This is a genomic window from Kineosporia sp. R_H_3, from assembly GCF_002198675.1.
In the GTDB taxonomy this organism is placed as follows: Bacteria; Actinomycetota; Actinomycetes; order Actinomycetales; family Kineosporiaceae; genus R-H-3.
Map to the genome: position 1 here is coordinate 1 of NZ_MWLL01000016.1, position 57,671 is coordinate 57,671.

Genomic DNA, 57,671 nt, shown 5'->3' on the forward strand with positions numbered 1-57,671 from the left:
GTGTACACGATGAAGCCCGTCGCACCCCGCCCGCAGCCCCGCCCGTGGACGGCCGAACGCGACTTCGCCGACGACCTCGACCTCGACGCCGTGCTCGCCAAGCGGCGCGCCGTCAACGGCTGACGCACGCCGCGTGCGGGTCCCGGCGGTGCTCCTCGGCAGGGGCGACACACGCCGGATACCGATTCGGAGCAACGCGTCCGGTCCTGCTAGTCTGCTCAGGCCGCAGGGCAAGGGGCTGTAGCGCAGCTGGTAGCGCACCTCGTTCGCATCGAGGGGGTCAGGGGTTCGAGTCCCCTCAGCTCCACGCAGGTCAGGGGCCATCTTTCGTCTTGGAAGGTGGCCCCTGCGGCGTCGTTACAGCAGCGAAGTGCAGCAGCGATCCGGGCGCTGCAGAGTGGAGCAGTGATGACCGCTCGCGAGTACAGCGTCTTCGATGTTTTCACGCCGTCTACGCAGGCCACGATCAACTTCGTTGAGCGTCCGAGTGTCACAGATCAACTGGTCGATGCCTTGCGGACGCCCGGCAAGCAAGTCGTCGTCTACGGTGAGACCGGGTCCGGCAAATCCACGCTGTTGCAGCACAAGCTTGACGAGCTCTATCCGGCGTATGTGACTAGTCGTTGTACGGCACAGACGACCCATGATTCGCTGATTTTAGATGCATTCGACCAGTTGAACCGCTATTACATCGACTTTCGAACTCGCGAGGCAAGTTCGACATTGAAGGGCAATCTCGGTGCGGACTTTCTTGCTATCAAAGCATCTGTGGAATCTCAAATTGGCGAGAAGACGACCTCAAGCGCCCGGAGGTTTATTCCGCCGCAACTGACGGTTCAGCGACTAGGGCAGTTTATCGGCGCTGAGGGCATGTGTTGGGTGCTGGAGGACTTTCATAAGGTACCGGTGGAAGAAAAGACAGCTCTCGCCCAGACACTGAAGGTCTTCAGTGATCTTGCCAAGGAGTTCCCAACGGTACGGATCGTCGCCCTCGGGGCCACGGATACTGCACGTCAGGTTGTTCAGTTCGACCGTGAGATGGCCAACCGCGTCGCGGAGATACATGTTCCCTTGATGACTTCGAGGGAACTGATGACGATCGTCGCCAACGGTGTGACGCTCATGAACGTCGATGCACTGAACGTAGTCGAAGACATCGTGAGCTTCTCAAGCGGCCTCGCGAGCGTTTGTCACCACCTTATGCTCAATGCTTGCATCTCCGCCGGCGTCGAGAGAACGGCTGCTGAACGTTTGTCTATTGGCGAGAATGACCTCGGCATCGCCATAAAGCGCTATATGGACGAGTCCTCCGACACTCTCAAGTCACTGTTCGAGTTGGCACTTGCGCGGCAGCGTGTCCGCAAATACGACAACACAAGGCTCATCGTTCAAGCGTTGGCCGCCGCTGACGTCGACGGCCTCACGGCGGCAGGGATACACGCGCACATCCGAAAAGCGCATGCCGAGTATCCAATGGCCAACCTCATGCGCTACCTCCAGCAGTTGACCAGCGATGAGCGTGGGCGTGTGGTTCGCCAAGCAATCGACGGGCGCTACCGATTCTCCCAACCGATGTTCCGCTCCTATGCTCGCCTGTTGCTGGGAATTTCGGATGCGACGCCGCTATCTAGGCTCTTGACCACTCTCGTAGTTGGTCTCGCCAACGCATGGGTTAGTGATAAGGCGGTGACGGTCAGTACGGGCTCTGCCGATACCTACTACGAAAATTTGACGTCGCCGGCCGCCGCCGCAGCGCTCAAGTTCGACCTCGACCTAGACTGGTCTCCGACCTTGCGCGGCATGACCGGACATGATGGCTGATTTGGCGCTGGCTGCACATCGCCGGGAGATTGGGTTTGAGGATGGCCTGCAAGTCCGGTCAAACCCGAGTGTGCTTGTTCGGATGAAATTGGGCGCCTCGCGTCAGCTGGGCCAGAAGCGCTCGCTGGCCTGCGCGACGAATGTCCCTCTCGCGTATGGCCGCGCTCTGGTGAGCCGACAGTCCGCGGGTATTGCGCCGAACATAGGCGGAGTGGGAGGGGGCGGGCGCCGGGTCTTTCACCCGCCCCCCGTCGATCGACTAGTGGCCTGGCCCGGTGTAGCGACCGACATCCTTGGCGTTGTCGTTCGGGCCGTTGCCGGAGCCGTAGTGGTTGTGGTTCCCGCTCTGGCGGAAGTCCTCGTCGCTCATCTCGTGGCCGTCTCCCAGGAGGGTCTCCCCCGTCTTGGATCCCTCACCGAACCTTGCGGTGACCTCGTGGCCTTCGATGGTTCCGCGCTCGGGGTCAGACCAGCCGCCCTTGTGCTGTCCGGACATGACGCTCCTTTCGGCGGTGCACTGCACCGCGGTGGTGGTACTGGCAGCACCATCAGACAGCCGCCTCCCGGGGGCGGTCGACCCGGATCGTGGGACAAGGATGGGACAGTTGAGTGAGCCGCCTCCCGAGCCGCCGCGAACATATGTGGACCTCGGCGTTGTCTTGGCGCGTCAGCGTGGTCGCCGAACGCTGAGAAGCGTTGCCTCTGACTGCGGGCTGCGTTCGTCTTCCTCCCTGCAGCGCTACGAATCTGGTCGGCCAATGCCGCGGGACGTAGCCCGCGCACTCGATGAGTACTACGAGATGAGCGGATGGCTCGTAGATGCCGTTTCCCGCCTAGAGGTTACCGCCGGTCGGTGGCTACCAAGAGTCGCATGCACAACGTTTGTACATACGTGGCCAGAGGAGCATCAAGGCTGGGTATGGATTGGGCTCAGGGCAGATCCTGCGAGGGTCGGTCGCCTCCATCTAGTTCGTCTCCGCTGGGGGCCGTGGCGTCAAGACCTGCGTATTCCGTTGAAGATGGACGGCGAGGCACTCACGACGGGGAAGGGTAAAGATCTGTCCGGAAGAACGGTTCCGTTTCACCTCGAAGTCGACCACGCTGTGGTCGCAACGTTTGGCGTCGATGCTCCTCCCGAGGATCTCGCGGCCCGAGACATCAGTCTTGGCTGGGAGTTCATGGAACCGTAGTTGGGTACGGCAGGATATGCGCCTGGCTTGCTTTCTCGCCGTGAGAGAGTGGCGTCCCTCAGAGTGGTGTGCCGTTAGGCCCGTCGTTGGGCGTGGCGTAGACGCGTAGGGCGGCCACCGCGTGATCTTTCTTGAAGACCTCTCACAGTGCTTCAGAAGGAGACCGCGGTGACCGCCGTGCCCAGTATCGACCCTGCCCTGCTCACGCCCGAAACGATCCGAGAGAAGTTGTCGGACGCGTCGCTGGACCTGCTGCGCGAGCTGCTGTCGACGTTCATCGACACCCTGATGTCGGCCGAGGCTGACGCCCTGTGCGGCGCCCCGTACGGGCAGCCGAGCCCGGAGCGGACGAACACCCGCAACGGGTACCGGCACCGCGACTTCGACACCCGTGTCGGGACCCTGGACGTGGCCATCCCGAAGCTGCGCTCCGGCAGCTACTTTCCCGACTGGCTGCTGGAGCGCCGCACCCGTGCCGAGGCCGCCCTCACCTCGGTGGTCGCGACGTCGTACCTGCTCGGGGTCAGCACCAGGCGGATGGAGAAGCTGGTCGCCACCTTGGGGATCACCCGGCTGTCCAAGAGCCAGGTCTCCCGGATGGCCGCCGACCTGGACGCGGTCGTCGAGGCGTTCCGGACCCGGCCGCTGGACCAAGGCCCGTACACGTTCGTCGCCGCGGACGCCCTGGTCATCAAGGTCCGCGAAGGCGGCCGTGTCGTCAACGTGCACGCCCTGCTCGCTACCGGCGTGAACGCCGACGGCCACAAGGAAGTCCTCGGCCTGCAAGTCACCTCCAGCGAGGACGGCGCCGGCTGGCTGGCGTTCTTCCGCGACCTCACCGCCCGCGGCCTGACCGGCGTCCGCCTCGTCACCTCCGACGCCCACTCCGGGCTGGTCGCCGCGATCGGGGCGTCCCTGCCCGGCGCAGCCTGGCAACGGTGCCGGACCCACTACGCCGCCAACCTCATGTCGGTGACCCCGAAGGCGTCCTGGCCGTGGGTGAAGGCGATGCTGCACAGCGTCTACGACCAGCCCGACACCGACGCCGTCCACGCCCAGTTCGACCGGCTCCTGGACACCGTCGCCGACAAGCTGCCCAAGGTGGCCGAGCACCTCGAGACCGCCCGGGCCGACATCCTGGCGTTCACCGGGTTCCCGAAGGAGATCTGGCGCCAGATCTGGTCCAACAACCCGCAGGAGCGCCTGAACCGGGAGATCCGCCGCCGGACCGACGTCGTCGGCATCTTCCCCGACCGCGGTTCTCTGATCCGGCTCGTCGGCGCGGTCCTGGCCGAGCAGCACGACGAGTGGGCCGAAGCCCGCCGCTACCTCGGCCTCGACGTCCTGGCCCGCTCCCGCGTCACCCTCCTGACCGGCGACGCCGACCCGCAGCAGGAGGTGACCACCACCACCACGACCGAGGCCATCAGCGCCTAACCGAGAAGATCACGCGGCGGCCGCCGCCGCACACCACGCCCCGGGACTTGACCCGTGAGAGAGCTTCCCTCAACGGACCGTTCTGCCGTACTCGACCGTGGTGAGGGCTCGCCTGACTGGCCCACGTTCGAGCGGCTCCGTGGGGGACGGGTCTGTGACCTGGGGCTTCGTCGATTGACGGCGTTGGATCTGCGCACTAAGACGGCTGCCCCAGGGGCGTTAAGTGGCGCATGTCGCCGCTCGTACGGCCCGTTAGGACGGCCTCGGCGTGGCGGCGGTGCAGATCGTGTGCTCGGTTCGCAGGGGCTTGCGGTCGATGGTGCAAGTGGGCTCGGCACATGACGAGGCCGAGCGGGAGTTGCTGGTGTGGTGGCTCGGCAGTGACTCGCCGCTGGTCGGGACGTGGTGCTGCGGCCGGGCGTTGGGCCGAACGGGTGGGTCTGAGGGTTGGGTGTCGCTTGCTTGCTGCGTGGGACCGATCACATGGGCACGGGTTCTCCGGGTGTGTGCGAGTCGGTGAGTGAGGGTTGGGATGAGGCGGTTCGGGATCTCGTCGCGGTTGGTCGCGCTGGTGTTGTTGGCGGTGCTTGCCGCGGTGTCGTTGGCCGGTGTCGGCGTGCTCGAGGTCTCGGCGTTGCGGGCTGCGCAGCAGGCAGGGGCGCGGTTGACCGCGGCGCGTGCGGCGGCTCAGACGGCCCAGTTCGACTTCGCGGATTTCAACGGGTGGCAGACCGCGTACGCGTTCGACGTGGCCCGTCTCGGCGCGGGCGCAGCAGCGGACACTGCTGACTCGAGGAAGGCGTTTCTGGGGTCGGTGGCGCGTACCCGCACCCATCTGGACGCTCTGCAGGCCCTGGTGGAGACCGGCCCAGACTCAGACTCAGACTCGGGCACCGTTTCAGCGGATGTGACCGCTGCGCGGGCCGCGCTGACGGACTTCATGACGGTCGACGGGCAGGTCGTCGCGTTGTACCGCGAGGGTGATCGTGAGTCGCGGCGGGCGGCTGACGCGCTGGTGCTGGGTCGTGAGATCGAGGTGTTCACGGCCGGTGCCGGTCACCTCGACGCGGCGGCACGGGCGTTGACGTCCGCGCAGCGGGCGGCCACGGCTGCCGCCGACCGGCGGGCGGCCGCCGCGGTGACCGTTCTGGTGGTCACGGCCGTGGTGGTGGCCGTGCTGCTGGGTGTGGGGGCGGTGCTGATCGTTCGGTCGATCCGAGGACCGTTGAACGGTCTGCGGGCCCGGCTTCAGGAGATCGCCGGGGGCGGCGGGGACCTGACAGCACGGCTCGAGGTGGCCGGCCGGGACGAGCTGACGGTGGTCGCGGAGCTGTTCAACACTTTCCTGGCGAGCATCGCCGGCATCGTCCGGGACGTGACCCGGTCCGCGGGCCGGATGGCGGACTCGGCCGGTGAGCTCGATGCGGTGTCGGTGGGTCTGGACGCCGGGGCCGGGCGGGTCAGCGTGCAGGTCGACCAGTTGGGCGAGTCGGCTCGTGAGGTGGCCGGGTCCACGACGTCGGTGTCGGCGGCGACCGAGCAGATGACCGCGTCCATCGCAGAGATCGCGGGCCAGGCCGCCTCGGCCGCCCAGGTCGCCTCGGAGGCGGTGTCCACGGTGTCCGAGACCGCTACCGCGATGGGTGACCTCGCGGCGGCCGGCAGCGAGATCGGCGAGATCGTCAAGGTGATCACCACGATCGCGGAACAGACCAATCTCCTGGCGTTGAACGCGACCATCGAAGCCGCCCGCGCCGGGGACGCCGGCCGAGGGTTCGCGGTGGTCGCGACCGAGGTCAAGGAACTCGCGAACGAGACCGCCCGGGCCACAGCAGAGATCACCAGCAAGATCACGGCGATCCAGGACACCACCGGCCGCGCCACCCAGACGATCGACCGGATCAGCGGGATCATCACCGCTATTCACGAGAAGCAGACCACGATCGCCGCTGCGGTCGAGCAGCAGTCGGCGGTCACCAGCGAGATCAGCCGCAGCGTCACACAGATCGCCGACTCCGCAGCGGGCATGGCCGAAACCCTCGACACCGTCGCCGGCGCCACCCAGCAGACCGCGACCGGTGCCGCCTCGGCCCGCGTCGCCGCCGGTCAGGTGGCCGCCGGAACAGCGCAGATCCGCACCCTCTTGGACGCGTTCACGACCTGACGCGAGGGCTCGCCGGGATCGCTCACGTAGGCCGCAACCGGTCCGCCCAGACGCGTCCGGTGCGGCGTCGTCCCCGACGAACCGCGTCACCATCCCGGCCGGGAACACAAGCGAACATGCCCCTATGACCTCAGGTGGCGGCAGGTGGCTGCCGACGATGGATTGGGGCCCGAACGACGTCAAGGTCTGTCACGATCGGTGGTCTGGACCAACCGGATGTCGCGTCAGGAAGCAGAGGATCCAGGTGTTCGAGACCGTGCCGGCGGCCCAGCCGGCGGCCCAGCCGGCGGCCCAACGGGCGGACCCGTCTGCGTCGTCGCCCGCGGGTGCCTCGCGGGCGTGGCCGACCGTTGACTGGCAGTCGCGGGTGATCGCCGTGATCGCCGACGTCGTCTCCGTGCACCGGGACGGGGTGCTGGAGTGGATCTCCCCGGCAGTGGCCGGGCTCCTGGGCTACGCCCCGCACGAGATGGTCGGCCGGTCGGTGGTCGACTTCATGCACCCCGACGACCACGCCGTGGAGGCGCACGAGCTACCCACCGCCCCCGGCGAGGTCGTTACCGGTCGACGGGTTCGGCTGCGCTGCAAGGACGGCAGCCACCGCTGGGTCCAGTCCCGGCTGACCCGCACCACCGACCCGGACGGCACGCCCGGCCCGGTCGTCATGTGCACCCGAGACATCACCGAGATCGTCGACCTCGAAACCCGGGCCGCGACCGCGAACGCCACCCTGACCGCAGCCCTCGACGTCAGCCCCGACGGCTTCGCCGTCTACCGGATCCACCGCGCCCCGCACCCGACAGAACAGCCGCCCCAGCAACGCACCGGGCAACCCGCCGCGTCACCAGCCGCGCAACCGACCGGGCCGGCCGGGCCGGTCGGGCCGGTCGGGCCGGTCGGGCCGGTCGGGCAGTCGGCCGAGCCGGTCGACCGGCCGGCTGAGCGGTTCACTGTGCTGGCGTTGAACCGTGCCGCGCTGGTCGCCGACCCCGATGTCTGGGACGCCGTCGGGAAGGACCTGGTGGATGTGGTCCCGGACGCCGAGGCGAGCGGGGTGCTGGGGATGCTGCGGCGGGCCGCCGACCGGGGACCTGGCGGCGGGACAGCCCGGCTGCGCACCGACTTCTTCCGGTACGGCCGCAAGGTGACCGTGGACTGCGTCGCGGTCCGGGTCGACGACGACACCGTGCTGGTGACCTGGCGGGACGTCACCGAGCAGGCTCTCGCCGAGCGCGTGCTCGTCGAGGCCTACCAGCGGGTCCAGGGCACCTGGGACACCCTGCGGGCGGCGCTGGACGCCAGCCCGGACGCGATCGGCCTGTTCGACGTCGACCTGGACTCCCACGACGGCCCCGACGGCGGCCCCACGATCCGGGTCGAACACGTCAACGAGGCCGCCGCCGCGCCCTTCGGGCTGCCCCCGGACCGGGTCGTCGGCTGGGAACTGTCCGAGGTCGACCCCCAGCACGACCCCCGGATCCGCGCCGCGATCCTCCAGGTCGCCCGCACCCGGGACCCGCAGCAGATCCGCCTGGACCTGACCGCCCCCGGCGACCAGCGCGTCACCGTCGAAGCCACCCTCGCCCCCGCCGGGCAGCACCGGGTGATCTCTGTCTTCCGGGACGCCACCGCCCACGAGGCCGAACGCCGCACCCTGCAGGACCGCCGCCGGCACGCCGAGCACGCCGCCACCCACGACCACCTCACCGGCCTGCCGAACCGGGCCCGCCTCGAGCAAGCCCTCCGGCACGCCCTCATGACCTGCCTACCCGGCGACCGGGTCGGTGTCGTCTTCTGCGACCTCAACAAGTTCAAAGCCGTCAACGACGCCCACGGCCACCGCATCGGAGACCACCTCCTACGCGCCGTCGGCGCCCGCCTTGCCGCCCTCACCCAGCCCGGCGACACCGCCAGTCGCCTGTCCGGAGACGAGTTCGTCCTCGTCCTCCCAAGCCGCGCCGGCGACTGGACCCCTGACACCCTCCTGCAGCGCATCCACGACACCGTGGAACAACCCCTGCACACCGAAGGGATCACTCTCACCCCGCGGCTGGCCGTCGGCTGCTACCTCGCCGACCCCGCCACCCACCCCACAGACCGAGAACCCACCGACGTCCTCGCCGCCGCCGACCGCGCCATGTACGCCACCAAGCCCGCCCCCGACTACAGCATCTAAGCCACCCCCACTGAACAAGACCCACCCTGCGCACTAAGTGAGCCAAGTCGGGTTCGGGAGTGTGAGGTCAGATATGCCGTCCAAGGTGTTCTCCTAGCGCGAGCAGCGCGGCCTGCGTCGTGTCGGACGTGGCCTCGGAGTAGATGTTCATGGTGACGGCGATCTGCGAGTGCCGGAGGATCTGCATGGCCACGCGGGGGTGGACGTCCAGGGCTACGAGCAGTGATGCGCACGTCCTGCGGGTGGTGTGGACCGCGATGATCGGCACACCTGCCAGCGCTGCTCGCCGCTTAAAGTCGCGGTGAAAATTCCGAGGCTCGACGGGGAGCCCGTGGCGCGTCGTGAAGACGAAGTCGAGGTCATGCCATGCCAACCCCGCCTGTGCTCGGCGGTTGGCCTGTCGCGCACGCCACACCGTTAGGGCGGTGGTGCAGATGGGGGGCAGCGGAAGGAGGGCATCACTAGCCTCCGTCTTCGTCTGTCGGCGCAGCAGACGGCCGTCCACGCGCTGGAGCTGCCACCCGATCCACACCGTGCCCACGTCCAGGTCAACGTCTTGCCACTTGAGTGCGAGCAGTTCCCCACGCCGGAGGCCGAGCACGAGCATGAGCACGTAGGCGGCGTAGTGCGGATCGCCCGCTTCGAACGCGGCCTCCAGGAAGCGCCGCGCCTCGTCGACCGTCCAAGGCTTCGCCTTCTTTGGGCGTGCCTGCGGTAGCCGGACAAGTGAGGCCACGTTACGCGTCACCAATTCGTCCCGGACGGCATTGCTCAGGCCGCTACGCAGCACGGTCCACGCGGTGTGGATGGTGCGTGCGCTGGCAACCTGTTGGCAGCATTGGTTCTTGGCGCAGCACTTCGGCGCCGGGCGGCGAGCGTCCTTGCCCTGTGCGCAGCACTGGCAGGCCGTCTTCAGCCCGTTGAGCCAGCGCTGGACGTCTCGCGGCAGCAACTTGTCGATCCGTCGCTCGCCCAAGGCTGGTGCGATGTAGTGCTTGATGAACATCCGGTAGTTGGCGATCGTGGCCGGCGCGCAGTTGGGCGTGATGACCTCGAGCAGCCAGCCGTTGAGGTACGCGCCGAGCGATGGAAGCTTGGTGGCGACGGGTGCCTGCGCTGCGCGTTGGTGGAGCGCCAGCCACTTGGTGTGGACGTCTTCGCGGCTGGCGCCGTATACGTACTTGCGGATCCGCTTCCCCGTCGGTGTAGTCACCCAGACGTAGGCGGCGTAGCCGCCGGCGGCACGGGCGTAGATGGAACCTTCGCCGTTGGCCCGGCCGCGAGGCTTGCTCATCGGTCGGTCTCCGCCTCGGATGCACGGCGGGCGACGTACTGGTCGACCCACTCGGGCAGGATCCGACGGGAGCGGCCGTCCTTGAGGGAGCGCAGTTCGCCTGAGATGACGAGCGTCTTGGTCTTGCTGACGCTGAAACTGAGCATCTCGGCCACCTGGGGAACGGTGAACCATTTGGGCGTGATCTCGACGTGGCGGCGGGCGTTCGTCACTGCGGCGCTCCTTCTGATAGTGCGGTGGGGAGGATCGGACTGACTGTCGGTGCTGGGTCGGACACTTGGGTCGGCGCGCCATCTGGGTGTCGCCGCTCGGGCCCGGGAGCGGGCGCCGGGTGACCGCGCTGGGTGCGGTCACCGATGTGGAGGTGGTCGTCGTGGGCTTCGACATCCGACCCCGACCGGAGCGGCGGGCGCCGGCACCGGGTGTGGGCGGGCTGCCTGTGCTGGAGCCGCGTCCGAGCCTGGGCGACGTCGAGTTTCTGTTCGCCGTCGCTCGCCGGCTGGCTCGGCAGGCCGCCGTCGACAGCGGCACCCACGCCGGTGCCGGCGGCGCGCATGCGGCCGCGCGCGGGACGGTGGACGCGCTGCTGTGGGTGCTGGGAGCCACCGACTCGGCGCCGTCTGGGCTGCGGCACGTCGGTGGCGTGGACGCCGGGCTGCGGTCCGACGACCTGCTTGCTGTCGAGCTGGTTGCGCTGGAGAACCAGAGCGCGGTTCTCGCGGGCGCGGGCGACGGCCACTACCTGCGCGGGGCCGCCGACGCCGTGTGCTTCGCCCGTGGTTGGGTCGCTGCCTTCTGGTGGGCGCCGCTGCCGGCGGTCCTGCGGCCGCACCGCGACGAGATCGGCCGTCGCGTCGCCTGATCGCACCTCGGGGTCGGCGTCAGTCATTGCCTGCCGCCAGGGTGTCGCCTACCGCCGGCGCGTCGTCCCACGCACGTTCGAACGCGGCGTCGCGGTCCGGGGTCGAGTCGTAGACGGCGCCGAGATCGGCGCTGTCGTCCGTGCCGCGGGTGCGCAGGTACTGCCACTCGTCGTCGGACGACGCGGCCTGGGCGCGTTCCTGGGAGGCATGGTCGGCGGTGACCTCGAACGCTGCGCGGGCTCTGGCGGCGACGGCGGCGATCTCGGCAGCGGTGGCGTCTGCGGAGAGCCCGGTGACCGGGCGGGCTGCTTCTGCGGAACGCACCGCGTCGCTGTCCTGGCGCTCGAGCATGGTGAGGATGCGCGTGACCTCGGGTCGCTGGCCGGCGTCGGTGCTGGCGAAGGTGTCGTCGGGCACGATGAACGAGCAGACCTGGACGGCGGCGCCGTGGCGGGCGGCCGTGGCGTGGATGAGGGCCAGCTCGGACTTGGTGAATCCGCCGCGGAGCGAGCGGGAGAACGGGTCCGTGGTCGCGGCGTCCTCAGCTGCGGTCGTCTCCGCTCGGGGCGCACTCTGCATCGAAGGGGCGTCGTTTCGAGCGTCCTGCGATGTCACCTGGTCGACCTCCTCATGAGCCGCCATGTCCCGGTCTTGGTCGACCAGGTCGGCTTCGGTGATGGGGCGGTGGGCGTCGTCTGCGGCGCGTGCTTCGGCCTCGGCGGCGAGCCATTCGGCGGGGGTGACGCGGTCGGGCTCTGCGCCGGGGGCGATTCCGCGGCGGGTGAGCTCGGCGGCGGCGCTGTCCCCGGCGGACAGGGTTTCGGCGTTGTCGACGAGCCAGCGGGCGCGTGCGTCGGCGGCGGCGTCGAGGTGGTCGGCCAGCAGACGGTGTCGCTCGGCGTCGGCCTCGTAGCGGGCGGCGTCGTCCTCTCGCCCGGTGGATCGGGCGAGGACTGCCTCGCGGGCGGCGAGCTCGGCGAGGCGGTGCCGCTCGCGTTGCGCGTCGTAGACCGGGTCGGGGGCGCCGGCGCGGGCCAGTTCGGCGGCGCGGGCGCGGACCAGGAGCCGGCCGTCGGTCAGCTCGGCCTCGGGGCGGCGCTCCTCGGGCATCCCGGCTGCTGCGTAGGCGGCGTGCCAGGCGGCCCGCTTCTCCGGGCTGCTGACGCCTGGGCAGCGGCCAAGGGCGATCTCCTCGTGGTCCCAGCCGGTCGCCTCGCGCAGCGCCGCGACTGCCCCTGCACGGTCGATCCACTGCTGACGGTTTGACGCGTACGCGTCAACGTCGTCGGGCAGTGGCCCGAGGGTTGCGGTCAGCCACGTGGGTCGCTCGTCGGCAGGGTGGTCGGCGAGGGCCTGCCCGAGGTTGTGGCGGCGCTCGTCGAGCAGACCGAGGAGCTGGTCGACGTAGCCGGCCCGCGCTGTGTCGATGCGCTGTGGAGCCACGGTCAGCCCCGGCGTCCGTGACGCCGCTTCCGGGGCGTTGGCGTCCTCGAGGGCGGGTGCCGGCAGATCGATCCCGGACGAGCGGTGGATGCGGGTCGCGAGCACCTGGGCGACGCTGACGGCGTCGGTGAGGCTGCGTCCGGAGGTGACGGCGTCCCGCAGCACCTCGAGGGGCTCGTGGCCGGCCTGCTCGTAGCTGCGCAGCAGCCGGGACAGGTGCTCGGTGCCTTGGTCGGCGCCGAGCCGGGCGCGGTCCTCATCGGTGATGAGGCCGTCGGCGGTGAGGGTGTCGAGGTCGCGGTCGAGTCGTTCGCGGCAGGCGACGCGGATCTCCTCCTCGACGAGGGCGAGCAGGGTGCCGGCGTTGGTGCGGTGGGCTTCGGCGGCGTCGGCGATGTCGACGGCGGCGAGGTCGTTGCCGGCTGCCGGGTGGTTGTGCGGGTCGTCCCAGGTGGTCAGGGAGCGGGCGAGGATTCCGCGTGCGGTGAGGCTGGGCTGGTCGGGGTTGAGGGACTCGGTGACGGCCCAGGCGGTGTTGGACTCGCGGCCGCGGGTGAGGCCGACGTAGGCGCCGGCGCGGTCCATGCCCTGGGTGAGCAGGAGGTGCCCGACGTCGGCGGTGCGGCCCTGGGCGCCGTGCGCGGTCGATGCGTAGGCCAGGGCGACGTCCTGGGCGACGTACCCGGCGGGCATGACGTGCACTTCGCCCGTGCGGCGGCAGACGACGTCGAGGGCGCCGTCGGGCTGGATCGCGGTGACCTCGTAGACCTCGCGGTTGACCAGCCCGAGGGTGCGGTCGATCCGGCGGGCCTGGACGAGGTCGCCGACCCCGGCGGGTGTCTCGTCGCGGCCGAGGACGACGCCGGCCTCCTGGACGACGCCGGCCTCGACGAGCAGCGCGCGCACGGAACTGGACACGGCCGCGGCGTGCTCGTTGGACGCGGCCACGACGACGACGTCCTTGCCGGCGAGCCGGTCCGCGGCGGCGGCGCGCGCGACGGCGGCGACGGCGTCGTCCGCGGTGCCGGCGTCGAGCAGCCGGCCGCGTGCGTCGTACTCCCCGACGGCGGCCGGGATGTCGCTGCTGTCGCCGTCGCGCAGACGCAGGGAGGCCTCGCGTTCCCACTCGGCGCTGAACCGGCGGACGTCGGACAGGGTGTAGGTCTCGGCGTCCCGGTCGATGGCGGCGCGCATCATGCCGCCGGCACCGACGGCGCCGAGCTGGTGCGGGTCGCCCATGAGGACCATCCGGGCGCCGGCCGCGTCGACGGCGGCCTGCAGCCGGGTGAGGGCGTAGGTGTCGACCATCGAGGCCTCGTCGACGACGAGCAGGTCGTTGCTCGTCAGCCGCAGGGCTGCGTCGTCCGGGAGCATGGTGCCGGAGGCCAAGCGGCGCTGGGCGGCGAGGAACGCCGCGACGTTCGCGGTGTCGGCGACGCCGTCCTCGCGCAGGATGTCAGCAGCGACCTGGGTGGTGGCGACGCCGACGACGCGCCCGCGGTTGCCGCCGTCCGGGTCGGGTTCGCCGGCGCCGCCGGGCGGCTGGGGCGAGGCGGTGAGTTCGCGCCAGGCGGCGTCGAGGAGCCCGGCGACGTAGGACTTGCCGGTGCCGGCCGGGCCGACGAGCGTCACGAGTGCTGCGTCGGAGCTGGCGATGCCGAGGACGGCCTGCCGTTGCGCGGGGTTGAGGCTGGCGCCGAAGGTGTCGAGCCAGGTGGTCACGGCGTGCGCGGGGATGGCGGTGCGGCCGCGGACGCCGCAGGACCGCAGCAGGGCGTCTTCGGCGGCGAGGTGGCCGCGGGTCGCGTACTGGACGGCGGCCGGGTCGAGGTGCTTGGAGCGGCCGTTCTCGAGGCGGCCGGCGGCGTGGACGGTGCCGACCTCGCGGCCGACGACGAGGACGGCGTCTTCGCCGGTGAGCGCCTGGTCGACCAGGGACTCCAGGAGGCCGCGGACGCCGCCCTCGGGCAGCGCGCCGAGGTCGTCGGGGAGCGCGTCGTTGAGGTGCTTGACGAGGTCGTGCCGGGTCCAGGTCGACTTGCCGCCCTCGCTGTGGCACGCCTCGAGGGCCTGGGCGATGACGGCCTCGGGGGAGAACGTCGTCCGGACGGCGTCGGTGGGCAGCAGGGCGGGGGACTGGGTGAGGTCGACGACCTGCTTCGCCTGGCGGACGAGTCCGCCGGCGACCTCGCCCTGGCTCATGGCGTCCCACCGCTGGGCCATCTCGCCCCAGGTCTCGGCGTCGTGGGTCTTGGCGGCGCGGGTGGCCAGGGTCGCCCGCTGGAGGATCTGGCGGCGCTCGAGGTTGTTCGCCTTCCGGCCGAGGGCCTCTTCGTACCGGGCGAGGTCCTCGGCGGCCTTGCCGGTGATGGCCTGGCGGCGGCTGGAGAACAGGTCCTCGATGGAGCGGTCGACGCCGACGACGCGGCGGCCCATGCCGTCCTCCCGTGGTTCCCACTGGACGCCGAGCCGGCGGGTCAGCTCGACCTCGAGGGCGCGCTCGGAGACGGCGCCGGCGGCCGGGCGCGCCGCGATGACGGACTTGCCGTCCAGCGCCCGCCAGACGCCGTCCGCGCTGAGCACCTTGTTCAGGACGATCTGGTGGACGTGCAGCTGCGGGTCGTTGTTGCGGGAGGTGTGCTGGGGGAAGCGGGCTGCGGTGAGGGTGTGGGCGTCCTCCCAGCTGCCGGTGGCGCCCTTGCCGCCGTGCCGTCCGACGCGGGTGTAGCCGGCGTTGTCCTGGACGTAGCCGAGCCCGACCTCGCCGGCGGCGACGAGTGCTTCCTCGACCTGGGCGGCGCGCCAGGCCCACAGTCGGGCGGCGTCGGTGTCGCCGGCCTGATCGGCCTCGTGGCCGGCGCGGGTGAACGACGCCCACAGGACGGTGACGGACTTGTCGGGGGAGAAGGTCAGGTCGTAGAAGGCGACGGCCTTGGGTGTATCCCGCTCGGCCTCCAGGCGCCAGCCCTGTATCTGCTCCGGCGTGGGTGTACTCGCGTGCGCGGTGGCGTACTCGCGGATACGGTCCTCGACGACCTGGCCGGCGCTGCGGAACTGCTTCGGGGCGCGGCCGAGTACGGCGGACTCGCCGCGGGTCGCCTCGTCGGCGAACCGGGGGTCGCGCGGGTCCCGGAACTGCTCGTACAGCGCCCGCATGATCTCGGCGTCGACCTCGCCCTCCAGGCCGAGGATCTCGGCGCCCCTGCCCCACCACTGGCCGGGCGGCTCGCCGGCCGCGACGGCGCCGGTGTAGTACGACTCCATGCCTGCCCCGACCTGGTCGGTGAGGTAGGACGACGAGTGCCCGGTGGCGACGCTGAGCATGAGGAATGCCTTTCTGATCGATGACGTGCTTTTCCGGCGCGGGTTGTTTCCCGCCAGGGGGATGCCGCTGTTTTGCTCGCGCAGGGCCATTTCCTGGCCCGGCGAAGCCGATTCTTTGGTGATCTTGGTGTGGCCTACTCGGTCGGTGATGCAAGGGTGTGATTCCTGCTTGCTGTTCTTGGGTGCTCCCTGAAAGTGGATCTTGCTTAGTCGCGGTCGTTTCTGGATTTGATCTCTGTCGGCTTGATTTCTTCGGTGTTCTCGTTCTCGGGCTGGGCTTTCTCGGTGGTGTTCTCGTTCGGTTCTTGCTGGGTGTCATGGTTCTCGTGCTGGTCGTCGTCCTGTTTGTCGGTGCCGGGTCGGGCGGCGTGGTGTCGATCGGTGGCTGTGCGGTGGATCCGGGTTGCTCGGGCCTGGCCGATGCCGTGGGTCCGCATGAGCGCTCGGATGGACGGCGGTTCGCCGGTGAGCGTGGTGAGGATCTGTTCGTCGCTGGGCGCGGTGACGGTCGCGGTGACGGCGCGGCGGTGTACTCCGATCGCGACTCGGCGGGATCGGGCGAGGCAGCTGGGGGCCGCTGTGTACTCGTGGGCGGGTGCGGGACGTCGCGCGGGTCGTCGGGGTGGACGGCGTCCGCCGGGTGCGGGCGGGCGCGGTCGGCGAGTACACCGGCCAGGGCGGTGCGTAGCGCCGTCGTCGGTCTGACCGCAGCGGGTGCACTCGTGGTGCTGACGGCGGTGCCGCTGTCGGGGGATGTCCAGCCGAGGGCGTGCAGCACGGCGGAGGGTGGCAGGCTGCCCGCCCGGAGTTGGCGGCGCAGGACGGCCCGGACCTTGCGCGCGCGTCGTCCGGGGAGGGCGAGGTGCAGCGCCTGGACGGCGGCGGCGTGGACGCCGACGTCGATGCGGGCACCGGCGTGGGTGACGGTGCCGGTGCGGGCCATGAGCAGCCAGGTGCGGGTGGACTCGATCGGGGCAGTGAGCCAGAGCCGGGCGGGGATCTGGTCCCGGGGCGTGGTGTGGGTGGCGCGCCAGGTGCCGAGCAGCTCGCGGGCGGTCAGCTCGACGAGGACTGACCAGGTGGCGGGCGCGGTGACGTGCCACGGGACGTCGGCGAGCCGGTGGGCGGCCAGGGCGTTGAGCGCGATCGTGCCGGCGGCCGCGGCGTGCGCAGTGAGCCGCCACCCGGCGCGCGGCCGCCCGACGGTGGCGCCGGCGGCGTAGGCGAGCGAGGCGCCCAGGCACAGGGCGTCCACGAGCAGCGGGAACCCGGCCGCCAGCACGGGCCCGAACACGGGGACCGCCGCGGTGTAGAGGCTGCTGAAGGACAGGACGGCGCCGGCTGCGGCGACAGCCGCCAGGACGACCATCGCGGCCCGGCGCAGCACGGCCGCACGGACGTCAGCGCCGGGCACGGCGACGGACGGCTGGGCGGCGCCGCGATCCGCTCCCACGGTGGGGGCGCCGCGCGAGGCGCCGGTCACCGACGCGATGCCCGTATCGGTCTGCGTTGACGCGTACGCGTCAAGAGTGTTCCGGGACAACTGGTTGGCGCCGACAATCGACGGTGCGGTGCTCATGCTGGGGCCTCCTCGGATCCGGTGGGGGCGGTGCCGCCGGGGGCGGTGACCGTGGGGCAGGTCAGGCCCCAGGACGCGCGGATCGCCGCCCGGTACGCCGCGACAGCGGCCGGGTCTTGGAAGTCCGGCTCCCCGGGCCGGCGGCCGGGTTGCGCGAGCCCGGAGCGGGTGGTGGCGACCTCGAGGGCGCGTGAGGGGTGCAGCGTGTCGGCGAGGAACGATCCGGCCGCGTCGAGGGCTTCGCGGGCGGCCAGATAGCCGGCGGACCATCCGGCCTCGTAGCCGGCCGTCCAGTCGGCGATCGACGTGGGCGGCGGGGTCTGCTGGGTGTGTGGCGAGCGGTCCCGGCAGGCACGGGTCGTCGCAGCAGCACGGACGGCGGTCACCGGTCCTGCCCCTCGTGCGTCCGTGCGTCCGCCGCGGCGGGGCCGGTCGTCGTGACCGGCTCGCTGCCGGCCTGCAGCGCGGTCAGCCAGCCGGGCAGCGCGGGCAGGTCGAGCGCGGGGGCGTCCGGAACTGGGACGGCTGCGGCGGCGGCCCGCCAAAGCCGGGCGGTGAGCTCGTCGTCGGAGGCGCCGCAGTCGAGGTCGTCGAACGGGTTAACCACGGCGGCCGCCTGCTCGTGCGGGTCGCGGGGGTCGTGCGCGCAGGTCACGGAGACCGGGACGGACAGGCCGGCGATCTGGGCTGCGGCGGCGTGGACGGCGTCGGTGAATGCGTCGGCGTAGGCGCGGTAGAGCTGCGCGTACCTGGCGAGCGCGGCGGCCTCGGCCGCGTCGCGGACCTCGTCGTACTCCCGCCACTGCTCGTCCGTGAGCTGCTCGCCGATCCGGGCGGCAGTCTGCGGGTCGGGGGACAGCCGCAGCCGCTCCAGGGTGGCGGTGATGGCGTCCTCGGCGTCGGGGAAGCCGGGCAGGTCCCACGACAGGGCCGGGACGTTCAGCGGGACGACGACCGGCTCGGTGCGGTTCTCGTAGAGCCAGGCCTCGTCTTCCCCGACGGTGCCGGTGACGAGCTGGGCGACGAGCCCGGCCTCCCACGAGCCGGGACGCCCGGCCACGAGCCGATCCGTGGATCCGACGTTTGCTGTGACGCCGGCGAGGACGGAGGCGAGGAAGTCGGCGAAGTCGATCGGCTCGCTGCTTGCCGTGGTGCCGTCGGAGTGTGTCCGGGCGTACCGCAGCCGGCAGGCCGTGGTGAGCACGGCGACGGCCTGGGCGTGGGTCTGCGTCCACGTCTGCTGGAAGGCGGCCGGCGGCGTGGTGGGCTCGAGGCTCGTGGGCTGGTTCATCGCGGGTCCTTCCGGTCGGCGTCGGCGGCATTGGTCTCGCAGGCGTCGGGGGTGTCGGTGTCGGAGGTGCTGAAGGGCTGGCCGCAGAGCCCGCAGGTGATCGGGCCGAGGGCGAGGACCGAGGCGGTGACCCGGATCCGGCGACCGCAGCCGCAGCGGGCAGCGGCACCGTTGCGCGAGGAGTTGGGACCGGCGGAGCCGCTCCCGGTGCTGGGGTCTGCGCCTGCGGCCTCGTCGTCGGGTGCGGTGACGGGCATGCCACCTTCGGCGCGGCGGTGGAGAGTCAGCGCGGCCGTAAGCGAGGTGAGGGTGGCGGCGTACTCGTCCCGGGTCGCGGCCGGAACGTGGGTGTCGGACCAGCCGATGACCGGGACCTCCCGAACGTCGAGGCCCAACTCCTCCGCCAGGTCGCGGAACTTGCGGTTGTGGTAGCGGCCCTGCCGGGAGCAGTCCTTGACACCGCGGACGTGGGCCAGCGCGTGGGTCGCCTCGTGGAGCAGGGTGCCGAGCACGTCGACCGCGCCGAGCGCCAGGCCCTCGCCACCCACGAACACCTCGCCAAGCGCTGAGCCGGAGGCACCGACGGTCTCGGCGATCTCGGTGGCCTCGGCGTGGGTCCAGCGCATGGCGGCGAAGTGGCCGAGCTTGAGGGCGCCGCGGGGCGCTCCGACGGAGCCGGAGGCCAGGACGATGACGACGTCGGGGATCTGCGGGTGCCTGGCCTGGATCGCCGTCCACGCCTGCTCGAGGGCGGCCACGATCGGTGAGGACAGCGGCCGGTCGGCGGACTTGCCCGTGTCGATGTCGGGGTTGGTGTTTGGGTCGGTGCTGGTCATGTCGGCGCCTCTTCCGCGAGGGGTCTGAGCGGTGTGGGCGGGCCCCTGTTCGTGGGGGCTCGTCCTTAACCGCCCTGTAGCGGCGTCGTAGGGGCCCCGGCGCCAGGGCCGCAGGGGTCGTCCGTGCGGACAGCGCAGCGGGTCTTTCCCGCGCCGCCCGGTCCCGGCCGGCACCGAGACCGGCCGGCCGGCGGCCGTGACGCGGATGAGCAGAACCGGGCGGTGCGGGAAAGATCGTCCGCACGGATGTGCCCCGGAGCGCCCTGGCGGTGGGGTGGCGATGCTGCTACCGCGCCCCGGAAGGTGAGCAGACGATGCTCTGGCTGTCGCCGCAGGCGGCAGTGCCTGAGCTGGTCTGTGGGCAACTGCCGGGAGCGCGCTCATCGGCTGTCGTCCAACGTGAGGCCAGGCGCCGGTCGGGTCGGCTCGCTGCCGTGGGTGGTGGCCCACCACTCGGCGACCTCGTCGAGGCACGCGACGTCGTAGACGTTCTCCTTGTGCTGGTCGTCCTTGTGACGGCCGAAGGAGCGGTCGCAGCCGGCCATCCGCCGCTCGACGCGGCGGGCAGCGCCGGGGCGCCAGCGGTCGTGCCACGCGGCGAGGGCGTCGGGTGCGGCCCCGTCGGCGGCGGCCAGAGTCCACAGATGTTGGACGACGAGCAGCTCGGCGACGACGTCGGGGTGCCACGGCCAGCACGCCGGGGTCTTGGTCTGCAGGTAGGGCTGCCAGACCTGCGGCACCCACACCGCGAGCTCGTTCAGCCACCTGATCGCGGCCGCGGGGTCGAGGACGGTGAGCCATGCCGGGGCCGGCTCCTCGCCGTCCGCCGCGTCCTGTGTGTTCGAGGTGGCGCGAGCAGCGGGGATCACGGGCGTGCGGGCGGCGTCGCCGCGGCCGACGACGGCAGAGAGCTCCTCGAGGGCGCGGCTGTGGGCGGCGGTGACGGTGTGCAGGTCGGCGAGTTCGTCGACCTCCCGGCGCAGCCGGGCGACGTCGGTGGCCAGGCGTGCGAGTGCGTGGGTCTGGTCGGTGGTGACGGAGCGGCGGGTCACGTGTCACCACCGCCTGCGTGACTGCCGTCGGTGTTGCCGCTGCGGCCGTCGAGGGGCCGCGTCGTGGCGCCGTCCGGCCGGGCGGGGGCCACGGTGCCGCGACCGTCCAGGACAGCGCGGGCGGCCTTGGCGGCGGCGCGGCGCGTCTGCCGCTCGCCGTCCCAGGTGACGATCCGGCGGCGGGTGGTCGCGGCGAGCCGGCGGACGGCGGCCGCGGTGCGGGAGGGGTCGCGTTCGCCGATCCACGGGGCGTGGCCGATCACAGGGCGGAGGCCGTTGCGCAGGACGAGCGCGGTCCCGATCGGCAGGGTGGAGATCTCGGCCGGGGTCATGACGGGCAGCGGCCGGTTGTCGTCGGCGTCCAGGGCGACGAGCCGGCTGCCGCAGAGGGTGGAGATCTCCTGGAGGTCGTCGGAGGACTTGATGTTGCCGAAGACGACCAGGGCGCCGGTGTTCGCGAGGATCGCGGCGGCGCGTTCGCGGCCCCAGACGTCGCGCAGCTGGGCGAGGGATTGGGCGGCGATGTGGAGGGTGAGGTTGAAGCCGCCCATGTCGGCGGTCCAGTCGTGCAGAGGGATCGGGCCGCAGGTGAGCGGGGCCTCGTCGAGGATCGCGGTCATCGGCGGGTCGAGGCGGCCACCGAGGTAGGCGGCGTGCATCCGGACCTGGTGGGCGACCTCGGCGGTGAGCGCGCCGATGATCGTGGGCGCGCCGTCGTCCCGGCCGACGAGGTAGAGGGTGTCGGTGCCGGAGCGGACGAGCCGGCCGACGTCGAGCAGGTCGGGATCGGCGACGTTCGCGTCGGCAGCGGCGGCCAGCGTCGGGTCGTTGACCCACTTCAGGTGGGGCAGCAGGGTCGCGGTGATCGAGGACAGGGTCCGGTCGTTGGTGGCGTAGAGGGAGCGGATCTGCGTCGCCATGGAACGGGCGCGCGGGGTCGAGCCCAGGGCCGTGAGGATCTCGTCGCGGGCGACGGCGTCCGCGGGGGAGATCCAGTCCAGGACGGTGCGCATCGAGCCGCCGGACAGGGCGGCGGCGTGCAGGAGGGTGGCGAGCAGCCCGCGGGCCTGGACGTCCCATCGCTCGCCCTCGTTGGACGAGGACGTCGGGATGAGGTCGGCGGCGCGGCGCTGCGCCGTCCCGTAGTCGGTGCAGCCGGCGAGTGGGGTCCAGCGGACGGTGGACTCGACGCCGCCGAGGTCGGTGGGGTTGAAGACGTCGACCCGGCCCTTGCGGGCGCGGACGCCGCGGGTGGCGTTGAGCAGGTCGGTGCGGGAGCTGGTGACGAGCAGCGACCCGGGGGCGTCGAGGGCGTGGCAGGCCATCGACGCGGACTTGCCGGATCTCGGGCCACCGATCCGCAGGGTGACCTCTTCGCAGGAGGACCAGACGGTGCTGCCGACGGGCAGCCACCCGGTGCGCAGCAGCGGGACGGCGTACTCGGTGACCGGGGTGCGTCGCCGCCGGCGGCGCGATGCCGCGGCGAGGGAGGGGCGCAGGGTGACGGCGCGGCGGCGCATCGCGGACCGGGAGGCCTTCTCGCCGATGTCGGTCCAGGTCGCGACGCCGCCGGCGTGGATGGAGGCGTCGTCGCGGCGGTCGACCCAGCGGCCGGTGGATAGGGCGGGGGCGAGCCAGGTGAGGGTCCAGTGGCCGAGCAGGACGACGGTCAGGACGACGGCAGCGAGGCGGGCCTGGGTCGTCAGGGTGGCGAGGCGCTCGGCGTGGCCGGCAAGCCAGGCGAGGGCGACCAGGACGGCGGCGGCGGTGAGGGGCCGGTAGGGCAGGTGCCGCAGGGCACGCAGGACACGGAAGATCATCAGGTTCTCCTGAGGACGGCGGGCAGCGGCGTTGACGCGTACGCGTCAACCGCGCCCTGTACTGGGCGTGACGGGGTAGCGGCTCGGCGCCGGGGCGCCGTCCGTGCGGGGTGCAGGGTCTGGTGGAGCCGGGTGACGTCCGGGGCGGGGGAACCTCCGGACGCCACCCGGGTTCAGGGCGTCAGCCGAGTCGGCGGGGTCGGCGGTGGTCGAGCCAGACGACGGCTGCGAGGGTGCACAGCCCCGCGGTCACCATCGGGGCGGGGGCGGCCGTCAGCGTGTAGGCGGTGAGCGCGGCGAGCGGGGGAGCGCCGCAGACGGTGGCGGTCCAGGCGAGGTCGCGGGGTCTGGTTTGCTGGATGACGGTGCCCTGCCAGTGCGGGTCCGTCGCGATGCCCTGGGACTGAGCGTCGTGGGCTGCCGCTGGGGCCGGGGCGCCGTCGGCCGCGCCACCGGTGGGCTGTGTGCTGTGTGGACCGGCCGGGGCGCAGTCGGCGCAGACGGAGAAGGGCTCGGCGCCGTCGAGGGCGACCCGCCCGATGGCGGGACGCCAGCCGCACGACTCGCAGCAGGTGACGGCGGCCGGGACCGCGGGCACGTCGAGCCCGGTGCGTGGGCGGGGGCCGGCGATGCTCACGGTGCACCTGCCAGGTGGGCTGCCAGCGCCTCGAGCAGGGCGCTGGCGGTCCAGGTGCTCGCCAGGACGCCGGCGGCGATGAGGTACGTGACGCCGTCGGCGAGCGGGAACACGCGCCGGATCCAGGCGCGGGTCGGCGATGTGGACGACGGGCGGCGGGGCTCGCGGAGCGCAGGCTTGTTCACGCTGCCGCTCCGTCCTCGTGGGCCGGCAGAGCGGTCGGCGCGGCCTGCCCGAGGGGACGGCGCCGGTCTTGCTCGGTCGTCCCGCCCCAGACGCCGTACGCCTCCCGGTTGAGCAGGGCTGCGGTGAGGCACTGGACGCGGACCGCGCAGCCGGCACAGGCGGCCAGCGCGTCGTCGGCCGGTTCGTCGTCCTCGGGGAAGAACAGTTCCGGGTCCAGGTCGGCGCACGCGCCGAGACGGCGCCAGTCGGCGCCGCGGGTCTCGAGGAGTCGGGCATGCTGCATGGGAAGTCCTTTCAGAGACACTGAGGACTAGTACTACCTAAGTACTAGTAAAGAATGACAGGATGTGGAACTGCGCGCAAGGGGTGCGCAAGGATGTGCTTGTGGGAACTAGGTCAGTGGTGACGTCCGGGCTGCCGAAGTGGCGCCAGCTCGCCGACGAGCTCGAGCGGCAGATCCGCTCCGGCCGGGCTGCCGCGGGCAGTCAGCTGCCGTCGCTGACCACCCAGCAGAAGGCCGGCTACTCCCAGACGACGACGCTGCGGGCGTACCAGGAGCTCATCAACAAGGGGCTGGCGTACTCGATCCACGGCTCGGGCACCTACGTTGCCGATCCGGTTCCGGCGGCCGACGCCGGCGTGACACTTGCTGCCCTCGAGGAGCGCATCCGGCGCATCGAGCGGCACCTCAACCTCGACGAGGGCTGATCCCGGGCGATCGGCGTCACGGTCGGCCGGGGCGTCTGCGGGGGAGTGGCTTCGGGGCATGACAGAAGTCTTGGGCCGCCTGGACGTCCGAAGTTGCCTGGCTGGCAACCCTCTGCAGGCGTCGGTCTGAACGTGGTTGTCGGCTGTTGTGCGTCATCGACCGAAGGGCGACGCGACCCGGGCGGGCGCCGGGTTCGGGGAGGCCAGTGCGTCAGGCGCTCTGGAGCCGGTGCGGCGGCATGTGCACGTAGCGCCACGGCTCGCCGGCCCGGGGGAGTCGCCAGAACGGTGCGCGACCGTATCGGACGCCCACCCACCAGGCGGTCTCGGTCTGCTCGTCGAGAGCGAGGGCTGGACGGCGGATGAACTTCGGCGGCAGGTTCGTGCGGTCGAGCGGCACCGTCACGAGATCCCCGTCGGCGGGGCCGCCGTCGCACCAGGCCGTCGCGCGCTCCATCGGTCCACAGTCGCACGCCGGACGTGCGGACGTCAGTAGCCGCGTTCATCGTTCCGAAGGCCCCTCGAGAACGCACAGCCTGGCGGCCACACCTTGCTCAATCCCTGTTCAGCACACCGCAGCGCTCCGCCAGACCGCGCAGCTCGACGCCGGCCGCTCGCCGGGCTCCGCCGTCCACCAGCTCCCGCACGCTGTCGCGCACGACAGGACTGAGCCGCACGCGCAAGGGAGCTGCTCGCTCGGCCCGACGGAACGCGTCTACTGCCTCGCGGTGACGGTCGAGCTGGGAGTACGCACGGCCCACGTCGACCCAGAAGTAGGACATCCGCTCTCGTTGACTCACGCCGGTCTTCATCAGCCCTTGCGCAGCCATCAACGCAGCAGCAGCGTTCCCGGCATCGACCTCAACCGAGACACGGTGCATGACGCAGTTCCACTCGCTGAACGACGTGTGACTCGCCACGAGCGTCGGCACCTCGAGCGCAGCGGCGATCTCAGCGGCCGCCGCGATCTGCTCCCGGGCTGCGTCCACGTCACCGAGCGCAGCGCTGCTCGAAGCTGCCACCAGGAGACAGGAACCTCTGGCCGCACGCTGCTCAGCGTCGGCCCCGGTCGTTGCGTCCGACGCGCCGACGGCGAGGTCGACGGCCCTACGGACGACGCCCGCAGGGACCAGCGAGTGCGCACGGCTGTAGGCAGCCCAGGCGATCGTGGCAGGGTCCGCGGACGCCTCCGCAGCGGCCGCCATCCGCTGGCCGGCGATGACGGCCAGGTCGGGCTCGCCAAGGTTGCGCAGGAAGAAGACAGCGGTGTGCGCGACGGCAGCGACGCGGCGGTGCCAGTCGGGCGAATCTGTAAGCGCCGCGTACAGATGTGCGCTCCGTAGGAGCTCCGGAACCAGCCGGCCCTGGGCTTCGAGGTCGCAGGCGGCCATCGTCTCGGCGAGCGCGTCGATCGCTGCGGCAACCTCCGCTTCCTCCGACAGAGGTCCCGTCGGATCGAGGAGGGCGAGCCGGATGCCGGAGACGCCGCGATGGGCCTCGGCGTGCTGCCGGTCACGAGGGACGTACGGCTGGCCGGTCAGGTCCGCAATGGAGACATCGAGTGCGCGGGTGATGCGAAACAGCAGCTCGCGGGAGTCGACGGACCTCTGGCCCCGCTCGAGTCGCGAGAGGTAGGACTTGCTGATGCCGGCGAGACCAGCCGCCTGGTCCAGACTCATGCCTCGTGCGCGCCGGAACCGCCGCATGCGGGGGCCGACGCCGTCCTCATCCGCGCCCACAAGCCTCACATCCCCCGATGATCGACGACGCCTGACAGGCTATGCGTGACCGGCACGCGAGACCAGACAAGGACCTGCCAGCGTGGAACGAACTTCGCCCTCAGCCGCCCCCGTCCTCTACGTGATCGTGTGCGGCAGTCCAGCGGCACGTGGTGTCCCGGAGTTCGTCCGTGGAGCCCAGCGCAGCGGGTGGAAGGTGTGCGTCGTGCCGACGCCGATGGGCCGGCAGTTTGTGGACGCAACTGAACTAGAGGACTTGACCGGCTTCCCCGTACGGACGGCGTACAAGCATCCCGACGAGCCGGACGTTCTTCCGGCCGCGGATGCCTTCGTAGTGGCACCGGCAACGTTCAACACGGTCAACAAGATCGCGAACGGCATCACCGACACTCTCGCGGTCGGACTGATCTGCGAGGCGATGGGCGCTGGCAAGCCAGTGGTGGTGGCCCCGGCAATGAATCGAGCGCTGGCATGTGCCGGCCCGTACGCCCGAAGTATCGCCCTGTTGAAGGCAGACGGAGCCCGAGTCGTTCTGACCCACACCACTACGCCTGGTCAGGGACCCACCGAGCAACCGACGGTGGCCTTCCCCTGGTCACGGGTGCTCGAGGAGTTGCCCAGTCTGGGGTAGCCCGGCCTGTGTGTGCCCTGCAGACCATGAGGGTGGCAGGGGCCAGTGTGCGCGGTCTGTCGACCTCGCCGCACTCGCCGCCCGCCGTAGGGGATCGGTCTGGCCCGCGCTGGGCTGACGTCGCGCGCCGAGGGCGAGGCGAGGACGTCCCAACCGTCGGCCCGGAAGGGGTTGAACGGTGGCCGACTCGTCAAGGCGAGTACCACCGTTGCCAGCCGCAACGCCATCGACGTCGTCGCGCGGCCAAGCGATGCCGTTGTCCCTCCACAGCTAGTCTCCCCTCGCCCTCCGTCGCCTGGTCCGTGCAGCCGCGCTGCTTGCCAGCCCCTCCACGGTCGTCACCTGATCCTCGCCAGGGTGTGCGACGGACGCCACCGTGGGGTGTTCGAAATCGAAAACGAGGAGTTGCCAATTGGCCGCAACGTCCTCTGGGACATAGTTGTCCGCAACGATCACCTGCATGTCGCGGCCACGGAACTGGGTGGTGTGTGCAATGTTGTCGAGAGTTCTATACAGATTCTCGGCCATTGCCTCAGAGGGGCCTATCGCCTTTCTAGGATTGTCGATGATCAGAAAAGCAGGAAGGAGTGTGTCGCGTACAGAGAGGGCAACCGAGATGAGACTTAGCCAGTAAGCCACGACGATTGCCGTGCGTGTCCCGCCGCCAACGGTAAACGCGTCGAAGCGAATACCATTGACATATGGCAGGTAGTTCTCTGAAGAAATCTCCGCGCTGGTCACGCCGCGAATTTGAGCCTCGGCCAAGATTTCCGCGAATCGCTCCGAAAGGGAAGTCATCACATTGGCTCGGTCGCCCGCAAGTGAGTCCGCCCCAAACGCGATCGACTGGTCGAGACGTCGGATCTCGACGATCAACGACTGGGCACGCTGCTCAGAATCCGCAACTCGATCCCAGTTGAGGAGATCAGACTCTAGGTGAATAAGCCGCTCGCGTCCTGCCGCCAATTGAGCCCGCACATCGCTGTAACTCTCCAATCGATCGCCAATGAAGTCCTCGAGCAACACCTTGATTCGCCCGGAGTACTCGGCCGTGCGATCCCGCAGCGCATCACGTCGGTCGCCGAGCGCTGTACGGTCCGCCTGGTCTCGCTGCTGTACCCCACGCATCTCAGCGAGCATGCGCTCGATGTCCGGTGTCAGGCTCGGATGGGGACTTGGCTGCAGGTCAGTCAACAAGTCCGGTTCTCCTGAAGTCGCGACAAGGGGCACCGGCTCGGGCTGCCGACAAAGTCGACAAGTCCCCGTGTCCTGCTGCTCGAGGAGCTCTTGAGCGCATCGCGGACAGGACTGGAACTCCAGTAGCGCGAAGAACTGAGAGGCATCGGCTACCCGCTGAAGCCGACCAAGCTCCAGTTCCAGGGAACCAATCTGCGCTTCTCGAGCCGCGATCGCGCGGTCAAGCGATACGCAGAGCTCGTCGGCCTCTTGCCACTCGCTTTCGGTCAAAGACAGGGCTTGCTGCAGCATTGACAGCTTGCCGCTTCGAGGACGCCCTTCCGAGGACAGCGCCTCTGCTTGTGACTCAAGCAAGGCGATCGTCTTTCGCAGGTCGTCGGCGGCGGCCTCGGTTGCGAAGGCGGACTGATAGCCGGCTTGAAGCAGGACAGAGCGAAGAAGACTCGCCTCGTCAGCAACCCGCTTCCGTTCGACCCTCGCTTCTAAGCGCCTTGCCTCGAGGTCCGCCTGTGTTGAATTGGTAAGTCCAAACAGGAATCTAAACATCCCTTTCCGAAGCGGCTCTGAATCTCGCTCTCTATGATGGGCGACGCTACGGTCGATCTCAAGCTGTTCGACGTACATGTAGGTAAAGAGGTGATTGAAACCGAGTTCCACAACTCTTTGAGCATGACGTTGTACGACTGAAAGTCGCGGGAAGCCCATTTCCTTCATAAGCCACTGACCTATGCTTTGCTGCTCACCGGTTGGCGGGACCACGGGAAAGGGGCCCAATGATTCAGCCGTGATCAGATCCGTGACGAGAACGGACTCCCTCGCGTTTCCGATAGGTCGCTGAAGTGCGTATCTCCCACTTGCCAGTGAGATCTTCACGGTCACAGCTTGGATGTGTTCGGTCGCCACTGGAGTGAGTAGCGCGTTGCGCACGCCCAATCCGTATCGAATCAACTCAAGAAGAGTGCTCTTCCCTGCCCCGGACGGCCCGACCAGGAAGGTGAGCGGGCCATCGAACTCTATGACTGTTGGCCCGCCGTCGGTGTCAAGCGCGAGTGAATCAATGCGGAAATGAGTGGTCAAAGAACGATCTCGCTTCCAAGTTTGTCCCCGCGCCGCCGCGAGATATGTGCGTTGATTCGAGCACCCAGTGCGGCTGCGTCCAGTCGACTAGCTTGCGCGGCCACTGCGAAACAGCGGGCCGCCGTGATCTCCCAAAGCGGCCGCTGAGTCAACTGGCTGAATCGGACCTTGCCGGCCTCTGTAATGGTGATCAGACGTATGCCCGACGTGGGAGCAAGCCTGATTGCCGCGAGGCCTTGTCCCACCAGTGCGCCGAGAACAGGGACAAAGCGGTGATCCCACGGTCCGTACTTGTAGTGAATCATCGGTGATTCCACCTGCTTTCGCTCCGCAGGCGCAAGCGTGAGTGAGGCCGTTTCTTCATCGGACAGCGCCAAAGCTGGGATCGCTAATGCTGGATAGCGAACGAAGAAGTCCATTCGGACCAGTTTCGTGATGCCTTCAACTTCTCCCGTGGCATGATGGAGCGCAACGGCCCCGAGGAGCAAAAGCACTCGACACTCGTGATATCTAATGTCCTCAATTGCGGCCTGCAAACTATCGGCCGTCATGTTGCCCCCCTTCTCCGCTCGGTTTCAGGCTGGCGCCGTCGACCGCGTCCGGCTCAATCGTGAAACGGGGTCCGAACCAGAGTCGACACTGGGTTGCGTGCTGCAACATTCCGCCCAGGACAACTTCATATGTGAGAGGGAATGGCGGCGCTGCAAACGTCTGTAGTGCGTCTACCTGTTCATAAAGATTGGACATGACCCCGCGGCCGTATTGGTCGCCCTGGACGCTGTTGTCGATCGCATCTATTTCAGCTTGCAGAGCTGCCCGTTCGAGTTTCATTCGCAGTTTGTCAACAGCGGGATGGAAGCCGGGTGCGTCCGGGACGAGATCAGTCGAGGCTGTTACCCAAGCGCTTACGTGGTGCTGCGCAGCCGCAATCTGAGAGGGGGAGCAGCCGCCGCGATCCATCTTTATTGAGAGCCTGTCCCGATAAATGCTCGTCGGAATGGGACGGACGGGTGTCGTGGCGAGCATCGCTGCCACTACCTCGAGGAGGCCGTCGATATGTATCGTACGTCGCGCGATGTGCTCCTCGCGGAGGCTTAGGGCGGGGTCATCGCTTGCGAGCGCGGAGAGGTAGTCGAGAGATCCGGCGGGCGTCTCGCCGTGGCCTTGCATTCGCGGTCGCAGTTGCGACTTGATTTCTCTCCAAACTTCGGCAGCCCTTGTCACATCCCCACCAAGGACTCGGATCAGCGGTTGAACATAGTCCGCTGGCGAACTGGAGTCGATGTACTTGGCCTGCGGTCGATCGCAATCGAACACAAGCGAAGCCATGAAGCGGCGGACATCCAGAAGAAGAGCTGGCACTGGCGAAAAAGTCCGGCGATCGCGGCCGCTGCTTCGCTCTGCGGGGGTAAGGTGCGCCACTTCCGCGTTCATCATGAGTTGCCGCGTCAGCTGGTCGACCGCTAGGTCGAGAGCTTGTGTCTGTGCACTGGACAGGGAAGCGGTCTGTGATCGAGCGAGGTGAGTCGCAAGCCCGACCTTCTGGGCGGGGCCAGCCTTGAGGCCGGAGTTGCTCACGAGTCGACAGCGCGCCCCGCGGCCAGTCCTCCTCCATTCATGGAAGAGATGTGCGACACCGCCGCTTGCGACGAGCTCGGGCAGGGTCCAGGCGCCGGTGCTGCTCTCCCGATGCTTAGCAGAGACGAGTTCCGCATGTCTGCCCTTGATGATTGCCCAGTCTTCATGATGTTCCGAAATGATTACCGGACCGTCACCGGAAGGAAGTGGCGCGGAGCGTGTCTTGACCTCGCGCAGAAGTCGGCAGGCGTCGGCGGCCGCTACCGAAACCTGCCACTCGAACTTGTCTGCCGTGTCCTCACCCACGGTGTTGCGAACGGGCGTGCGGAGAACTCTGGAGGCCGGAGTGGGGCTCATGCGAGCCATAGTCTGCGCCCGTGTGCATAGTCGACCCAGATGCCCGGAACTGGGACTCGTGAGTCTTGAGTCGAAAGCAGTGTCGAGTCACTCTTGCCGCACATTGGTCCCCTAGGTAGCGGGTAGCGGTAGCGGAGAGTTGAGTGCGCGCTCAGTTTCGCTGGAGACTCCTGTCTGCCCCTTCAGAAATGCTGCGATGAGTCGGACCTGCCGTTGCGTGTCCGCGTCAATGTCGAGGCGGCGAGCGACCGATGATGACAGCCCGCGTTGGCGCACCAGTCTCTCGTAGATCAGCACATCCATCTGTCGAGGGAGACGAGAAGTGGTCCGCGCCTCGACGGCGAGACGCTGCACCAACTCGAGTAGCGGCTCGAAATAGTCCGGCGGTGTTGGCATGAAGGCTCCCATCGCGGACACCTGGACATCTGCCGGAGCGTCTAGCGAGGAAAGAATCTTGGCCAAGTAGTCATCGACGCGATCAGACAGTTTTCGAATCGAGTGATAGGCGACATCACCGGTAGACAGGCGGGCCGCGGCCGTTTCCTTGAAAGTCGCGGGGTCCATCCTGTTGTGTATCCCGGCGATCGTCACGAGGTGAAGTGTTACGAGTGCGATCGTTTCCGCCGCGATCCAACGTGCGCAGGCAAGTGGTTCAGGCTGGTTGTCTGGCGGCCAGCGTTTTGTGGTTTCGCGCAGCAGCCCCAAGAGTCTCTTAAGTGCATCAAATGGCTCCAAGAACCACACCTCTGAGGTCAGGAACCAGTAGGCGCGCTCGAGCACTGGGTCAGATCTGACAAAGGACTGAACACTGTTCCGTGCGATAATCATGGATTCGCCATGTGAGCCGCAGTCGTTCACTGAAGGAATGGCGAGGCGGGCTTCACGCGCAGTCAATTCTTCGAGATGCTGAACGGAAGAGCCCAGTTGCCTACAGGCGTCCCGAACCGCGGTAGAGGCTCGGAAAGCTGTTGTTACTTCACTCGATGTGGCGCCGACCAAGTCTCGGACGCCGCGGAGCCAGAGAGCCCGGTCCAGCGGGCGGGGGGTCGTCTTCGAAGTACCAGTCTTTACCTCCCCGATTTCTCGACGTGCAGTTAGGGACGGGTCAAAGCTGATCCCAATAACGTCGAGGTCGGTGAGAGTGGTGGCTTCCGCGCCGAATCTGTGCTGAAGATCAATGCCTCGGCGGGCGAAGTAGCCATCCCAGAACCAGGCCTGAGCAACTCTGGCTTCGGCGAGGATGCCTGGCTCAAGACCACGGGTCGTCTCGGCGCGTGGCACGTTGCATCTCCTCTCGTAGGGCGAGGACTGACGCGACCATGACCTCGTTTGCTGCGCCGGCGGACTGTTCTGACCGAGCGTCCTCGGGACTGACGAATCGCGCTGGGCGCTGCGTGAGCGAGACACTCTGCGGGCCCTCCGGATTGCTGAGCTTGCGCAACCAGTCAAGCCCTGCTTTCGCGATCTCCGGCTTTACTAGTCGAAGGAACGCCCGGTCGTCCGTGGTCTCTACGGCCACGACCCCGGCTGCTTCGAGCAGGTGGTAGTCCGTGCTGATGTTGGTGGCGGGCCCGACCCTGCCCTTGTTTACGAGGGAGTTGACCAGCACCGCAGGGTTGTTGATGGTTCCGAGGCCAGCCCTGGCCTTTTCGTGGCCAAACAGGATGTGAGCAACGAAGAGCTTCCGAAGATGAAGTGCCTCCGTGGTACTGACGCCATTGTCCTCGGCCTCGATGAGTGGAGAGAAGACGTAGGTGGACGCCGCCCCGGTTGACGACTGCACCGTGGCCGCCTGGATGAGGCCAGCGTTCTGCGCACTCCGCACGAGGGCTGGTGTTGCCGTGAGACGAGAGAGGTGCAGCCCAGGAGTCGAGAGGACCTGCTCGCTCATCCCAAGTAGAACGCCTCGCTCGTTTGGTGGGAGTTCGGAAAGGAACTTCGCCAGCGATAGTTGCCGGGTGCCCCAGACGTACGGGCTGTAGATCACAGTGCTGTTGGCCTCAGGTGACGGCGCACCAAGGTTCAGACCCACAGCCCGCGCCAAGCGGAGCGCGGTAGTTGCCTCTTGCTCTGTGAAGCCTCGACCGATCAGCTGGTCGAGGTGGTCACGCTCCAAGAGCGGTGCGATTGCACCAATCTCAACCGAGTGTAGAAATGCTAGATCGGCTCTGGTCGGTGAGAGTGACTCGAGGAGTTGGACAGTCTGCTCGACGACCGACGCTGAGACCCCAACGTATTCCTCGAAGTGAGTGATCCGCCCTTGCTGGTCCAGGGCGTACTCGACGAGACCCGCGCGCTTTAGCGCGGGGAGAACAGTACTTGTGAGCTCCAATGCGCCGAGACCCACGTACCTGGCGTACCTGTGTACGAGCTCGTGTGTGAGGTTGAAGACGGGCTGGTGCCCCTTCAGGCGCGCCGCAAAGTCCATCGCCTTGCCAGTAAGCAGCAGAACCTCGACCTCGGCGCGTACGAGCGGATCTGTGATCTTGCGGTCGTGCTGATGCACGAATACGACAGCTCGGCCGAGGCGCTTGACATCATCGGGTGCACGCTGTTGCAAGGCTGCCTCTCGTGGGTTGCTTCCTGCGACCATATTGTGGCGGCGCGACCGTGTCGTCCGATCTAGACATCCTGCCCCGAAACTGCACCGCATGGTGGCTGGAAATGCACTACCCGCTCGTCCTGACACCATCCGGCCGTCGCCACGTTGGTGCTGGTCCACTCGGGGACGTGCTCGCGACGCTCTTGGCGGGCCGGCTGGGTCAGGACTGCTACCGCGTCACCGGTTGTGGTGTCCCTTCCCACGCGACGGCGACGGTCGGCTGGGACCGCGGTCAGAGGGCGATGTGCAGCAGAGAAGTGCAGCAGCGTCCGTGCGCCTAGACACCCACCACGAGTCGCACTGAACGACTCGTCAAGTCACCAGTACCTTGTTGACCACGGCGCCTGCAGTTCGCATCGAGGGGGTCAGGGGTTCGAGTCCCCTCAGCTCCACCGAGACACCGCAGAGGGCCCCGGACATGCTTCTCGTCCGGGGCCCTTCGCGATGCCCCGGGTCCGCCCGGCCGCTCGACGGCCGCGCGGAGCTCGGGTCCGTGCTCGGGCTCTCCGGGTCGTGATCACGGCTGCGCGGACCCGAGCATCGACCCGAGCATCGACCCGAGCATCGACCCGAGCATCGACCCGAGCATCGACCCGGGCCCTGGCGCGTGCGAGGTCCGGCCGTTCGCCTCTGGGGCAAGGGTTCCGACGCGCCTAGCGTGGAGAGCAGGAACCCGTCGCACAGCGAGGGGATGAGGACGATGCGTTCCTGTGCTGCACGTCCACGCCGGGCCGCGATCGCTGCGGCCGTCTCGACCACCGCACTGCTCTGCGCGGCACCGTCCGCGCTCGCCGCCCAGGCGCCGCCGCCCGCAGCAGCGACCCCCTCGCAGGTCGCGACCTCGGCCGCCGCGGCTCCGGCCGTCGTCGTGGGCGGCCCCGCCGTCCGACCGGCCTCCGTCGCGACGACCCCCTGGCGCTCGGTCGCCCGGCCGACGGTGCGCCAGGGCTCCCACGGCGCGGCCGTCGTCGCTCTCCAGGACCGCCTCACAGCGCTCCACTACGACGTCGGCCCGGTCGACGGGGACTTCGGGACGAGCACGCTGCACGGCGTCTACGCCTTCCGGAAGGTGCAGGGCCTGCACCTGGACGGCATCGTCGGCCCGCGGACGTGGGCGGCGCTCGCGACGCCGCGGGTGCCGCAGCCGCGGCACACGCTCACGGCGTCCGCCGTCGAGATCGACCTGGCGCGCCGGGTCGTCTACCTGACGAAGAACGGCGCGGTGACGCGGATCGTCGACGCCTCACCGGGGAAGGCGAGCACGCCGACCCCCACGGGTGCGTTCACGATCACCCGGCGGATCGACGGCTGGCGGCGGAGCCCGCTCGGGCTGCTGTGGCGGCCGAACTACTTCCACGAGGGCTACGCGCTCCACGGCTCGACGTCCGTGCCGACGTACGCCGCGAGCCACGGGTGCGTGCGCGTGACGGTGCCCGCGATGAACCGGCTCTGGCCGAAGCTGTTCGTCGGCGAGCATCTGTGGGTCTACCGCTGACGGTGCTCACGCCGTCGCGAGCGACGCGGTGACGAGCCGCTCGACGTCCCTCCACGAGAGTGTCGGGTGCAGGCCCGGCGCAGCGGTTGCGCGCTGGGGACCGAACAGGTACTGGTGCCGGACGACGCCCCGGATCGCCGCATGGACCTCGGGATGGTCGTCGACGAAGTGCGTCAGACCGAGCTCCTCGCAGTGGATGCGCTTGTCCGGGCGGGTGCGGCAGAAGCGGACGTGGTCGGGCGGGAGACCGGTGCGTCCGTAGAAGTCGTGCCCGTCCAGCCAGCGGAGCGTGCGCTCCTGCACACGCGGCCCGCACTTCGACACGAGCCAGACACGCCCGTCGAAGGCAGGGACGAGCCGGGCGATCGTCTCGACGGCTCCCGGCATCTCCGGGGTCGCGAGCATGGTGGGCTCGTCGCCGCTGAAGAAGGCGGTGTCGCCGCCCTGAGGGTGGCTCGAACCGTCGATGACGACCCGGCCGATGTCGATCCCGAGGGCCGGGAGGGGGTGATGGGTGATCGTGTCCATGCCACGACGATGACGGGTGCGCCTCGGCAGGGGAACTATTGATCCGCGACAAATCAATAGGCAGGGACTATGACTGAGGTACGCTCCGCAGCATGCTCGGCCGCGACCTGCTCGAGGCGGACGCCGTCCGCGCCTTCGAGGTGTTCGCCGAGCACCGGAGCTTCACAGCGGCGGCCGCGGTCCTGCACCTGAGCCAACCGTCGCTGCACGCGAAGATCGGGCGGCTGCAGACGGCGCTCGGGGTGCCCCTCTACGAACGCCACGGCCGTGGTCTGCGGCTCACGGTGGCCGGCGAGCGGCTCGCGGTCTTCGCCCGGGACGCCGGACGCCGGGCGGACGACCTCGTCGCGCAGCTGCACGCAGGTGCGGCGCCCATCACGCTGGCCGCCGGGCGAGGGACCTTCCGCTGGGTCGTCTCCGACGGTCTGCGCCGGCTGGGTGCGACCGGCCGGCCGGTCCGGGTCCGGACCGCCGACCGGGAGGCGGCGCTCGGGGCCGTGACGTCCGGACAGGTCGACGTCGCCGTCGTCGCCCACGACCGGCCGCCGCCTGCGCTGGAGAGCCGTCAGATCGCCGTCTACCCGCAGACCCTCGTCGTCGCCCGACGGCACCCGCTCGCCCGCCGCGGGAGCGTCCGGGTCGTCGACCTCGACGGGCTCGCGCTCGTCGTCCCGCCGCCCGAGCGCGTGCACCGGCGCACGCTCGAGCGGGCTCTGGGTGACGCGGGGGTCAGCTGGCAGGTCGCCGCCGAGGTCGACGGGTGGGACCTCCTCGTGCACTTCGCGGCGATCGGGCTCGGCGCGACCGTGGTCAACGGGTGCGTCCGACCGCCTCGCGGGCTGGTCGCGGTCCCGATCGAGGACCTGCCCGTCGTCCGGTACTGGGCTGCATGGCGCCCTGAGCGCGGTGCGCTGGCGGACGACGTCCTGGAGCATCTCGTTCCCGCGCAGGCTCCGGCATGAGGGACGACGACGTCGCACTGAGCCGCTTCCTCGCGTACGTCCTCCGGCATCGCCCGGAGGCCGTCGGCCTCGCACTCGCGGAGGGTGGCTGGGTCGAGGTCCCGGAGCTGCTCGCGGCCCTCGCCGCGAACGGCCGACCAGTCGACCGGGCACGGCTCGACCGTCTGGTCGCCGGGCCGGGCAAGGTGCGGTTCGAGCTCGTCGACGGTCGGGTCCGCGCGGCGCAGGGACACAGCGTGCCCGTCGAGCTCGGGCTCCCGCCGCTCGCGCCGCCGGACGTCCTCTGGCACGGGACCGCGGCCGGGAGTGTCGGGGCGATCCTCGCCGAAGGACTGGTCCCGGGCCGTCGCACGCAGGTCCATCTGTCGGGCGACCCCGGGACCGCGCGCGACGTGGGGGCCAGGCACGGCCGGCCCGTCGTGCTCAGGGTGGACGCCGCCGGGTTGCACGCGTCCGGCGGGGTCTTCACGTGCGCCACGAACGGGGTCTGGCTCGTGGACCGGGTCCCGGCGAGGTTCCTCAGCAGGACCGATCTCTGAGCACGTCGACCGCGACCGACGGCCCGGCGCAGGTCAGGCCGTCAGATCCAGCTCGGCAGCCACATCCGGTCCTGCCAGTCGTTCTTGGAGATGATCGGCGCGGCGTAGATCGGGTAGAACCATGCGAACGCCAGGGCGGCGAGGACGACGACCGAGCCGGCCGCGAGGGTGCCGGCGAGGCGGCGCCGCGGGGCGGCGTCCGGCGGGCCGAGCATCAGGCCCAGCACGTAGGTGAGGGCGAGGACGACGAACGGCACGAAGGCGACGGCGTAGAACGAGAAGATCGTGCGCTGCTGGTACTGGAACCAGGGCAGGTAGCCGGCGACGAACCCGGCGAGGATCGCACCGGCCCGCCAGTCCCGGCCGAGCGCCCAGCGGACGACGAGGACGGCGACCGCGATCGTCGCGCCCCACCAGATGACGGGGTTGCCGAGGGCGAGCACGGTCTGGGCGCACTCCTTGCCGGCGCACGCCTTGTCCTCGTACCAGTAGTCGACGGGCCGGGCGAGGATCAGCCAGGACCACGGGTTCGACTCGTAGGGGTGCGGCGACGTGAGCCCGACATGGAACGTGTACGCCTCGGCGTGGTAGTGCCACAGACCGCGCAGCGCGTCCGGGACCCAGCCGGCCACCTTCGAGGGGTGCTCGGCGCCCCACTGCCGGAAGTACGCGTCGGTGGACAGGAACCAGCCGGTCCACGTCGCGAGGTAGGCGGCGAAGAACGCGGGGACCATCGCGACGAAGCCGGTGAGCCCGTCCCGCAGGAACGTGCCGGTCAGCCAGTGCCGGACGCCGACGGCGCGGCGGGCGGACAGGTCCCAGGCGACGGTCATGAGGCCGAACACCACGAGGAAGTACAGGCCGGACCACTTGACGCCCGTGCAGAGCCCCAGGCTCACGCCGGCCGCGATCCGCCACCAGCGGATGCCGAGCCCCGGCCCGAAGAGCAGCAGCGAGGCCCCGCCCGAGACCCGGTCGGCGAGCCGGGCGCGGGCGACGTCCCGGTCGATGAGCAGGCAGCCGAACGCGGCGAGGGCCCAGAACATGACGAAGAGGTCGAGGATCCCGGTCCGGCTGTGGACGAAGTGCTGGCCGTCGATCGCCAGCAGCAGCCCGGCCGTCGTCCCGAGGAGCGTCGAGCGGAACAGCCGGCGCGCGATCCGGGCCAGCATGAGGATCGAGAGCGTCCCGCAGAGAGCGACGGAGAACCGCCAGCCGAACGGGTCGTCCGCCCCGAAGAGCCACTCGCCGAACGCGATCATCCACTTGCCGAGCGGCGGGTGGACGACGAAGTCGGCGGCCGTCCCGAAGACGTCGGTGTTGCCGGTGTTCCAGAGCTTGTCGGGCTCCTTGATGTCCGGGTCGTTGACGAGCTCGTAGCCGACGTCGAGGAGGGACTTGGCCTCCTTGACGTAGTACGTCTCGTCGAAGACGAGGCCCGGCGGCCGCTCGAGGTGCCAGAACCGCAGGAAGCCGCCGATCGCCGTGACGACGAGCGGCGCGACCCAGCCCCAGAACCGGTCCATGAGCCGGACGCCGAGCAGCTTCGCGGCGAGCGCCTGCTGGGCGGCGAGCAGCGGACCCGGTGGGGGCACCGGCGCACCGGGCCCCTCGCTCCGGGCCAGGTCCGGCCTCAGCGTCTGCGGCGGGGACGTCACCCGCGACATCGTAAGCCGCCCGGCGGCGCGCCCCGGGCACGGGCGGAGGAAGATGCCTCGGGTGACCGACACCGCCGGCCCGGGCCGCCTCGTCCTCGCCGCGACGCCGATCGGGGACGTCGACGACGCCCCGCCCCGGCTGCTGCGCCTGCTCGGGACCGCCGACGTCGTCGCCGCCGAGGACACCCGGCGGCTGCGCCGGCTCACCGCGGCGGCCGGCGTGACCCCGACCGGACGGGTCCTCAGCTACCACGAGCACAACGAGTCGACCCGGACGGCGGAGCTCGTCGCGGCGGCCCTCGGCGGCGCGACCGTGCTCGTCGTCACCGACGCCGGGATGCCGAGCGTCTCCGACCCCGGGCTGCGCGCCGTCCGGGCGGCGGTCGAGGCGGGGGTCGCGGTGACCGCGGTCCCGGGGCCCTCCGCGGTGCTCACGGCACTGGCCCTCTCCGGCCTCGCGACGGACCGGTTCTGCTTCGAGGGGTTCCTGCCGCGCAAGCCGGGGGAGCGGCGCCGGGCGCTCGCCGCGCTGGCCGCAGAGCCGCGGACGACGATCTACTTCGAGGCCCCGCACCGGCTCGCCGCGACGCTCGCCGACATGGCGGAGGTGTTCGGTGCCGACCGCGCCGCCGCGGTGTGCCGCGAGCTGACCAAGACGTACGAGGAGGTCCTGCGCCGGCCCGTCGGGGAGCTCGCGGCCTGGGCGGCCGCCGGTGAGGTGCTCGGCGAGATCACGGTCGTCGTCGCCGGCGCGCCGCCCGTCGAGGCCGGGCCGGACGACGTCCCCGGGCTCGTCGTCCGGGTGCACGACCTCGTCGCGGCCGGGACGCGGCTCAAGGACGCCGTCGCCCAGGTCGCCGCGGGCAGCGGGGTCCACAAGCGCGACCTGTACGACGCCGCCGTCCGGACCCCGCGCGCGGGCGTCACGGACGGTGGCCGGGCGACTCCCCCCACGCCAGGCTGATCGGGACCTAGGTCCCTGGGCGACCCTGGACCCTGCCGACGACCGGGCAGGTCGGGCGGCGGACGACGCACCGGGCGAAGGGTGCGGCGGACCCGGGCGAAGGGTGCAGGGGCGATGGGCAGCAGGGCTTCGACGTGCGCGGACGCACGGTGACGACGCTCGCGCCCGCTCCGCGCCCCAGGCCCCGCGCCGCGTCCCCCTCCCGGAGCAGGGTCCGCCAGCAGGTCCGCCGGCGCACCGCCCGGGTCGACCTCCTCCCCGGCCGGCCGCCGGCCCCCGTGCGCCGGGCGGGCCCGGCCCGCCTGCGCGCCGCGGTCTTCCCGCTCGTCGTCGTGGCCGTCCTCGTCGGGGGCGGGTGGCAGGTCAGCCGGGCCGTGGCGGCCGCCCAGCCGATCACCATGACGGTGGCCTCGCCCGCGGTCACGGCGTCGTGGGGGCGGCTCGTGGTCCTCGGGGCCACGCAGTACGACCGGTCCGCCCCCGCTTCCGCCGCCGCTGCCCCCGCCGCCGAGGGCGGTGTCCTCGTCGAGGTCATGGTCCGGCTCGTGCCCACCGGCGGCAGCGGGCGATTCGACCCGGCGTCCGTCGTCCTGCGGCGTCCGGACGGCCGCGAGGTCCCGGCGACCCTCGGGGCGCTCGCACCGGTCCGGGTGCCCGTCGGCGGTTCCGTGGAGGGACGTCTCGGGTTCGTCACCGCGCCGTTCGACGGCACTGCCGTCCTCGTCGTCCGAGACGGCGCGGCGGCCGGGAAGCTCGTGACGCTCCGGCCGGCGAGGCACACCGGGCAGGGGCCGGTCGACGTCCGCGGGTCCTGGCTCCAGGACCGGTAGCCGTCCCGCAGCGGACGGCACGCAGGGTCGTCCGAACGGTGGAGCGGTTCCCTCCGCCGTTCGGCGTGACCTGCAGGTTGTCACCGACGGTGACGTGATCATTCCCCCGGTTCCCGGGCATCGACACCCCCGCCGACGGCTGCCAGAGACCTAGGTCCCTCCGTCAGGCTCCTCCACCGTGGCCCACGTGTGATCAAGGACGGGGCGTCCTCGAGCACCGGTTCGACGGCCACGCGCAGGGGCTGACTGCGCGACACGGTCCGGGACGTGCCACGTCCCGGGTCGGCTCGCGACCGCCCGCCTGCGGTCCGGGCAGGGGTATGACGGACTGCCAGGAAGGCGACCATGACGACCACCCGGGGCCGGCACGCGACGCACGGCCGACGCGTTCTCTCGGCACGAACCAAGGTCCTTCGGGCCGTCGCCGCGCTCGTCGCGCTGCCCATGGTCGTCACGGGTCTCGTGACGATCGCCGGGCCGGCGGGCGCGGCCGGCACCGTGGCGCCGACGCTCATGGCCGGCAGCAGCTTCCCGCTCTGGTACGCCGACACCAAGGGCGACCGGGTCGAGCCGTGCCTCGACGCCGCGGACACGACGTGCATCCTCCCCGCCGTCGGCGACGAGCCCGGCTACGACCCGCGCCTGCCGCTGTCGTTCCCCAAGAACTTCCCGACCGAGTTCTTCTACGCCTACGCCGCGTCGAACACGGTGACCACCCCGGGCTGCGGCACGTCGCCGGCCGGCAAGGCGTCCGTCGTCCTCGCGCTCGAGGGTGCGTTCATCAACGGCGACCCGGCCCCGGGCGACCAGATGGTCTTCGGCCGGATCCGGGTCCGGGTCTCCAGCGGCCTGTGCCCGAACACCGACTACCTCTTCAGGCACCCCTTCGGCGAGGAGGCGATCCGCACGAACGACGCGGGCGCCGTCACCGCGACGCTCGGCACCGAGGACATCGGCTGCGTCCCCACGGCGACGGTCCCGTGCGACTTCCACGACGCGCTCTCCTCGCGGGTGTTCGGCGCCGGCGACGGCTTCCTGCGGTGGACCGCGGACCCCGCCCTCGCCCCCGGGTACCTCGGCGACGGCGTCACCCCGCACGCGATCACCGGCGGCACCGGTGTCAACGAGTTCGCGATCCTCGACGGCGCCGGGACGGCGCTCGACGACGGCGCCGGCAACCCGCTGAGCACCTCGCTCTTCACGGTGTCCGGCAAGCTCGCCGGGCCGCTCGTGTCGGACGGCGTCGACTTCGGCGGCGTCGCCGTCGGGACCAGCCAGACCCGCCCCGTCACCGTGACGAACATCGGGACCACGCCGGTGACCGTCGCACCCGGCGCGGCCACGGTGCTCGGCGACCCCGGCTCCCGGTTCGCCGTCGCGCCCTCCGCCGACGGGTCGTGCGTCAGCCCGGACGGCGACGTCACGGTCCCCGTCGACGGGACCTGCACCCTCGACGTCACGTTCAGCCCCGACGACTACCCGGCGGTGTCGGACATCGTCGACCTGGCCTCGACGGGTGGTCTGCGGTCCCCGCTGTCCATCCACGTCAGCGGCACCGGGATCAACGCCGGTGACGCGCCCGCGATCGCCCCGGTCGACCCGCTCGCGTTCGGCGACGTCCGGATCCGGGAGGAGAAGTCGCTCACCGCGACGCTGACCAACAACGGTCTGGCCCCGCTGCGGGTCGCGGACGTCGCGCTCACCGGTGACGGCGCCTCGCAGTACCGGCTCGCGGCACAGACCTGCACGACCGGCGGCCGGACGATCCCGGTCGGCGGCACGTGCGACGTCACCGTCACGATGCGGCCGTTCTCCCGCGGTGCGCACGCGGCCGTCGTCGAGGTGACGAGCAACGTCGACGGCGGCCTCACGACGATCGACGTCACCGGCACCGCGACCGGCGGCACGGCGGCGGTCTCGGCCACCGAGGACCCGTACGACGGCTTCCCGTACTGGTACCGCGACGAGAACGCGGTCAAGGTCTCGCAGTGCATCGACCCGCAGGACCCGTACTGCGTCGTCCTCCCGGATGGCGGGTACGACCCGTCCGCGCCGCAGGCCTTCCCCACCAACTTCCCCGGTGAGTTCTTCTACACGGTCGCCGACTCCGAGCCCGTCACGACGCCCGGCTGCGACGGCGGCCCGGAGGGGACGGCCTTCATCCGGTCGGCGGTCGAGGGCACGTTCGTCAACGGTTCCGCGGCGTTTGACGAGCAGATGGTCTTCGGCCGGGTGCGCATCGTCGTCCGGGGCGGGCTGTGCCCGGACACCGACTACACGTTCGTCCACCCCTACGGCACGTCGACGATCCGGACCAACGAGGACGGCTCGATCAAGCCGATCCAGGGCACCGTCGACATCGGCTGCGCGCCGCTGCCGCCAGCGACGTGCGACTTCTCGGAGGCGCTGAGCAGCCCGGTCTTCGGCGGCTTCCTGCGCTGGGACCCGGCGGTGTCCCCGGCGGCGCCGCCGGGCTACCTCGGTGACGCGGTGACCTTCCACCCCGTGGTCGGCGCGCCGTACCTCGACGAGACCGGCAACCCGGCGAACTACTTCCGGATCCTCGACCCGGCGGACGGCTCGACCCTCGCGCAGAGCGACACGTTCACGGTCATGGGCAAGCTGCGCGGCCCGCTCGAGGTGACGGACGGCGTGGACGCGGCGGGGCACGTGAACCTCGGCGCGGTCGCCATGGCGTCGACGTCCGGCACGGCGCACGTCGTCTACACGAACACGGGCCTGGAGCCGATCGAGATCGGCCCCGACGCCGTGACGATCAGCGGCACGGACGCGGGCGACTTCACCGTCGCCGGTGACTCCTGCTCCTCCGCGACGCTCGCGGTCGACGACACCTGCACGGTGGACGTCAGCTTCTCGCCGACGGCCACGGGCAACCGGACGGCGGACCTGCGGGTCGTCCACTCCGGGATGAACTCGCCCGTCGTCACGGTGCTCGACGGCATCGGCGGCGCCGAGGGCGACACGGCGGCGATCAGCTTCCAGCCGCGGTCGCTCACCTTCGCCCAGCTCGCCGTGAACAGCGCGAGCGCGGCGGCACGGGTGACGATCTCGAACGTCGGCGGCAGCCTGCCGCTGTCGGTCTCGAACCTCGCCGTCGGCGGCGCCCCGGACGACTTCGCCATCGTCGACGACAGCTGCCGGGACGGTGAGGTCGCCCCCGGCGGCACCTGCTGGGTCGACGTCGTCTTCACCCCGACCCGGGCCGGCGCGATCGGCGGCAGCCTCGTCGTCACCGACAACGCCCCGGGCACGACGCACTCCGTCGCTCTCACCGGGACGGCGTCCGCGGCCGGCAAGGGCGTGTCCGCAGCCGTGGACCCGAACGGGTTCCCGCGGTTCTACACCGACGAGAACGGCGTCCGGATCGAGCCGTGCCTCGACACCAACGGCAAGTGCGTCGTGCTCCCGGACGCGACGTACAAGGCGAACCAGCCGCTCGTCTTCCCGACGAACTTCCCCGGTGAGTTCTTCTACGCGGTGGCCGACTCCGACGTCGTCGCCCTCGACGGCTGCGGCGGGGCGACCGAGCCGGGCACGGCGCTCCTGCGGGTCGCCCTCGAGGGCACCTTCGCGGACGGCTCGCCGAGCTTCAACGACCAGATGACGTTCACCCGCATCCGGTTCACCGCGAACAGCGGCCTGTGCCCGAACGTGCCCTACCAGTGGGTCTCCCCGTACGGCGTCTTCAGCTTCACGACGAACGCCGTCGGCGGGCTGCCCCGCAACGAGGGCACGATCGACATCGGCTGCCCCGCGGTCGTCGGGACGCCGTGCGTCTTCGCCGACGCCCTCGACAGCCCGGTCCCGGCCGGCTCGCCCGGGGTGGCGGCCGACCGGGTCGCGCCGAACCTGCCGAGGACGCCGATCGACGGCTTCCTCCGGTGGGACCCGAACCAGGGGGCGGCGGCCCCCGCCGGGTACCTCGGTGACGCCACGACCCTGCACAAGGTCGTCGGCGGCACCTACCAGGAGGCCGGGGCGACCGGCCCCACCAACCGGTTCGAGATCCGTGACCTCGCCGACAACACGATCGCCGGGACCGACCTGTTCGCGGTCTCCGGCAAGATCGCCGGCCCGCTCTACGCCTCGACGGCCGCCGTCGCCTTCGGGCACCAGCCGTCCGGGACGCAGAGCGGCCTCAGGACGGTCACGGTGACCAACGTCGGGCCCGACACCACGGTCCACGTCGCCAAGACCGGGCTCAACGCCGACCAGTTCCTCCTGGACGGCTCCGGCACCTGCGACACCGAGGTGACGGCCACCGACGGGACGTGCACGATCAAGGTCCGGTTCGCCCCCACGGGTGACTCCGGGGCGCGCGGCCCTGCCCGGCTCGTCATCACGGCGGACGGCGACCCGGCCGCCCGGACGGTCGTCGTCGACCTCACCGGTCTTGCGGATCCGCCGCTAGCACCGGCGATCTCGGTGAGCCCCGGGATCCTGTCGTTCACCACCGTCACGGCACCCGGGACGGCGGACCGCACGACGACGATCACGAACACGGGCACCGCACCGCTGAACGTCGGGTCGGTCACGGTGACCGGGCCCGCGGCGTCCGACTACAGCATCTTCGAGAACACCTGTGCGGCGGACCTCGCCGCCGCGGTCCTCGACGACGCGGGGGCGGTCGTGACCCCGGCGGGCACCTGCACGGTCACCGTGCGGTTCAAGCCGTCGGCACAGGGTCCCCGGGTCGCGACGCTGACGATCAACCACAACGCCCAGGGCAACTCGACGCTCGTGTCGCTCACCGGCACCGGGCTCGGGTCGCAGTTCAGCCTGTCGCCCAACCCGATCGGGTTCAGCAAGGTGTCGAGGAACACGACGAAGTCGTCGTCGGTGTCCATCAAGAACACCGGCACGATCCCCGTCCGGCTGACGGCGGCCGTGGTCAACAGCGCCACCCCCGGCATCTTCGGCACGACGAACGGCACCTGCATCGGCCAGGTCGTGCAGGCCGGACGGTCCTGCACGATGAACGTGACCTTCCGGCCGACCGCGCTGGTGAACTACAGCGGGACGCTCGTCGTCACGGGCGACAACACGTCGCTGCCGGCGTCGGTGTCGGTGAGCGTCACGGGTTCGGGCAAGTGACCGGAGCCTGAGCCACGGCCGGCCGCGGACGAGCCCCCGGACTCCGCGGCCGGCCGAAAGGCCCGTACCGACCCGGTACGACGAGCGCCCCACTCGTCCACCGGGCCCGCGGGCCGGACGCGGCGACGACAGGTCCGCCCTGTGCCTGTCGCAGCCGCCGGGACCCCCAGGTCTGCCCCGGCCTGGGGGTCCCGCCGTCCGCGTCGCCGGCGCCATATCACTGTGCGTCGATCACGTATACCCCCCAACTTTCGGCACTGCCACCACCACTGCGCGGCTGCCAGGGACCTCGGTCCCTGGACGAGGGTTCGGTGCAGTGGAAAACCACGCCCTCCGCGGGGCGGTCAGGCGTGGTGGAACTCAGGCAACACAGTGCGTCCCACCGCCATGGGCTCGGTCGGTGAGGACGGTTCCCGGACCGTGCAGCAGCCGGTCCGGTGGGGCGAAGGAAGCACCGCGGAGGTGCCCGTGTTCAACAACCCGGCAGCGACTGTGGCGGCGCGTGCGCGTCGGTCCACCCGGCTGCGTCGACTGGTCGCCACCGCAGTGGCAGTGCCCCTCGCAGTCCTCGGTCTCGTGACCGTGGGCGCCCCTGCCGCGCAGGCGGCCGCCGTGGCGCCGGCCACCCAGACCCTGCCGGGCAGCGGGTTCCCCGCCTGGTACGAGGACAACAACGGCAACCGGGTCGAGGCCTGCATCGAGGCCAACGACCCGAACTGCGTCCTGCCGGGTGCGGAGCCGGACTACAACCCGGCTGCCCCGCTGAGCTTCCCGACGAACTACCCGAGCGAGTTCTTCTACGCGTACGCGCAGTCCTCGAACGTCGCGACCCCCGGCTGCGGCACCTCGCCCGCCGGTCGGGCGTTCGTCACGCTCGCGATCGAGGGGGCCTTCATCGGCGGTGCCCCCAAGGCCGGGGACCAGATGACCTTCGGTCGCGTCCGGGTCCGCGCGACGAGCGGCCTCTGCCCGGGCCAGGCGTACACCTTCCAGCACCCGTTCGGCACGGTGACCCTCACCGCCAACGCGGCCGGCGCGATCCCGGTGAACACCCCCGGCGCGACCGTCGACGTCGGCTGCGTCCCGACCACCCTCGTGCTGTGCAACTTCTCCCTGGCCACCGGTTCGCCGGTCATGGGCAGCGCCACCGCGGGCTTCCTCAAGTGGGACCCGGCCGTCGGGCCGGCCGCACCGCCCGGCTACCTGGGCGACGGCGTCACCCCGCACCCGATCGTCGGCGCGAACGGCCCCGGCAGCGCGAACAACCTCACCGTCTCCGGCTCCGACGGCGCCGGCGGCGTCTGGACCGGGACGACGAACCTGTTCACCGTGGCCGGCCGGCTCGCCGAGACCGTGGCGAGCCCGAGCCCGCTCGACTTCGGCGGCCAGGCCGTGGGGGTCCGTAGCACCACCCGCACGGTCACCGTGACCAACCTCGGCAAGGCGACGCTCACCATCCCCAACGGTGGTGTGACGATCGCCGGCCCGGCGAACATCTTCCGGCTCAACGGCACGAACTCCTGCAACCGCGCGGTGCTCGCCCGGAACGCGACGTGCACGTTCGGCGTGAACTTCCAGCCGCCCGTCCTCGGCCCGTCCACGGCGAACAGCGTCAACGTCGCCTTCACCGGCGGGTCCCGGTCGCCGCTGAACATCCCGCTGCTCGGCACCGGCACGACGGCCGGCGCGCAGCCGGTCGTCACGGCGACGCCGAACCCGCTCGCCTTCGGTGACGTCCGGATCAAGACGACGTCCACCCTGCCCTTCACTGTGACCAACTCGGGCACCTCCCCGCTGGCGGTCTCCTCGGTCGACTTCGACCTCGCGCCGGGGAGCGAGGCGGACCAGTTCCGGGTCGCCTCGACGACGTGCACCGGTGTCACGGTCGCCGCGGGCGCCTCGTGCTCGGTCTCGGTGATGTTCGCGCCCACGGCTCCCGGGCCGCACACCGCGACCGTCCTCGTCGCGAGCAACGTGGTGGCCACGCCGACCCGAGTCACCGTCACCGGCAACGCGACGGGCGGCGTCGCCGCGGTGGCGACGGACAAGCTCCCCGTCGACGAGTTCCCGACCTGGTACCGCGACGAGAACGGGGTCAAGGTCTCGCAGTGCATCGACCCGGACGACCCGTTCTGCGTCGTGCTGCCGGACGCGACCTTCACCCGGGGCCAGCCGCTGAGCTTCCTGCCCGCGGCCCCCGGCAAGGCGCTGAACTTCCCGGGTGAGTTCTTCTACACGGTCGCCGACTCCGACCAGCTCACGACCCCGGGCTGCGCCGGGACGGCGCCGGGCAAGGCCGCCTACCGCAGCGCCATCGAGGGCACGTTCGTCAACGGCGACCCCGTCGACACCGAGCAGATGGTGTTCGGCCGCGAGCGGTTCTTCGTGACGAGCGGCCTGTGCCCCAACACGAACTACACGGTGACGAGCCCGTACGGGCGCACCGTCATCCAGTCGAACGCCAAGGGCGGGATCGCCCGCAACGCGTCGACGGTCGACATCGGGTGCGCCCCGGTCGCGCCGGCGGTGTGCGACTTCTCCGAGGCGCTCAGCTCCCCGGTCCTCGGCGGGATCCTCCGTTGGGACCCGGCCGTCGCGCCGGCCGCCCCGGCGGGCTACATCGGTGACGCGGCGTCGTTCCACAAGGTCATCGGCGCCCCGTTCAAGGAGGACGGGGTCAACCCGTCCAACTACTTCAAGATCACCGGCCCCGGCCTGCCGCCCGCCGGGCTGCAAACCTCGCAGTTCTCCGTCATGGGCAAGCTCCAGGGCCCGCTCGAGGCGACCGGCGGCGTCAGCGCCGCGGGCAAGCTCGTCCTCGACACCACGGCCGTGGGCAGCGTCTCCCCGGCCAAGACGCTCACGGTGACGAACACCGGCGTCGCGGTCCCGGGCGGCTCCGACGGCCGCGTGACGCTGTCGGGCATCACCGTCGGCGGTGTCGACGCAGCGGAGTTCGCGGTCGCCGGAGGCACCTGCACCGCGACGACGACCCTGGCGCCCGGTGACACGTGCACCGTGGACGTCACCTTCGCCCCGGTCGCGACCGGGGTCCGGGCAGCGACCCTGACGTTCACGAACAACGGGCTCAACAACCCGTTCGTCGTGCCCCTCGAGGGCACCGGCAGCGACCCGACCGGTGCGGCGATCAGCTTCGCCCCGAGGTCGCTGACGTTCGGGCAGCTGGGCATCGGGCGCTCCAGCAGCGCCGAGACGGTGACCATCTCCAACGCCGGCGGGACCGCACCCCTGGTGGTCAGCGGGTTCACGCTCGGCGGCGCGGCGCCCGGCTCCTACGCCTTCACGAACAGCACCTGCGCCGACCCGGTGGCGCCGGACGCGAGCTGCACCGTCGACGTCGTCTTCTCCCCGACGGCCGGCGGCGCGCAGAACGCCACGCTGTTCGTCTCGGACAACGTCGGGGCGGGCCAGCACTCGATCGCGTTGACCGGCAGCGGGTTCGCCGGTGCCAAGTCGGTGTCCGCGAGCGTCGGCAGGTTCGGCTACCCGACCTTCTACCAGGACTCGAACGGGACCCGGCTCGAGCCGTGCCTCGACCCGGCCAACTGCGTGCTCCTCGGGGTCCCGCAGCCCGACCAGCCGCTCGCCCTCCCGGACAACTTCCCGGACGAGTTCTTCTACGCCTTCGCGACGAGCGACATCCTCTCGATCCCGGGCTGCAACCCCGGCGACCCGGCGGGCAGCGCGTTCCTCGTGTCCGGCCTCGAGGGTTCGTTCGCGACGACGGCCGGGCCGGTGGCCGGTGACCAGACGACGTTCACCCGGTTGCGGCTCGTCGCCAGCGGGCTGTGCCCGAACGTCGGCCCGGACGCTCCGTACACCGCGGTGACGCCGTACGGGACGTTCGCCTTCACGACCGACGCGAACGGCGCCGTCCGGCCGAACGCGCAGACGCAGGACACCGGCTGCGGGGCCGCCCCGTGCGCCTTCGGGGACGCGCTCGCCAGCCCGGGAGCGGTCTTCGTCAACGCGGCGACGCCGATCGAGGGCTTCCTGCGCTGGGACCCGAACGCGGCGACGCCGCCCGCCGGCTACCTCGGTGACGCGACGAGCTTCCAGAAGGTCATCGGTGGTACCTACGTCAAGCCGGGTGCCACGGGCGCGTTCAACGGGTTCGAGATCCAGGACCCGACGACCCGCGTCCTGGCGAGCACCGACCGCTGGCAGGTGGCCGGCAAGATCGCCGGTCCGCTGGCGCCGGACGCGTTCGCGCTCGACTTCGGTGCCGTCGACCAGGGGCAGTCCAGCCCGACGCAGACCGTCGTCGTGACGAACGTCGGCGCGGACACGGCCGGGGTCACGCCGAGCCTCACCGGCACCGGTGCGAGCCAGTTCGCGATCACCGGCGGCACCTGCGCGGCGGGTACCGCGGTCGCCCAGGACGCGACCTGCACGGTGGTCGTCCGGTTCAGCCCGACGACCGGGACCGGGCCGCTCGCCGCGACCCTGACCCTCAAGCCGGCCACGGGCCCGTCGGCGACGGTCTCCCTCACCGGTGTCGCCAACGAGGTGGCCAGGCCGAGCATCACCGTGACGCCGGGCGTCCTGTCCTACGGCACCGTGACGGCCCCCGGACCGTCGTCGCTCTCGACGACGGTCACCAACACCGGGACGGCGCCGCTCACCGTCAGCGCGGCCACGGTGACCTCGGGGGCGAGTGACTACGCGGTCACCGGAGGGACGTGCGGCGCCGCACCGTTCACCGTCGCCGGTGGGGCGAGCTGCACGGTCACCGTGCGGTTCGTGCCGACGGCGATCGGGGCGCGGACCGGGGCGCTGACCCTGAGCCACAACGCCGTCGGCGGGAGCACCGTGGTCTCGCTGACCGGCACCGGTGCCGGGGCCAGCTGGTCGGTCTCGCCGAGCCCGGTCGGGTTCGGCACGGTGAACCGCGGGACGACGAAGACGTCGACCCTCTCGGTGAAGAACACCGGCACGGCCAACGGAACGATCGCCGCGGCCACCACGGTCGTCAGCGGTCTGCCCTTCGGGGTCGTCGTGAACCCGGCGACGAGCACCTGCTTCAACGGCACGGCGGTCGCCCCGGGGAAGACGTGCGGCATCAGCGTCACGTTCACCCCGACCGCGGTGCAGACCTACAACGGCACGCTGACCATCGACGGCGGAGCGTCCTCCCTGCCCCGCCTGACGACGGTCACCCTCACCGGTACGGGCAAGTGACCCTGCCCCGTCCCCACCGGTGACACCGGTCGGCCGCTGAGCACCCCTGGCTCAGCGGCCGACCGCCCCGGCCCGCAGCACGGGCCCGGGCTCGGGCGCCCCACCCGACCCGGTCCGCGGGCCGTGCACCACGTCGACCGCCGGCTCGCCCTACGCCGACGGCAGGCGAACGGTGCGAAGACCCCCTGGCCCGCCCCGGCCAGGGGGTCTTGCACGTTCGGGGTGCCGCTCCTGCCGCCGGGTGTCCGTCGCCGGCGCAGGTCCCGAGGCGGGAGCGCGACCTGCGTCAGCCCTGACGGGCGCGCCGCCACCAGGGCCGCTGCGGTACGCCGTCGGTCGGCACCCGGACGACGAGGGTCGTGCCCGAGCCGGGCGCCGTCCGCAGCGTGTAGCCGCCGCCGGCGGCCCGGGCCGCCCGCGCGTAGAGGGTCAGGCCGAGGTGCCCGTCGGCCGCGGTCGTCGCACCGGCCGGGTCGAACCCGCGGCCGTCGTCGGTGACCTCGAGGACGATGTGGCCGTCCTGCCGCGCGAGCCGGACGACGAGCCGCGTCGCGGCCGCGTGCCGGACGACGTTCCGGATCGCCTCCCGGGCGACCAGGCTCAGTGCCGTGTGGACGTCGCGGCTGTGCGGCTCGACGTCGACGACGTCGCGCTCGACGAGCAGGCCCGCCTGCTCGGCCTCCAGGGCCGCCTGCGTGACGACGCCGGCCAGCGGGGTCGCGGCGAGGTCGCCGACGGCGAGCGAGCCGATGAGGCCGCGCAGCACCCGGACGTCCTCGCGGACGATGTCGTTGAGCTGCTGGGCCGCCGCGCCGATGTCCGCCTGGCCCTCGCGGTCGGCGACGGCCCGGACGGTGCCCAGGCCGAACCCGACGGCGACGAGGTCCTGGATGACGCCGTCGTGCAGCTCGGCGGCGATCGAGTGCCGCTCGGACTCGGCGGCGTGCGCGGCGAGCCGGGACAGGGTCGCCCGTTCCTCGTGCCCGCGGGCGATCCGGCGGGCGAGGACGACGGCCAGCGGCAGGAGCAGCAGCTCCAGGGTGAGCAGCGAGAGCACCACGAGCGGGGTGATCTGGTCGCTGAGGTTCTCCCGCAGGGCGTCGAGCCGGTCGACGGGCAGGTAGGCCTCGACGAGCACCGGCTCGCCGTCGGCCGCCGTGACGCCGGCGTACACCTCGAGCGTCTCACCGAAGCCGGACTCGAACTCGTTCTCTGGCTTGGTGCTCGGGGAGACGTGCGCGTCGAGCCCGAGGGTCTCGAGCACCTCGCGGTCGTCGGGCTCGATCTCGTACGTGCGACCGATGAGCCGCGGCTCGTCGGAGTAGAGCACCCGCGCGTCCGCGGACCAGACCTTGACCCGGAGCACCTCGTGCTCGGCCATCTGGCGCTTGACCAGCTCGTCGAGCCGGGCGATCGCCTGCGGGTCGCCGGCGGCGAGCTCGTCGGTGACGAGCGGCGCGACGGTCAGCTGGGCGAACTTCTGCGTGTAGAAGCCGGCGTCGTGGACGGCACCGTCCCGGGCCACGGTCTCCGCGACGACCGACGCCCCGACGCCGACGAAGAGCAGCGCGCCGAGGCTCGCGACCGCGTAGCTGACGAGGGCGCGCCGCACGATCCTGCGGGCCTCCGAGCGGGCGGTCTCCTCGTCGGCGGACAGCGGTGACCGCGGCACGTAGAGCGGGTCGTCGAGGGCGCGCGGACGAGGCCCGCGCGCGAGCATGGCCATCCGGTGGACTCGGTGGACGTGCGGGGAGTCGGTCAGGACGCCTGGTGGAGGCGGAGCAGCCCGAGCCGGGCGGCGGTGACGACGGCCTCGAGCTGGGAGTGGCAGTCCAGCTTGGTGAGGATCGTCTTCACGTAGCCGCGCGCGGTGTGCGGGCTGATGCCCAGCCGGCGGGCCGCGGCGGTGACGTCGCGGCCGGCGGCGAGCTCCTGGAGGACGTCGATCTCCCGCGAGGTGAGCGACGGGGCGGCGGACGTCGTCGCGGACCGCGGGCGGCCGAGCGCGGCGATGAGCCGGTTGTCGACGACCATCGAGCCCTTGCGGGCGCTGCGGAGCGCCTCGAGCACCTCGGCGAGACCGCCGGTCTTGGCGACGTAGCCGCAGGCGCCGGCCTCGGCGGCCCGGCTCACGAGGCTCGGGTCGGTCTCCGCGGTGAGGATGACGATCCGGACGGACGGGTAGAGCGTCGAGATCTCCCGCGCCAGCCACATCCCGTTGCCGTCGGGCAGGTTGAGGTCGAGGAGGACGACGTCGGGGAGGATCCGGCCGACGAGGTCCAGGCCCGTGCTCACCGTCGGGGCGTGCCCGACGAAGACGAAGCCGGTCTCGGCGGCGAGCGCGAAGGCGAGCAGGTCCGCCATCGTCCGGTGGTCGTCGATGATGGCGACGCGCAGCGGCGCGTCCTCCTGCCCGGTGTCGGCGGTGCCCGCGGGCGTCGTCGCCGACCGGTCCAGCGGCTGGCTCGGCAGGTGCTGCGAGTAACGTGTGACGTCCATGATGTGCCCCATCCATCCGCGGGTTCCAGCGGTGTCCCCGCCGCTGTGACCCGCCGTCCGCCCGGTGCCCGACCGGTGCCCGAAGGCCTGGTGTGCGGACTTCCCCTTGTCCCGTGACCATGGTGCCTTGACGTCTGACGGCCGTGGCCGTACATGACAGGCGATCTGGCCGCCACGCGAAGATGTAATGTCCGGCACCCCCGCACACGGTGCAGAGCAGACAGAACGTCGGAAAATACCGTCACCTGACGTGTTCACGGTGCCGCGCTCCGTAGACAAGTACTCCACCTGGTGACCGAGGGTCACATCCTCTCTTCGGACTGTCGCTGGGTCGGGCGCACGGCGGGGCGGCCCGCGGGGCCGTCGGTGCGTCAATAGGATCGGTCCATGACGCATGTGCTCTCGGCGGTCGCCTGGCCGTACGCCAACGGCCCCCGCCACATCGGCCACGTCGCCGGCTTCGGCGTCCCCTCCGACGTCTTCAGCCGCTACATGCGCATGGCCGGGCACGACGTCCTCATGGTCTCCGGCACCGACGAGCACGGCACGCCGATCCTCGTCCAGGCCGAGCAGGAGGGACTGACCCCGAAGGCGCTCGCCGACCGCTACAACCGCGTCATCGTCGAGGACCTGCACGGTCTCGGTCTCGCGTACGACCTCTTCACCCGGACGACGACCCGCAACCACTACGCGGTCGCCCAGGAGCTGTTCCGCGTCGTCCACAAGAACGGCTACATGATCGAGAAGACGACGACGGGCGCGATCTCGCCGTCGACGGGCCGCACGCTGCCCGACCGCTACATCGAGGGCACCTGCCCGATCTGCGGCTACGACGGGGCGCGCGGCGACCAGTGCGACAACTGCGGCAACCAGCTCGACGCCGCGGAGCTGAAGAACCCGCGCAGCCGGATCAACGGCGAGACCCCGAAGTTCGTCGAGACCGAGCACTTCTTCCTCGACCTGCCGGCGCTGTCGGAGACCCTCGGCGCGTGGCTCCAGACCCGCAGCGACTGGCGCCCCAACGTCCTGAAGTTCTCCCTGAACCTGCTGGACGACGTCCGGCCGCGGGCGATGACCCGCGACATCGACTGGGGGATCCCGGTCCCGCTGCCCGGCTGGGAGGACAACGCGGCCAAGCGGCTCTACGTGTGGTTCGACGCCGTCATCGGCTACCTGTCGGCCTCGGTCGAGTGGGCCCGCCGGACCGGGGACGACGACGCCTGGCGGCTGTGGTGGAACGACCCCGACGCGCGGTCGTACTACTTCATGGGCAAGGACAACATCACGTTCCACAGCCAGATCTGGCCCGCCGAGCTCCTCGCCTACAACGGCAAGGGCGACAAGGGCGGCACCCCGGGCGTCCTCGGCGAGCTGAACCTGCCGACCGAGGTCGTGAGCAGCGAGTTCCTCACGATGGAGGGCAAGCAGTTCTCCTCCTCGCGCGGCGTCGTCATCTACGTGCGCGACATGCTCGCCCGGTACCAGCCGGACGCCCTGCGCTACTTCATCGCGACCGCGGGCCCGGAGACGCAGGACACCGACTTCACGTGGACGGAGTTCGTCCGCCGCACGAACGACGAGCTCGTCGCCGGCTGGGGCAACCTCGTCAACCGGACGGCGTCGATGATCCACAAGAACCTCGGCGCGATCCCCGAGCGCGGCGTCCTCACCGAGGCCGACCACGCGCTCCTCGCGACGACCGAGGCGGGCTTCGGCGACGTCGGCGACCTGCTCGGCACCCACCGCCAGAAGCAGGCGGTCGCCGAGGCGATGCGCGTGGTCTCCGAGGCGAACAAGTACCTGTCCGACCAGGCGCCGTGGAAGCTCAAGAACGAGGACCCGGAGCGGATGAAGACCGTGCTGCACGTCGCGGCACAGGCGATCTCGGACTGCCGCACGATGCTCTCGCCGTTCCTGCCACACAGCGCCCAGGCCGTCCACGAGGCGTTCGGCGGCGTCGGCACCGTCTCGCCGATGCCGCAGATCCGCGAGGTCGAGGACCTCGACGGCGGGCCCGGCTACCCCGTCCTCATGGGGGACTACACCCGCGGCGAGACCCTCGCCGAGTGGAAGCCCGTCCCGATCGTGCCCGGCACCCCGGTGCCCGCCCCGGTGCCGGTCTTCACCAAGCTCGACGACTCGGTCGTCGCCGAGGAGATCGCCCGGCTCGAGGAGAAGGCAGGCTCGTGAGCGACGGTCCCGCGCCCGAGGACACGCCCAAGGTCCAGGGCCCCGCGTCGTACTTCCCCTCGATCGAGAAGAAGTACGGCCAACCGGTCGCGTACTGGAAGGCCCTCGTCGTCGAGCGGCTCCCGGCCAGGCACATGGATCTCGTCGCGTTCCTCAAGGACGAGCACGGCCTCGGTCACGGGCACGCCAACGCGATCGTCGCGCACACGCTCGCGGAGCAGGCGTCGTCCACCGGCTGAAGGTCTGCGCCGCTGCACGCAGCGGAAGTCCCCGGCCGGGTGGTCACGGGGCTACTTGACCTCGGCGCGCACAACGGCGAAGAGACCGACGACGAGCGGGGCGAGCAGCCAGACCGCGGCGCTGGCGGCGAGGTGCTCCCACTGCGCCGCCGTCAGCGTGCCGTCGACGAGCGTCCCCTGGGCGTACCGCAGGTCGACCCAGGGCTGCACGGTGCGGAACCAGGCCTGCGAGCCGGCGAGGACGACGGCCAGGGCCGGCAGCACGAGCGCGTAGCCGAAGTACGCGACGACCGCCCCGACCGAGCTGCGCAGGAGCACCCCCAGCACGAAGCCGACGAGGACGCCCAGCACGTTCGAACCGACGATCGTCAGCATGCTCGTCGCGGTGACGTCCCAGACCGGGGCGATGCCGGCGAGCGAGCTGCCGGCGAGGTTGCCCAGCGCCGCGGCCCCGAGGGCGAGCGGTACGGCGGCGACGGCGACGCCGACGCACGCGACCGCCTTGGCGGCGACGACCCGGCCGCGCCGGGGCACGAGGGTGAACGTCGTGAGGCCGCTGCGCTGGCTCCACTCGGACGTCACGGAGAGGATCGCGACGACCGGCAGCACGAGGGTGAGCGGGTAGTCCACGGCCGTCGTGAACGCGCGGTACGTCATCCCCGCGTCCGAGGCGAGCGCGGCGACGGCCGCCGAGGCGAGCAGCGCGAGCAGCCCGACGCCGGCCACGAGCCAGAACCCGGAGCGGGTGTCGAAGAGCTTGCGCACCTCGGTCGTCACGATGCGGCGCAGGGGGATCGAGGGGCGGGCGGACGGCGGCCCGCCGGGCCCGGGGCCCGCGGCGAGGGTGTCGAGGGTGGTCACGCGACGACTCCTTCGGTGAGGTCGAGGAAGAGCTGCTCGAGGCCGCCGCCGTCCGCCGCGGGCCCGACGGCCCGGAGCAGGTCGGCCTTCGTGCCGCGGGCCACGACCCGGCCGCCGGCGAGGACGACGAGGTCGTCGGCGACGACCTCGATCTCGTGGATCAGGTGCGAGGAGAGCAGGACGGTCCCGCCGCGGTCGGCGAAGTCGCGCAGCAGCCCGCGCATCCAGCGGATGCCGGCCGGGTCGAGCCCGTTCGCCGGCTCGTCGAGGACGAGGACGGCGGGGTCGCCGAGGAGCGCCGTCGCGATGCCGAGGCGCTGCCGCATCCCGAGCGAGTAGTCACGGACGCGACGCGACGACTCCTGCGGCGTGAGCCCGACGACGGCGAGCATCTCCTCGACCCGGCCGCGGGGCAGCCCCATGTAGCGCTGCGCGACCGTCAGGGTCTCGCGGCCGGTGCGGCCGACGTGCTGGGCGGACGCGTCGAGGAGCACCCCGACCTCCCGTCCCGGGTCGGGCAGGTCGACGTACCGGCGGCCGCCGACCGTCGCCGTCCCCGACGTCGCGGTCGACAGCCCGACGAGGATCCGCAGGGTCGTCGACTTGCCTGCGCCGTTCGGGCCGAGGAAGCCCGTCACGCGCCCCGGCAGCGCGGCGAAGGTCACGTCGTCGACGGCGGTGAAGCCGCCGTACCGGCGGGTGAGAGCGTCGACGGCGATCACGACGTGGGCCGCTTGTGGGAGGGTGCCGCGGCGGGCACCTGCTCGACCGAGACGAGCGCGAGCCCGGTGTCGCGGACCTTCTGCAGCACGCCGTGCAGGGCCGCCTGGTCGGTGACGGGGCCGGCGATCCGGGTCGTGCCGTCGCCGAGCCGGTCGAGCGTGAGCCCGTCGAACCAGGCCGCCCAGCGGCCGGCGAGGTGCCCCCGGACCCGGATCTCGTAGTGGCCGGCGCCGGGTCGGTCTGGTCCGTCAGGTCCGTCAGGGCCGTGGGGGCCGTGGGGGCCGTCGGGGGCGCCGTGCGGGAGGTCGGTGTCGTCCATGCCCGCAGGCTAGGAACGGATGTGGTGAGCCCGGATCACCACATGTGGTGGTTGTGCCGGGGAGCCCCGGGGGAGAGCAGGTCGAGCTCCTGCGCGCGGCGGACGGCGGCCCGCCGGCTGTTGACGCCGAGCTTGGCGTAGATGCTCTTCGTGTGCGTGCGCACGGTGTTCAGCGACACGACGAGCTCCCCGGCGATCTCCGGCCCGCTGAGCTCGGTCGCGAGCAGCCGCAGCACGTCGCGCTCCCGGTCGCTGAGCGGTTCGACGAGGGGCTGCCGGGCCGGCGGCCGCGGGGCGTCCGCGCCGCCGGCGGCGAGCAGCCGCGCGGCGTACCCGCCCGCGGGGCCGCGCTCGGCGGCCGCCCGGAGCAGGGCGGCCAGCGGCGGGCCCTCGTCGAGGAAGAGGCGGACGTAGCCCTCCGGCCCGGCGAGGGCCAGCGCGCGCCCGAGCGGCTCGAGCGCACCGCGGGCGTCGCCGCCCGCACGCGCGGCGAGCGCTCGCAGGAGAAGCACCTCGACGAGGCTGCCGGTGCGCCCGCCCGCATC

General features: G+C 71.0%; 45 protein-coding genes, 1 tRNA gene and 3 pseudogenes (1 of these 49 running past the window's edge). 19 read left to right on the forward strand and 30 right to left on the reverse strand.

Annotated features, from left to right (window positions below; genetic code table 11):
* Positions 1-234 precede the first annotated feature (234 nt).
* Positions 235-307: transfer RNA gene (locus tag ECOMGDLI_RS01335), tRNA-Ala, on the forward strand.
* 101 nt (positions 308-408) lie between these two features.
* Positions 409-1,821 carry an ATP-binding protein gene (locus ECOMGDLI_RS01340; protein WP_143447417.1) on the forward strand — a complete coding sequence of 471 codons (1,413 nt, stop codon included), beginning with the start codon at positions 409-411 and terminating at the stop codon, positions 1,819-1,821.
* 259 nt (positions 1,822-2,080) lie between these two features.
* On the opposite strand, the gene ECOMGDLI_RS01345 is transcribed toward ECOMGDLI_RS01340, so the two are convergent.
* Positions 2,081-2,317: a hypothetical protein gene (locus tag ECOMGDLI_RS01345; RefSeq protein WP_088312860.1), complete on the reverse strand. Its 237-nt coding sequence runs from the start codon at positions 2,315-2,317 to the stop codon at positions 2,081-2,083.
* Between the two features lie 100 nt (positions 2,318-2,417).
* On the opposite strand from ECOMGDLI_RS01345, the gene ECOMGDLI_RS36565 reads away from it, so the two are divergent.
* The 4 genes from ECOMGDLI_RS36565 (at position 2,418) to ECOMGDLI_RS01360 (ending at position 8,788) form a co-directional block, all read left to right on the forward strand.
* Positions 2,418-3,011, forward strand: coding sequence for a helix-turn-helix domain-containing protein (locus tag ECOMGDLI_RS36565; RefSeq protein WP_369812695.1), 594 nt, complete (start codon positions 2,418-2,420; stop codon positions 3,009-3,011).
* Positions 3,012-3,179: 168 nt separating this feature from the next.
* Positions 3,180-4,448, forward strand: coding sequence for an IS256 family transposase (locus tag ECOMGDLI_RS01350; RefSeq protein ID WP_088312862.1), 1,269 nt, complete (start codon positions 3,180-3,182; stop codon positions 4,446-4,448).
* A gap of 532 nt (positions 4,449-4,980) precedes the next feature.
* On the forward strand, positions 4,981-6,612 hold the full coding sequence (locus tag ECOMGDLI_RS01355; protein ID WP_088312864.1) for a methyl-accepting chemotaxis protein: 1,632 nt from the start codon (positions 4,981-4,983) through the stop codon (positions 6,610-6,612).
* 376 nt (positions 6,613-6,988) lie between these two features.
* Positions 6,989-8,788: a diguanylate cyclase domain-containing protein gene (locus ECOMGDLI_RS01360; RefSeq protein WP_158220835.1), complete on the forward strand. Its 1,800-nt coding sequence runs from the start codon at positions 6,989-6,991 to the stop codon at positions 8,786-8,788.
* 67 nt (positions 8,789-8,855) lie between these two features.
* On the opposite strand, the gene ECOMGDLI_RS01365 is transcribed toward ECOMGDLI_RS01360, so the two are convergent.
* Positions 8,856-10,082, reverse strand: coding sequence for a site-specific integrase (locus ECOMGDLI_RS01365; RefSeq protein ID WP_088312868.1), 1,227 nt, complete (start codon positions 10,080-10,082; stop codon positions 8,856-8,858).
* On the reverse strand, positions 10,079-10,294 hold the full coding sequence (locus ECOMGDLI_RS01370) for a helix-turn-helix domain-containing protein (RefSeq protein WP_198954428.1): 216 nt from the start codon (positions 10,292-10,294) through the stop codon (positions 10,079-10,081). The genes ECOMGDLI_RS01365 and ECOMGDLI_RS01370 overlap by 4 nt, the downstream gene beginning before the upstream one ends.
* Positions 10,295-10,413: 119 nt before the next feature.
* Here ECOMGDLI_RS01370 and ECOMGDLI_RS01375 point away from each other — a divergent pair, with 119 nt between their 5' ends.
* Positions 10,414-10,944: a hypothetical protein gene (locus tag ECOMGDLI_RS01375; RefSeq protein ID WP_143447419.1), complete on the forward strand. Its 531-nt coding sequence runs from the start codon at positions 10,414-10,416 to the stop codon at positions 10,942-10,944.
* 19 nt (positions 10,945-10,963) lie between these two features.
* Here ECOMGDLI_RS01375 and mobF read toward each other — a convergent pair whose 3' ends face one another.
* Complete coding sequence (mobF, locus tag ECOMGDLI_RS01380) at positions 10,964-15,712, reverse strand: MobF family relaxase (protein ID WP_158220836.1); 4,749 nt, start codon at positions 15,710-15,712, stop codon at positions 10,964-10,966.
* A gap of 206 nt (positions 15,713-15,918) precedes the next feature.
* On the reverse strand, positions 15,919-16,149 hold the full coding sequence (locus tag ECOMGDLI_RS01385) for a hypothetical protein (RefSeq protein WP_088312873.1): 231 nt from the start codon (positions 16,147-16,149) through the stop codon (positions 15,919-15,921).
* 425 nt (positions 16,150-16,574) lie between these two features.
* Between ECOMGDLI_RS01385 and ECOMGDLI_RS35730 the strand changes: the two genes are divergently transcribed.
* A complete protein-coding gene (locus ECOMGDLI_RS35730; protein WP_233153252.1) occupies positions 16,575-16,787 on the forward strand; it encodes a hypothetical protein in 213 nt (70 codons plus the stop codon).
* Here the strand turns inward: ECOMGDLI_RS35730 and ECOMGDLI_RS36570 are convergent.
* From ECOMGDLI_RS36570 to ECOMGDLI_RS01430, 9 genes and pseudogenes are all read right to left on the reverse strand, one after another.
* Positions 16,704-17,291: pseudogene (locus ECOMGDLI_RS36570) on the reverse strand (DUF2637 domain-containing protein); the annotation flags it as partial. The gene ECOMGDLI_RS35730 and the pseudogene ECOMGDLI_RS36570 overlap by 84 nt on opposite strands.
* Positions 17,288-17,677, reverse strand: coding sequence for a hypothetical protein (locus ECOMGDLI_RS35735; protein WP_088312875.1), 390 nt, complete (start codon positions 17,675-17,677; stop codon positions 17,288-17,290). The gene ECOMGDLI_RS35735 and the pseudogene ECOMGDLI_RS36570, both read right to left, overlap by 4 nt.
* Positions 17,674-18,582 carry a hypothetical protein gene (locus ECOMGDLI_RS01400; RefSeq protein WP_088312876.1) on the reverse strand — a complete coding sequence of 303 codons (909 nt, stop codon included), beginning with the start codon at positions 18,580-18,582 and terminating at the stop codon, positions 17,674-17,676. The genes ECOMGDLI_RS35735 and ECOMGDLI_RS01400 overlap by 4 nt, the downstream gene beginning before the upstream one ends.
* Positions 18,579-19,418, reverse strand: coding sequence for a hypothetical protein (locus ECOMGDLI_RS01405; protein WP_198954429.1), 840 nt, complete (start codon positions 19,416-19,418; stop codon positions 18,579-18,581). The genes ECOMGDLI_RS01400 and ECOMGDLI_RS01405 overlap by 4 nt, the downstream gene beginning before the upstream one ends.
* 380 nt (positions 19,419-19,798) lie before the next feature.
* The gene (locus ECOMGDLI_RS01410) at positions 19,799-20,470 is read right to left on the reverse strand and encodes a hypothetical protein (RefSeq protein WP_088312878.1); all 672 of its coding nucleotides are present in this window, start codon (positions 20,468-20,470) and stop codon (positions 19,799-19,801) included.
* Entirely contained in the window at positions 20,467-22,290 is a 1,824-nt protein-coding gene (locus ECOMGDLI_RS01415) for a type IV secretory system conjugative DNA transfer family protein (RefSeq protein ID WP_088312880.1), read from the reverse strand. The genes ECOMGDLI_RS01410 and ECOMGDLI_RS01415 overlap by 4 nt, the downstream gene beginning before the upstream one ends.
* Positions 22,291-22,471: 181 nt before the next feature.
* Positions 22,472-22,927: a hypothetical protein gene (locus tag ECOMGDLI_RS01420; protein WP_088312882.1), complete on the reverse strand. Its 456-nt coding sequence runs from the start codon at positions 22,925-22,927 to the stop codon at positions 22,472-22,474.
* Entirely contained in the window at positions 22,924-23,112 is a 189-nt protein-coding gene (locus ECOMGDLI_RS01425) for a hypothetical protein (RefSeq protein WP_088312884.1), read from the reverse strand. The genes ECOMGDLI_RS01420 and ECOMGDLI_RS01425 overlap by 4 nt, the downstream gene beginning before the upstream one ends.
* Positions 23,109-23,396 carry a WhiB family transcriptional regulator gene (locus tag ECOMGDLI_RS01430; protein ID WP_088312886.1) on the reverse strand — a complete coding sequence of 96 codons (288 nt, stop codon included), beginning with the start codon at positions 23,394-23,396 and terminating at the stop codon, positions 23,109-23,111. The genes ECOMGDLI_RS01425 and ECOMGDLI_RS01430 overlap by 4 nt, the downstream gene beginning before the upstream one ends.
* Before the next feature lie 119 nt (positions 23,397-23,515).
* Between ECOMGDLI_RS01430 and ECOMGDLI_RS01435 the strand changes: the two genes are divergently transcribed.
* Entirely contained in the window at positions 23,516-23,821 is a 306-nt protein-coding gene (locus ECOMGDLI_RS01435) for a GntR family transcriptional regulator (protein ID WP_158220837.1), read from the forward strand.
* A gap of 211 nt (positions 23,822-24,032) precedes the next feature.
* On the opposite strand, the gene ECOMGDLI_RS01440 is transcribed toward ECOMGDLI_RS01435, so the two are convergent.
* Positions 24,033-24,278 carry a hypothetical protein gene (locus ECOMGDLI_RS01440; RefSeq protein ID WP_088312890.1) on the reverse strand — a complete coding sequence of 82 codons (246 nt, stop codon included), beginning with the start codon at positions 24,276-24,278 and terminating at the stop codon, positions 24,033-24,035.
* 97 nt (positions 24,279-24,375) lie between these two features.
* Entirely contained in the window at positions 24,376-25,527 is a 1,152-nt protein-coding gene (locus ECOMGDLI_RS01445) for a helix-turn-helix domain-containing protein (protein WP_255395965.1), read from the reverse strand.
* A 160-nt stretch (positions 25,528-25,687) separates the two neighbouring features.
* Between ECOMGDLI_RS01445 and ECOMGDLI_RS01450 the strand changes: the two genes are divergently transcribed.
* Positions 25,688-26,191, forward strand: a complete 504-nt coding sequence (locus tag ECOMGDLI_RS01450; protein ID WP_233153257.1) for a flavoprotein — start codon at positions 25,688-25,690, stop codon at positions 26,189-26,191.
* A gap of 270 nt (positions 26,192-26,461) precedes the next feature.
* Here ECOMGDLI_RS01450 and ECOMGDLI_RS01455 read toward each other — a convergent pair whose 3' ends face one another.
* The 6 genes and pseudogenes from ECOMGDLI_RS01455 to ECOMGDLI_RS01470 all read right to left on the reverse strand — a co-directional run bounded on the left by ECOMGDLI_RS01455 (position 26,462) and on the right by ECOMGDLI_RS01470 (position 32,906).
* The gene (locus ECOMGDLI_RS01455; protein ID WP_233153253.1) at positions 26,462-28,045 is read right to left on the reverse strand and encodes a hypothetical protein; all 1,584 of its coding nucleotides are present in this window, start codon (positions 28,043-28,045) and stop codon (positions 26,462-26,464) included.
* Positions 28,046-28,297: 252 nt separating this feature from the next.
* A pseudogene (locus ECOMGDLI_RS36575) lies at positions 28,298-28,465 on the reverse strand (ATP-binding protein); the annotation flags it as partial.
* Positions 28,462-29,016, reverse strand: coding sequence for a hypothetical protein (locus tag ECOMGDLI_RS33560; protein ID WP_143447420.1), 555 nt, complete (start codon positions 29,014-29,016; stop codon positions 28,462-28,464). The gene ECOMGDLI_RS33560 and the pseudogene ECOMGDLI_RS36575, both read right to left, overlap by 4 nt.
* A complete protein-coding gene (locus tag ECOMGDLI_RS33565; RefSeq protein ID WP_143447421.1) occupies positions 29,003-30,400 on the reverse strand; it encodes a hypothetical protein in 1,398 nt (465 codons plus the stop codon). The genes ECOMGDLI_RS33560 and ECOMGDLI_RS33565 overlap by 14 nt, the downstream gene beginning before the upstream one ends.
* Before the next feature lie 111 nt (positions 30,401-30,511).
* Entirely contained in the window at positions 30,512-31,681 is a 1,170-nt protein-coding gene (locus ECOMGDLI_RS33570; protein WP_143447422.1) for a DNA-binding response regulator, read from the reverse strand.
* Positions 31,650-32,906: a hypothetical protein gene (locus tag ECOMGDLI_RS01470; protein WP_198954430.1), complete on the reverse strand. Its 1,257-nt coding sequence runs from the start codon at positions 32,904-32,906 to the stop codon at positions 31,650-31,652. The genes ECOMGDLI_RS33570 and ECOMGDLI_RS01470 overlap by 32 nt, the downstream gene beginning before the upstream one ends.
* 787 nt (positions 32,907-33,693) lie before the next feature.
* Between ECOMGDLI_RS01470 and ECOMGDLI_RS01475 the strand changes: the two genes are divergently transcribed.
* A complete protein-coding gene (locus ECOMGDLI_RS01475) occupies positions 33,694-34,497 on the forward strand; it encodes a L,D-transpeptidase family protein (protein WP_198954431.1) in 804 nt (267 codons plus the stop codon).
* Positions 34,498-34,503: 6 nt separating this feature from the next.
* Here the strand turns inward: ECOMGDLI_RS01475 and ECOMGDLI_RS01480 are convergent, their stop codons facing one another.
* Entirely contained in the window at positions 34,504-35,025 is a 522-nt protein-coding gene (locus ECOMGDLI_RS01480) for a hypothetical protein (RefSeq protein ID WP_088312904.1), read from the reverse strand.
* Between the two features lie 92 nt (positions 35,026-35,117).
* Here ECOMGDLI_RS01480 and ECOMGDLI_RS01485 point away from each other — a divergent pair, with 92 nt between their 5' ends.
* Together ECOMGDLI_RS01485 and ECOMGDLI_RS01490 are read left to right on the forward strand one after the other, a co-directional pair.
* On the forward strand, positions 35,118-35,987 hold the full coding sequence (locus ECOMGDLI_RS01485; RefSeq protein ID WP_088312906.1) for a LysR family transcriptional regulator: 870 nt from the start codon (positions 35,118-35,120) through the stop codon (positions 35,985-35,987).
* Positions 35,984-36,526 carry an RNA 2'-phosphotransferase gene (locus ECOMGDLI_RS01490; protein ID WP_088312908.1) on the forward strand — a complete coding sequence of 181 codons (543 nt, stop codon included), beginning with the start codon at positions 35,984-35,986 and terminating at the stop codon, positions 36,524-36,526. The genes ECOMGDLI_RS01485 and ECOMGDLI_RS01490 overlap by 4 nt, the downstream gene beginning before the upstream one ends.
* 41 nt (positions 36,527-36,567) lie before the next feature.
* On the opposite strand, the gene ECOMGDLI_RS01495 is transcribed toward ECOMGDLI_RS01490, so the two are convergent.
* Entirely contained in the window at positions 36,568-38,193 is a 1,626-nt protein-coding gene (locus ECOMGDLI_RS01495) for a dolichyl-phosphate-mannose--protein mannosyltransferase (RefSeq protein ID WP_369812694.1), read from the reverse strand.
* A 43-nt stretch (positions 38,194-38,236) separates the two neighbouring features.
* On the opposite strand from ECOMGDLI_RS01495, the gene rsmI reads away from it, so the two are divergent.
* The 4 genes from rsmI (at position 38,237) to ECOMGDLI_RS01515 (ending at position 50,295) form a co-directional block, all read left to right on the forward strand.
* The gene (gene rsmI, locus ECOMGDLI_RS01500; RefSeq protein ID WP_088312958.1) at positions 38,237-39,148 is read left to right on the forward strand and encodes a 16S rRNA (cytidine(1402)-2'-O)-methyltransferase; all 912 of its coding nucleotides are present in this window, start codon (positions 38,237-38,239) and stop codon (positions 39,146-39,148) included.
* Between the two features lie 134 nt (positions 39,149-39,282).
* A complete protein-coding gene (locus tag ECOMGDLI_RS01505) occupies positions 39,283-39,978 on the forward strand; it encodes a hypothetical protein (RefSeq protein WP_143447425.1) in 696 nt (231 codons plus the stop codon).
* A gap of 345 nt (positions 39,979-40,323) precedes the next feature.
* Positions 40,324-45,093 carry a choice-of-anchor D domain-containing protein gene (locus ECOMGDLI_RS01510; RefSeq protein ID WP_088312914.1) on the forward strand — a complete coding sequence of 1,590 codons (4,770 nt, stop codon included), beginning with the start codon at positions 40,324-40,326 and terminating at the stop codon, positions 45,091-45,093.
* Positions 45,094-45,645: 552 nt separating this feature from the next.
* Complete coding sequence (locus ECOMGDLI_RS01515) at positions 45,646-50,295, forward strand: choice-of-anchor D domain-containing protein (RefSeq protein WP_143447426.1); 4,650 nt, start codon at positions 45,646-45,648, stop codon at positions 50,293-50,295.
* A 286-nt stretch (positions 50,296-50,581) separates the two neighbouring features.
* On the opposite strand, the gene ECOMGDLI_RS01520 is transcribed toward ECOMGDLI_RS01515, so the two are convergent.
* Both ECOMGDLI_RS01520 and ECOMGDLI_RS01525 read right to left on the reverse strand, forming a co-directional pair.
* Complete coding sequence (locus tag ECOMGDLI_RS01520; RefSeq protein ID WP_088312918.1) at positions 50,582-52,021, reverse strand: ATP-binding protein; 1,440 nt, start codon at positions 52,019-52,021, stop codon at positions 50,582-50,584.
* A gap of 32 nt (positions 52,022-52,053) precedes the next feature.
* Positions 52,054-52,794, reverse strand: a complete 741-nt coding sequence (locus ECOMGDLI_RS01525; protein WP_088312960.1) for a response regulator transcription factor — start codon at positions 52,792-52,794, stop codon at positions 52,054-52,056.
* 387 nt (positions 52,795-53,181) lie between these two features.
* On the opposite strand from ECOMGDLI_RS01525, the gene metG reads away from it, so the two are divergent.
* Both metG and ECOMGDLI_RS01535 read left to right on the forward strand, forming a co-directional pair.
* Complete coding sequence (gene metG / locus ECOMGDLI_RS01530) at positions 53,182-54,984, forward strand: methionine--tRNA ligase (protein WP_088312920.1); 1,803 nt, start codon at positions 53,182-53,184, stop codon at positions 54,982-54,984.
* Positions 54,981-55,223 (forward strand): DUF4287 domain-containing protein, encoded by a 243-nt coding sequence (locus tag ECOMGDLI_RS01535; RefSeq protein ID WP_088312922.1) that lies wholly within the window; start codon positions 54,981-54,983, stop codon positions 55,221-55,223. Before metG ends, ECOMGDLI_RS01535 begins: the two co-directional genes overlap by 4 nt.
* 51 nt (positions 55,224-55,274) lie before the next feature.
* Here ECOMGDLI_RS01535 and ECOMGDLI_RS01540 read toward each other — a convergent pair whose 3' ends face one another.
* The 4 genes and pseudogenes from ECOMGDLI_RS01540 to ECOMGDLI_RS01555 all read right to left on the reverse strand — a co-directional run.
* Positions 55,275-56,084 carry an ABC transporter permease gene (locus tag ECOMGDLI_RS01540; RefSeq protein ID WP_088312924.1) on the reverse strand — a complete coding sequence of 270 codons (810 nt, stop codon included), beginning with the start codon at positions 56,082-56,084 and terminating at the stop codon, positions 55,275-55,277.
* Between the two features lie 62 nt (positions 56,085-56,146).
* Positions 56,147-56,806 (reverse strand): annotated as a pseudogene (locus ECOMGDLI_RS01545) (ABC transporter ATP-binding protein); the annotation flags it as partial.
* Entirely contained in the window at positions 56,803-57,126 is a 324-nt protein-coding gene (locus tag ECOMGDLI_RS01550; RefSeq protein ID WP_198954432.1) for a hypothetical protein, read from the reverse strand. The gene ECOMGDLI_RS01550 and the pseudogene ECOMGDLI_RS01545, both read right to left, overlap by 4 nt.
* 35 nt (positions 57,127-57,161) lie before the next feature.
* A protein-coding gene (locus ECOMGDLI_RS01555; protein WP_088312928.1) for a LuxR C-terminal-related transcriptional regulator crosses the window boundary here: on the reverse strand, positions 57,162-57,671 show its 3' portion. 2,217 nt of this gene lie beyond the right edge of the window; the window shows 510 of its 2,727 coding nt (coding positions 2,218-2,727); the start codon falls outside the window, past its right edge; it ends in the stop codon at positions 57,162-57,164.

Bases quoted from the DNA above. Each gene is read 5' to 3' on its own strand.
- ECOMGDLI_RS01340 (WP_143447417.1), top strand. From the start codon at position 409: ATGACCGCTCGCGAGTACAGCGTCTTCGATGTTTTCACGCCGTCTACG.
- ECOMGDLI_RS01345 (WP_088312860.1), bottom strand. From the start codon at position 2,317: ATGTCCGGACAGCACAAGGGCGGCTGGTCTGACCCCGAGCGCGGAACC.
- ECOMGDLI_RS36565 (WP_369812695.1), top strand. From the start codon at position 2,418: ATGGGACAGTTGAGTGAGCCGCCTCCCGAGCCGCCGCGAACATATGTG.
- ECOMGDLI_RS01355 (WP_088312864.1), top strand. From the start codon at position 4,981: ATGAGGCGGTTCGGGATCTCGTCGCGGTTGGTCGCGCTGGTGTTGTTG.
- ECOMGDLI_RS01365 (WP_088312868.1), bottom strand. From the start codon at position 10,082: ATGAGCAAGCCTCGCGGCCGGGCCAACGGCGAAGGTTCCATCTACGCC.
- mobF (WP_158220836.1), bottom strand. From the start codon at position 15,712: ATGCTCAGCGTCGCCACCGGGCACTCGTCGTCCTACCTCACCGACCAG.
- ECOMGDLI_RS01385 (WP_088312873.1), bottom strand. From the start codon at position 16,149: ATGCGGACCCACGGCATCGGCCAGGCCCGAGCAACCCGGATCCACCGC.
- ECOMGDLI_RS01400 (WP_088312876.1), bottom strand. From the start codon at position 18,582: ATGAACCAGCCCACGAGCCTCGAGCCCACCACGCCGCCGGCCGCCTTC.
- ECOMGDLI_RS01405 (WP_198954429.1), bottom strand. From the start codon at position 19,418: ATGACCAGCACCGACCCAAACACCAACCCCGACATCGACACGGGCAAG.
- ECOMGDLI_RS01415 (WP_088312880.1), bottom strand. From the start codon at position 22,290: ATGATCTTCCGTGTCCTGCGTGCCCTGCGGCACCTGCCCTACCGGCCC.
- ECOMGDLI_RS01430 (WP_088312886.1), bottom strand. From the start codon at position 23,396: ATGCAGCATGCCCGACTCCTCGAGACCCGCGGCGCCGACTGGCGCCGT.
- ECOMGDLI_RS01440 (WP_088312890.1), bottom strand. From the start codon at position 24,278: ATGGAGCGCGCGACGGCCTGGTGCGACGGCGGCCCCGCCGACGGGGAT.
- ECOMGDLI_RS01445 (WP_255395965.1), bottom strand. From the start codon at position 25,527: ATGCGGCGGTTCCGGCGCGCACGAGGCATGAGTCTGGACCAGGCGGCT.
- ECOMGDLI_RS33560 (WP_143447420.1), bottom strand. From the start codon at position 29,016: ATGACGGCCGATAGTTTGCAGGCCGCAATTGAGGACATTAGATATCAC.
- ECOMGDLI_RS33565 (WP_143447421.1), bottom strand. From the start codon at position 30,400: ATGAGCCCCACTCCGGCCTCCAGAGTTCTCCGCACGCCCGTTCGCAAC.
- ECOMGDLI_RS01475 (WP_198954431.1), top strand. From the start codon at position 33,694: ATGAGGACGATGCGTTCCTGTGCTGCACGTCCACGCCGGGCCGCGATC.
- ECOMGDLI_RS01480 (WP_088312904.1), bottom strand. From the start codon at position 35,025: ATGGACACGATCACCCATCACCCCCTCCCGGCCCTCGGGATCGACATC.
- ECOMGDLI_RS01485 (WP_088312906.1), top strand. From the start codon at position 35,118: ATGCTCGGCCGCGACCTGCTCGAGGCGGACGCCGTCCGCGCCTTCGAG.
- ECOMGDLI_RS01490 (WP_088312908.1), top strand. From the start codon at position 35,984: ATGAGGGACGACGACGTCGCACTGAGCCGCTTCCTCGCGTACGTCCTC.
- ECOMGDLI_RS01495 (WP_369812694.1), bottom strand. From the start codon at position 38,193: ATGTCGCGGGTGACGTCCCCGCCGCAGACGCTGAGGCCGGACCTGGCC.
- rsmI (WP_088312958.1), top strand. From the start codon at position 38,237: ATGCCTCGGGTGACCGACACCGCCGGCCCGGGCCGCCTCGTCCTCGCC.
- ECOMGDLI_RS01510 (WP_088312914.1), top strand. From the start codon at position 40,324: ATGACGACCACCCGGGGCCGGCACGCGACGCACGGCCGACGCGTTCTC.
- ECOMGDLI_RS01520 (WP_088312918.1), bottom strand. From the start codon at position 52,021: ATGGCCATGCTCGCGCGCGGGCCTCGTCCGCGCGCCCTCGACGACCCG.
- ECOMGDLI_RS01525 (WP_088312960.1), bottom strand. From the start codon at position 52,794: ATGGACGTCACACGTTACTCGCAGCACCTGCCGAGCCAGCCGCTGGAC.
- metG (WP_088312920.1), top strand. From the start codon at position 53,182: ATGACGCATGTGCTCTCGGCGGTCGCCTGGCCGTACGCCAACGGCCCC.
- ECOMGDLI_RS01550 (WP_198954432.1), bottom strand. From the start codon at position 57,126: ATGGACGACACCGACCTCCCGCACGGCGCCCCCGACGGCCCCCACGGC.